General features: G+C 74.2%; 50 protein-coding genes (2 of these 50 cut by a window edge). 17 read left to right on the forward strand and 33 right to left on the reverse strand.

Annotation, left to right across the window (positions count from 1 at the left end; translation table 11 throughout):
- Positions 1-90 carry the final stretch of a YbaB/EbfC family nucleoid-associated protein gene (locus BM051_RS17040; protein ID WP_166677741.1) on the forward strand. 387 nt of this gene lie to the left of the window's left edge, so only the last 90 of its 477 coding nucleotides appear in the window; the start codon falls outside the window, past its left edge; the stop codon is at positions 88-90.
- Here the strand turns inward: BM051_RS17040 and BM051_RS17045 are convergent, their stop codons facing one another.
- Entirely contained in the window at positions 91-897 is an 807-nt protein-coding gene (locus BM051_RS17045; RefSeq protein ID WP_092531134.1) for an exodeoxyribonuclease III, read from the reverse strand. It lies immediately after the preceding gene.
- A gap of 44 nt (positions 898-941) precedes the next feature.
- On the opposite strand from BM051_RS17045, the gene BM051_RS17050 reads away from it, so the two are divergent.
- Complete coding sequence (locus BM051_RS17050; protein WP_092531135.1) at positions 942-1,664, forward strand: MBL fold metallo-hydrolase; 723 nt, start codon at positions 942-944, stop codon at positions 1,662-1,664.
- A gap of 62 nt (positions 1,665-1,726) precedes the next feature.
- Here BM051_RS17050 and BM051_RS17055 read toward each other — a convergent pair whose 3' ends face one another.
- From BM051_RS17055 to BM051_RS17075, 5 genes are all read right to left on the reverse strand, one after another.
- Positions 1,727-2,065, reverse strand: a complete 339-nt coding sequence (locus BM051_RS17055; RefSeq protein ID WP_092531136.1) for an SH3 domain-containing protein — start codon at positions 2,063-2,065, stop codon at positions 1,727-1,729.
- Between the two features lie 114 nt (positions 2,066-2,179).
- Positions 2,180-2,596: a type II toxin-antitoxin system VapC family toxin gene (locus BM051_RS17060; protein ID WP_092531137.1), complete on the reverse strand. Its 417-nt coding sequence runs from the start codon at positions 2,594-2,596 to the stop codon at positions 2,180-2,182.
- Positions 2,596-2,862 carry a ribbon-helix-helix protein, CopG family gene (locus BM051_RS17065; RefSeq protein WP_243859600.1) on the reverse strand — a complete coding sequence of 89 codons (267 nt, stop codon included), beginning with the start codon at positions 2,860-2,862 and terminating at the stop codon, positions 2,596-2,598. Before BM051_RS17065 ends, BM051_RS17060 begins: the two co-directional genes overlap by 1 nt.
- Before the next feature lie 112 nt (positions 2,863-2,974).
- Entirely contained in the window at positions 2,975-4,198 is a 1,224-nt protein-coding gene (locus tag BM051_RS17070; RefSeq protein ID WP_092531139.1) for an NADP-dependent isocitrate dehydrogenase, read from the reverse strand.
- 217 nt (positions 4,199-4,415) lie between these two features.
- Positions 4,416-5,057 (reverse strand): spermidine synthase family protein, encoded by a 642-nt coding sequence (locus tag BM051_RS17075; RefSeq protein ID WP_092531140.1) that lies wholly within the window; start codon positions 5,055-5,057, stop codon positions 4,416-4,418.
- 105 nt (positions 5,058-5,162) lie between these two features.
- Between BM051_RS17075 and BM051_RS17080 the strand changes: the two genes are divergently transcribed.
- Positions 5,163-5,351 (forward strand): DUF1918 domain-containing protein, encoded by a 189-nt coding sequence (locus tag BM051_RS17080; RefSeq protein WP_092531141.1) that lies wholly within the window; start codon positions 5,163-5,165, stop codon positions 5,349-5,351.
- Positions 5,352-5,792: 441 nt separating this feature from the next.
- Positions 5,793-6,974, forward strand: a complete 1,182-nt coding sequence (locus tag BM051_RS17085; protein WP_092531142.1) for an MFS transporter — start codon at positions 5,793-5,795, stop codon at positions 6,972-6,974.
- A 28-nt stretch (positions 6,975-7,002) separates the two neighbouring features.
- Here BM051_RS17085 and BM051_RS17090 read toward each other — a convergent pair whose 3' ends face one another.
- From BM051_RS17090 to BM051_RS17105, 4 genes are all read right to left on the reverse strand, one after another.
- On the reverse strand, positions 7,003-8,613 hold the full coding sequence (locus tag BM051_RS17090) for an alpha/beta hydrolase (protein ID WP_092531143.1): 1,611 nt from the start codon (positions 8,611-8,613) through the stop codon (positions 7,003-7,005).
- A 75-nt stretch (positions 8,614-8,688) separates the two neighbouring features.
- Entirely contained in the window at positions 8,689-8,994 is a 306-nt protein-coding gene (locus BM051_RS17095; RefSeq protein ID WP_092531144.1) for a DUF3017 domain-containing protein, read from the reverse strand.
- Positions 8,991-9,860: a bifunctional methylenetetrahydrofolate dehydrogenase/methenyltetrahydrofolate cyclohydrolase gene (locus BM051_RS17100; RefSeq protein ID WP_092531145.1), complete on the reverse strand. Its 870-nt coding sequence runs from the start codon at positions 9,858-9,860 to the stop codon at positions 8,991-8,993. Before BM051_RS17100 ends, BM051_RS17095 begins: the two co-directional genes overlap by 4 nt.
- Before the next feature lie 5 nt (positions 9,861-9,865).
- Positions 9,866-10,801 carry a DMT family transporter gene (locus tag BM051_RS17105; protein ID WP_279587055.1) on the reverse strand — a complete coding sequence of 312 codons (936 nt, stop codon included), beginning with the start codon at positions 10,799-10,801 and terminating at the stop codon, positions 9,866-9,868.
- Positions 10,802-11,055: 254 nt separating this feature from the next.
- Here BM051_RS17105 and BM051_RS17110 point away from each other — a divergent pair, with 254 nt between their 5' ends.
- Positions 11,056-13,677 carry a glycohydrolase toxin TNT-related protein gene (locus tag BM051_RS17110; RefSeq protein ID WP_092531147.1) on the forward strand — a complete coding sequence of 874 codons (2,622 nt, stop codon included), beginning with the start codon at positions 11,056-11,058 and terminating at the stop codon, positions 13,675-13,677.
- A 180-nt stretch (positions 13,678-13,857) separates the two neighbouring features.
- On the opposite strand, the gene BM051_RS17115 is transcribed toward BM051_RS17110, so the two are convergent.
- The 5 genes from BM051_RS17115 to BM051_RS17145 all read right to left on the reverse strand — a co-directional run bounded on the left by BM051_RS17115 (position 13,858) and on the right by BM051_RS17145 (position 24,210).
- Positions 13,858-14,445, reverse strand: a complete 588-nt coding sequence (locus BM051_RS17115; protein ID WP_092531148.1) for a pentapeptide repeat-containing protein — start codon at positions 14,443-14,445, stop codon at positions 13,858-13,860.
- 329 nt (positions 14,446-14,774) lie between these two features.
- Positions 14,775-17,267 carry an RNA-dependent RNA polymerase family protein gene (locus BM051_RS30670; RefSeq protein WP_424923286.1) on the reverse strand — a complete coding sequence of 831 codons (2,493 nt, stop codon included), beginning with the start codon at positions 17,265-17,267 and terminating at the stop codon, positions 14,775-14,777.
- 225 nt (positions 17,268-17,492) lie between these two features.
- Entirely contained in the window at positions 17,493-20,858 is a 3,366-nt protein-coding gene (locus tag BM051_RS17135) for an error-prone DNA polymerase (RefSeq protein WP_092531150.1), read from the reverse strand.
- A 125-nt stretch (positions 20,859-20,983) separates the two neighbouring features.
- Positions 20,984-22,588: a Y-family DNA polymerase gene (locus BM051_RS17140; protein WP_092531301.1), complete on the reverse strand. Its 1,605-nt coding sequence runs from the start codon at positions 22,586-22,588 to the stop codon at positions 20,984-20,986.
- A gap of 866 nt (positions 22,589-23,454) precedes the next feature.
- Entirely contained in the window at positions 23,455-24,210 is a 756-nt protein-coding gene (locus BM051_RS17145; protein ID WP_243859584.1) for a hypothetical protein, read from the reverse strand.
- A 630-nt stretch (positions 24,211-24,840) separates the two neighbouring features.
- Between BM051_RS17145 and BM051_RS17150 the strand changes: the two genes are divergently transcribed.
- Positions 24,841-25,386, forward strand: a complete 546-nt coding sequence (locus BM051_RS17150) for a hypothetical protein (protein WP_092531151.1) — start codon at positions 24,841-24,843, stop codon at positions 25,384-25,386.
- Here the strand turns inward: BM051_RS17150 and BM051_RS17155 are convergent.
- The 11 genes from BM051_RS17155 to BM051_RS17205 all read right to left on the reverse strand — a co-directional run bounded on the left by BM051_RS17155 (position 25,373) and on the right by BM051_RS17205 (position 36,786).
- Entirely contained in the window at positions 25,373-26,074 is a 702-nt protein-coding gene (locus BM051_RS17155; protein ID WP_092531152.1) for a DUF899 domain-containing protein, read from the reverse strand. The two genes, BM051_RS17150 and BM051_RS17155, sit on opposite strands and share 14 nt — an antisense overlap.
- Positions 26,075-26,170: 96 nt before the next feature.
- The gene (gene purH / locus BM051_RS17160) at positions 26,171-27,730 is read right to left on the reverse strand and encodes a bifunctional phosphoribosylaminoimidazolecarboxamide formyltransferase/IMP cyclohydrolase (protein ID WP_092531153.1); all 1,560 of its coding nucleotides are present in this window, start codon (positions 27,728-27,730) and stop codon (positions 26,171-26,173) included.
- Entirely contained in the window at positions 27,727-28,347 is a 621-nt protein-coding gene (gene purN, locus BM051_RS17165; RefSeq protein ID WP_092531305.1) for a phosphoribosylglycinamide formyltransferase, read from the reverse strand. The genes purH and purN overlap by 4 nt, the downstream gene beginning before the upstream one ends.
- 182 nt (positions 28,348-28,529) lie before the next feature.
- Positions 28,530-30,188: a cell division protein PerM gene (locus BM051_RS17170; RefSeq protein ID WP_092531154.1), complete on the reverse strand. Its 1,659-nt coding sequence runs from the start codon at positions 30,186-30,188 to the stop codon at positions 28,530-28,532.
- 244 nt (positions 30,189-30,432) lie between these two features.
- A complete protein-coding gene (locus BM051_RS17175; protein WP_092531155.1) occupies positions 30,433-31,173 on the reverse strand; it encodes a DUF5336 domain-containing protein in 741 nt (246 codons plus the stop codon).
- Between the two features lie 194 nt (positions 31,174-31,367).
- On the reverse strand, positions 31,368-32,255 hold the full coding sequence (sucD, locus tag BM051_RS17180; RefSeq protein ID WP_092531156.1) for a succinate--CoA ligase subunit alpha: 888 nt from the start codon (positions 32,253-32,255) through the stop codon (positions 31,368-31,370).
- Position 32,256: 1 nt separating this feature from the next.
- A complete protein-coding gene (gene sucC, locus BM051_RS17185) occupies positions 32,257-33,426 on the reverse strand; it encodes an ADP-forming succinate--CoA ligase subunit beta (RefSeq protein ID WP_092531157.1) in 1,170 nt (389 codons plus the stop codon).
- A gap of 219 nt (positions 33,427-33,645) precedes the next feature.
- Positions 33,646-33,882: a hypothetical protein gene (locus BM051_RS17190; RefSeq protein ID WP_092531158.1), complete on the reverse strand. Its 237-nt coding sequence runs from the start codon at positions 33,880-33,882 to the stop codon at positions 33,646-33,648.
- A complete protein-coding gene (locus BM051_RS17195) occupies positions 33,879-35,675 on the reverse strand; it encodes a hypothetical protein (protein ID WP_092531159.1) in 1,797 nt (598 codons plus the stop codon). Before BM051_RS17195 ends, BM051_RS17190 begins: the two co-directional genes overlap by 4 nt.
- An 11-nt stretch (positions 35,676-35,686) precedes the next feature.
- Entirely contained in the window at positions 35,687-36,073 is a 387-nt protein-coding gene (locus BM051_RS17200) for an alpha/beta hydrolase (RefSeq protein WP_166677742.1), read from the reverse strand.
- A complete protein-coding gene (locus BM051_RS17205) occupies positions 35,992-36,786 on the reverse strand; it encodes an alpha/beta hydrolase family protein (RefSeq protein WP_341770813.1) in 795 nt (264 codons plus the stop codon). The genes BM051_RS17200 and BM051_RS17205 overlap by 82 nt, the downstream gene beginning before the upstream one ends.
- A 904-nt stretch (positions 36,787-37,690) precedes the next feature.
- Between BM051_RS17205 and BM051_RS17210 the strand changes: the two genes are divergently transcribed.
- A complete protein-coding gene (locus tag BM051_RS17210) occupies positions 37,691-38,506 on the forward strand; it encodes a M23 family metallopeptidase (protein WP_092531162.1) in 816 nt (271 codons plus the stop codon).
- Positions 38,507-38,516: 10 nt separating this feature from the next.
- Here the strand turns inward: BM051_RS17210 and BM051_RS17215 are convergent, their stop codons facing one another.
- From BM051_RS17215 to pcrA, 3 genes are all read right to left on the reverse strand, one after another.
- On the reverse strand, positions 38,517-38,801 hold the full coding sequence (locus tag BM051_RS17215) for a hypothetical protein (protein WP_092531163.1): 285 nt from the start codon (positions 38,799-38,801) through the stop codon (positions 38,517-38,519).
- A 103-nt stretch (positions 38,802-38,904) separates the two neighbouring features.
- Positions 38,905-39,486, reverse strand: coding sequence for a dihydrofolate reductase family protein (locus BM051_RS17220; RefSeq protein ID WP_243859585.1), 582 nt, complete (start codon positions 39,484-39,486; stop codon positions 38,905-38,907).
- Between the two features lie 54 nt (positions 39,487-39,540).
- Complete coding sequence (gene pcrA, locus BM051_RS17225) at positions 39,541-41,976, reverse strand: DNA helicase PcrA (protein WP_092531164.1); 2,436 nt, start codon at positions 41,974-41,976, stop codon at positions 39,541-39,543.
- A 250-nt stretch (positions 41,977-42,226) separates the two neighbouring features.
- On the opposite strand from pcrA, the gene BM051_RS17230 reads away from it, so the two are divergent.
- The 7 genes from BM051_RS17230 to BM051_RS17260 all read left to right on the forward strand — a co-directional run bounded on the left by BM051_RS17230 (position 42,227) and on the right by BM051_RS17260 (position 49,300).
- Positions 42,227-42,523, forward strand: coding sequence for a chorismate mutase (locus BM051_RS17230; protein WP_092531165.1), 297 nt, complete (start codon positions 42,227-42,229; stop codon positions 42,521-42,523).
- A gap of 63 nt (positions 42,524-42,586) precedes the next feature.
- Positions 42,587-42,901, forward strand: coding sequence for a hypothetical protein (locus BM051_RS17235; protein ID WP_425319719.1), 315 nt, complete (start codon positions 42,587-42,589; stop codon positions 42,899-42,901).
- A gap of 107 nt (positions 42,902-43,008) precedes the next feature.
- Positions 43,009-43,578, forward strand: a complete 570-nt coding sequence (locus BM051_RS17240) for a dihydrofolate reductase family protein (protein ID WP_092531166.1) — start codon at positions 43,009-43,011, stop codon at positions 43,576-43,578.
- Positions 43,579-44,011: 433 nt separating this feature from the next.
- Positions 44,012-45,331, forward strand: a complete 1,320-nt coding sequence (locus BM051_RS17245) for a hypothetical protein (RefSeq protein ID WP_243859586.1) — start codon at positions 44,012-44,014, stop codon at positions 45,329-45,331.
- A gap of 288 nt (positions 45,332-45,619) precedes the next feature.
- Positions 45,620-46,519 carry a hypothetical protein gene (locus tag BM051_RS17250; protein WP_092531167.1) on the forward strand — a complete coding sequence of 300 codons (900 nt, stop codon included), beginning with the start codon at positions 45,620-45,622 and terminating at the stop codon, positions 46,517-46,519.
- 195 nt (positions 46,520-46,714) lie between these two features.
- The gene (locus BM051_RS17255) at positions 46,715-48,274 is read left to right on the forward strand and encodes a serine/threonine-protein kinase (protein ID WP_092531168.1); all 1,560 of its coding nucleotides are present in this window, start codon (positions 46,715-46,717) and stop codon (positions 48,272-48,274) included.
- Positions 48,275-48,349: 75 nt separating this feature from the next.
- Positions 48,350-49,300: a serine/threonine-protein kinase gene (locus BM051_RS17260; RefSeq protein ID WP_092531169.1), complete on the forward strand. Its 951-nt coding sequence runs from the start codon at positions 48,350-48,352 to the stop codon at positions 49,298-49,300.
- A gap of 102 nt (positions 49,301-49,402) precedes the next feature.
- On the opposite strand, the gene BM051_RS17265 is transcribed toward BM051_RS17260, so the two are convergent.
- Positions 49,403-50,305 carry a LysR family transcriptional regulator gene (locus tag BM051_RS17265; protein WP_092531170.1) on the reverse strand — a complete coding sequence of 301 codons (903 nt, stop codon included), beginning with the start codon at positions 50,303-50,305 and terminating at the stop codon, positions 49,403-49,405.
- A 144-nt stretch (positions 50,306-50,449) separates the two neighbouring features.
- Here BM051_RS17265 and BM051_RS17270 point away from each other — a divergent pair, with 144 nt between their 5' ends.
- Positions 50,450-51,367, forward strand: a complete 918-nt coding sequence (locus tag BM051_RS17270) for a DMT family transporter (RefSeq protein ID WP_092531313.1) — start codon at positions 50,450-50,452, stop codon at positions 51,365-51,367.
- Positions 51,368-51,371: 4 nt separating this feature from the next.
- Here the strand turns inward: BM051_RS17270 and BM051_RS17275 are convergent, their stop codons facing one another.
- Positions 51,372-52,448 carry a hypothetical protein gene (locus tag BM051_RS17275; RefSeq protein ID WP_092531171.1) on the reverse strand — a complete coding sequence of 359 codons (1,077 nt, stop codon included), beginning with the start codon at positions 52,446-52,448 and terminating at the stop codon, positions 51,372-51,374.
- Positions 52,449-52,689: 241 nt separating this feature from the next.
- Here BM051_RS17275 and BM051_RS17280 point away from each other — a divergent pair, with 241 nt between their 5' ends.
- Positions 52,690-54,378 (forward strand): hypothetical protein, encoded by a 1,689-nt coding sequence (locus BM051_RS17280; RefSeq protein WP_092531172.1) that lies wholly within the window; start codon positions 52,690-52,692, stop codon positions 54,376-54,378.
- A 62-nt stretch (positions 54,379-54,440) separates the two neighbouring features.
- Here BM051_RS17280 and BM051_RS17285 read toward each other — a convergent pair whose 3' ends face one another.
- Positions 54,441-55,115 carry a response regulator gene (locus tag BM051_RS17285; protein ID WP_092531173.1) on the reverse strand — a complete coding sequence of 225 codons (675 nt, stop codon included), beginning with the start codon at positions 55,113-55,115 and terminating at the stop codon, positions 54,441-54,443.
- Between the two features lie 54 nt (positions 55,116-55,169).
- On the reverse strand, positions 55,170-56,591 hold the full coding sequence (locus tag BM051_RS17290; protein ID WP_092531174.1) for an ATP-binding protein: 1,422 nt from the start codon (positions 56,589-56,591) through the stop codon (positions 55,170-55,172).
- 114 nt (positions 56,592-56,705) lie between these two features.
- Here BM051_RS17290 and BM051_RS17295 point away from each other — a divergent pair, with 114 nt between their 5' ends.
- Positions 56,706-57,671, forward strand: partial view of a PspC domain-containing protein gene (locus tag BM051_RS17295; RefSeq protein WP_092531315.1) — the 5' portion only. 276 nt of this gene lie beyond the right edge of the window; 966 of the gene's 1,242 nt are visible here — the first part of the coding sequence; its start codon is at positions 56,706-56,708; its stop codon lies off the right edge, out of view.

The raw sequence follows: 57,671 nt of genomic DNA on the forward strand, positions 1-57,671 counted from the left end.
GCCGATCCCGAACCCGAGCCGGCACCGGCGCCCGCGCCCACCGAGGAGGACGAGGAGCCCCGGAGCATCTTCGAGCCCCGCCGGTGGTGATCAGGGTGGCGGCCAGTCGAAGGTGGCGGTGACCGGGGCGTGGTCGGACCAGCGCTGGTCGTAGCTCGGGGCGCGCTCGACGCGCATCTCCACGACCCGGTCGGCCAGCCCGGGTGTCGCGACGTGGTAGTCGATCCGCCAGCCCGCGTCGTTGTCGAAAGCCTTGCCACGGTAGGACCACCACGTGTACGGGCCGGGGCCGTGCGGGTCGAGCCGGCGCTGCACGTCGACGTACCCGGCCTCCCCGAACACCCGGCCCAGCCACTCGCGCTCCTCGGGAAGGAAGCCGGAGTTGTTCCGGTTGCCGCGCCAGTTCTTCAGGTCGACCTCGGCGTGCGCGATGTTCCAGTCACCGAGCACCAGCACCTCGCGCCCGGACGCCTCGGCCTTGCCGCGCAGCTCCACCAGGTACGGCAGGAACGCCGCCATGAAGCGTTCCTTCTCCTCCTGCCGCGAGGTGCCGACGTCGCCGCTGGGCAGGTAGACGCTGGCCACCACCAGGCCGGGCAGGTGCATCTCGACGTAGCGGCCGCTGTCCTCGAACTCGGCCTCGCCGAAGCCGACGCGCACCGACTCGGGCTCGGTCCGGCTGAACAGGCACACCCCGTTGCGACCCTTGGTGGCGCAGACCGCGTGCGCGGTGTGCCAGCCGGCCGGCTCGCGCAGCAGGGCCGGGAGCTGCTCTGGCGCGCAGCGCACCTCCTGGCAGGCGACCACCTGCGCGTCGGTGGCGCCCAGCCACTCCACGAACCCCTTCTTGGCGGCGGCCCGCAGGCCGTTGACGTTCACGGTCGACACGGTCAGCACGGCCGACCACGCTACCGCCGGGCGCCCTCCGGCAGACTGGCCGGGTGAGTCGGCTGCACGTCCTCGGCAGCTGCGGCGCGTGGCCCGAGCCGGGCCGGGCCTGCAGCGGGTTCCTGCTCGACCACGCCGGGGTGCGGATCGTGCTCGATCTCGGCTACGGCACGGTCTCCCGGCTGCTCCAGCTCTGCCCGGACGGGATGGTGGACGCGGTGGTGGTCACCCACGCCCACCCGGACCACTGCGCCGACCTCACCGCGCTGGGCAGGGCGTGGCACTTCGCCGAGCCGCGCCGGACGCCGCTGCCGCTGTTCTGCCCGCCGGAGGTGCTGGCATGGCTGGAGCCCCGACCGGACCCGCACACGGTGTTCGCCGTCCACGACCTGGCCGAGCCGGCGCGGGTCGGCCCGGTCGAGCTGAGCGGGGTCCCGTTGCCGCACCACGTGCCGAACCTGGGTGTGCGGCTGGCCGCGCCTGGGCTCACCGTGGCTTACACGGGGGACACCGGGCCGGCGCCGGAGCTGGCCGAGCTGGGGCGGGACGCGGACCTCTTCGTCGTGGAGGCCACGCTGCAGGGCCCGCGGACGGACCGGTACCTGCTCACCGCCGGCGAGGCCGGCCGGTGGGCGGCGCGGGCGGGGGCCCGGCGCCTGCTGCCCACCCACTTCTGGCCGGGCAGCGACCGTTCGTTCTCCGTGCGTGCGGCGGCCGCGGCGTTCCCGGGCGAGGTGCTGGCCGCGGCCGACGGCATGGTCGTCGACCTGCCCTGAGTCGTGGGCGCGGGCGGGTGGCCCGTTCGACCGCGACGGCGCCCGTCGGTGGGTGCCCCCGGTCAACCGCACCGAGTGCCGTCGAGCGGGCGCAGGTACTCGTCGGCCGCCCAGCGGTTCTCGGCGAGCTTGCGGAACCCGTTCTCCACCACCGGCTCGGCGTCGGCCTGCGCGTGCTGCTTGTACTTGCCGACGATCTCCGCGCCGAGGTGTGGCTCCGCCCGCACGTTGAGGATGTCGGCGGTGACCGCGACCCGGCAGCCGCTGGGGCCACCGGGATTGGCGCCGCCGCCCTCGGCGCCCTCGGAGCTGCGCCGGTCGGCGCCCATCGCGTAGATCAGCACGACGGCGGCGACCAGTGCGACGACGATGATGACCCGCTTCGGTATGCCGAGTGACACTCGTACTCCTCACGGCCAGGAGGGCGTCCCGACCAGGGTAGAGCCGCGACGGGCGCCCTCCCCAGACCCGCGCGCCCGAACCACCCGGCAGCGCCAACAGGGCTCCGGCGGCGGCTACTCTCCGTCGCCCGGCGCGGTGCAGCGGATCCCCGCGAGCGCGGCCGCCTCGGCCAGCCGGCGGTCGTACGTCACCATGACCTCGACATCGAGCAGGACCGCCGACGCCAGGTGAATGGCGTCCAGGGAACGGAGCGCGTTCGGCGGCAGCCGCCGGCTCAGGCTGATGACCTCGCGGTCCATTCGATGCTCGGCGATTCCGGCTAGCGCGGCGCTGACTTCGTCCGCGACATCTCCATAGGACGCGTCGTACCGACTCCGGACAGCCCTGCCGACCTCGACCCATGCCAGAGTCGACGAAGCCAGGAGCACATGCCTGTCCGCGTACTCCTCGAGAGCATCCTCGAGATCAGTCGATTCCCGCTCGACGATGACCCGCTTGATGAGGGCACTGGTGTCGACATAGACACGCATCAGAAACGTTCCTGGCGGTCCAGAATGTCGAGACTGCTCTCGCCAGGCTCCAATCGGCGCCGCGGGTGCGCACGACGATACGGAATGCGGGGCGGGCTTACTTTCCCGGTGAGGAACAGCGGGTCCGTCATCGGTGCTTGCTGCTCCGGCACGAGCCCAAGGTGTCGGTTCACCGCTTCGCGCAGGATGTCCTGCTGGGACCGGCCGGTGCGCCGCGCCTCCGCTCGCAGGGCTGCCTCGGCTTCCGGGCTCAGTCGAAGATTCATCGCCACGGTTCAGACGGTACCGAAAGCGGTACCCAATTGGCACCAGCAGCAAGTCAGGGCCACACACGGCGGGGCGCCCCCGTGGGGACGCCCCGCCGATCGCCGAGCTCCGTCAGCCCTGGGCGATCTTCTTCTGCAGGTTCTCGTCCAGGGTGGCGAGGAACTCCTCGGTCGTCAGGTACGGCTGGTCCTTGCCGATGAGCAGCGCGAGGTCCTTGGTCATCCTGCCGCTCTCGACGGTCTCGACCACCACCTGCTCCAGCTTGTTCGCGAAGCCGATCAGCTCCGAGTTGCCGTCCAGCTTGCCGCGGTGCTCGAGCCCCCGGGTCCAGGCGAAGATCGAGGCGATCGGATTGGTCGAGGTCGGCTTGCCCTGCTGGTGCTGCCGGTAGTGCCGGGTCACCGTGCCGTGCGCCGCCTCGGCCTCGACGGTCCGCCCGTCCGGCGTGCGCAGCACCGACGTCATCAGGCCGAGCGAGCCGAAGCCCTGCGCCACCGTGTCGGACTGCACGTCACCGTCGTAGTTCTTGCACGCCCAGACGTAGCCGCCCTCCCACTTCAGCGACGCGGCCACCATGTCGTCGATCAGCCGGTGCTCGTAGGTCAGCCCCTTGGCGTCGAAGTCCGCCTTGAACTCGTTGTCGAAGATCTCCTGGAACACGTCCTTGAACATGCCGTCGTAGGCCTTGAGGATCGTGTTCTTCGTCGACATGTAGACCGGCATCCCGCGGTCGAGGCCGTACTGCAGCGAGGCCCGCGCGAAGTCCTCGATTGACCGCCGGTAGTTGTACATGCCCATGGCGACGCCGCCGCCCTCGGGGAACTTCGCCACCTCGAGCTCGATCGGCTCGGAGCCGTCCTCCGGCGTGTAGCTGATGGTCACCGTGCCGGGGCCGGGCACCTTGAAGTCGGTGGCCTTGTACTGGTCACCGTGCGCGTGGCGGCCGATGATGATCGGCTTGGTCCAGCCGGGCACCAGCCGCGGGATGTTGGAGATGATGATCGGCTCGCGGAAGACGACCCCGCCGAGGATGTTCCGGATGGTGCCGTTCGGGCTGCGCCACATCTTCTTCAGGCCGAACTCCTCGACCCGCGCCTCGTCCGGGGTGATCGTGGCGCACTTCACCCCGACCCCGTGCTTCTTGATCGCGTTCGCGGCGTCGACCGTGATCTGGTCGTCGGTGCGGTCCCGCTCCTCGATGCCCAGGTCGTAGTACTCGAGATTGATGTCCAGGTACGGATGGACCAGCTTCTCCTTGATGAACTGCCAGATGATGCGGGTCATCTCATCGCCGTCGAGCTCGACGACGGTGCCCTGGACCTTGATCTTGGCCATGAGCAGCGGTGCTCCTCTCTGCGCGATGGTCGGACCCGGGTTGCAGGCCCTCCGCGGGATCTCTCACGTCTCGTCGTAGCGGTACAAGCGTACTGGTAAAAACTCGGGCCGCCCGCGCCGCACCCTGGTTACCCAGCGGTAATGACCGTCTGCCACCCCGCTCCCCGGCAATGTACGTCGGGCCGGCCGCCCGTTGTCCAGCCTACGGAGCCTTGGTCTAGACCACGGCGAGCCACACGATGTCGGGGTCGCCGCGCGGCACCGGCACCTCCAGCACCCGCACGTCACGGAACCGGGCCCGCAGCCGCCGGGTGAACTCCGGGCTCCGCCCGGCGCCCCACACGGCCAGCACGCCGCCGGGACGCAGCATCCCGGCGAGCCGGTCGACACCAGCGGGCCCGTACAGCGACGCGTTGCCCTCGCTCACCGTCCAGTCCGGCCCGTTGTCGATGTCCAGGCACACCGCCGCGAACCGCTCCCCTTCGGCGGCCCACCGCAGCAGGTCGTCCTCGACCAGCCGCACCCTCGGGTCGGCGAGCGCGTCGCCGTGCCCGTCCCGCAGCGGGCCGGTCCGGTTCCACGCCACGATCGCCGGCTCCCGCTCCACCACCACGACCTCGCGCACCGCGGGGTGATCCAGCGCGGCGCGCACCGAGAACCCGACACCGAGCCCGCCGATCAGCACCCGCGCCGGTGCCGGCGCCAGTTCCAGCGCACTGGTCACCAGCAACCGCTCGGACTCGCCGTTCCTGGTGTCCATCAGGAACATCCCGTTGGCGATCACCTCGAGGGCCGGGCCGTCGCGGCGCAGCACCAACTCGCCGCACACCCCGTCGACCCTGTCGAGCACCTCGACCACGTGGCCAACTCTATGCGCCCGATAATTCGCCCCGAACGGACGAGTCCACCACTCGACGCCCGTCGCACACCGCTCCTAACCTTGATGTCGCGGAGGTGATGCAGCATGCGCGCACGAGTGGGAGACGAGATCCTCGTTCACGGTCGCATCGTCGGCTCCGGCGAGCAGCGCGGGGAGATCATCGAGGTCCGCGGGGACGACGGCCAGCCGCCGTACCTGGTCCGGTTCAGCGACGGCCACGAGGGACTGGTCGTGCCGGGGTCGGACTGCGAGATCCTCACCCAGCACGCCTGACGCCGCTCCGGCGGCCCCAGCCCTCGATGCCATGAAGGCCACCGGTGGGTCCCCGCCGCGCGACAATGGCGAAGCAGCGCAGTAGGGGAGCGTTGGGCAAGCACTGTGACGCCCAACGTCTCCGTGCGAGTGGTCGGGGAGACGGGTGGGCGCTCCCCCACCGGTGGCCGTCATGGCCCGCGGAGCCCTCCCCCGCATGGCACGTGTGCAGGCTCACGCCATAACGGGATGACAACGATGGCGTGCATGAGTTGAACTGGTAGCAGGACAGCCCAACGCAGGGGTGCGCGATGGCTGTCCTTGTTTCTGACACTCGACTTTATCGATTCAGCAGATGGTCCCGGTCACGACGGCGGACCGGATGGCGGCGACGACGCTGCCGACGCCTGAATCGATCCCGTTCAACCGTTCGCCCCCTTCGACCTGTTCGAGAGGAGAGCCGTGCCCCTCGCGCTGCTCGCACTCGCCATCGGTGCCTTCGGCATCGGCACCACCGAGTTCGTCATGATGGGCGTGCTGCCCCAGACGGCCGCCGACTTCGGCGTCTCGATCCCCGCCGCCGGCCACCTGATCTCCGGCTACGCGCTGGGCGTGGTGATCGGCGCCCCGCTGCTCACCGCGGTCGCCATGCGGCTGCCCCGCAAGACGATGCTGCTCGCGATGATGGCGCTGTTCACCGCGGGCAACACCCTGTTCGCCCTGTCGCCGAACCACGAGCTCGGCGTCGCCTTCCGGTTCGTCGCCGGCCTGCCGCACGGCGCGTTCTTCGGCGCCGGCGCGGTCGTGGCGGCCAGCATGGCCGGCCCCGGCAACCGGGCCAAGGCCGTGTCCATGATGTTCCTGGGCCTGACCCTGGCCAACGTCGTGGGCGTGCCGCTGGGCACGCTGCTCGGCCAGCGGGTCGGCTGGCGGGCCACGTTCGTGGTGGTCGCGGTGATCGGCCTCGCCGCCATCGCCGGCATCGCGAAGCTGGTGCCGCACCAGGGCGTGCCCACCGAGACGTCGCTGCGCGGCGAGCTGGCGGCGTTCCGCCGCCCCCAGGTCTGGCTCGCGCTCGCCATCGTCACCTTCGGCCTCGGCGGCACGTTCGCCTGCCTGAGCTACGTCGCCCCGGTGCTCACCGACGTCGCCGGCTTCGAGCCGAGCAGCGTGACCCTGCTGCTCGCGCTGGCCGGGTTGGGCATGACCGCCGGCAACCTGCTCGGCGGCCGGCTCGCCGACCGGGCACTGATGCCCAGCCTGTACGGGTCGCTGGTAGCGCTGGCCACGGTGCTGGCCGTCTTCACGGTCACCGCGCACGCCAAGGTCGGCGCGGCCGTCACGATCTTCCTGATCGGCCTGGTCGGCTTCATGATCGGCCCGATGTTGCAGGCCCGGATCATGGACAAGGCCGGCGGCTCGCCGTCGCTGGTGTCGGCGGCCGTGCAGTCGGCGTTCAACATCGCCAACTCGATCGGCGCCTACCTCGGCGGACTGGTCATCGCCGGCGGCCTCGGCCTGGTGGCGCCGAACTGGGTGGGCGCGCTGCTGGCCGTGCTCGGCCTGGCCATCGCCGCGGTGTCCGGCGGGCTCGAGCGCCGGGAGCAGGCCGCTCCGGCCCGGCTGGCCGCCGCGGAAGCCTAGGACACCGCGGAGTCCGGACCGGGGTGGCCTACGCGAACGGTGGCCGGTCCGGGGCGCAGGTGGCGCCGGGCGGCGGGAGCTCGAGGTCGATGAGGTAGCGCTCGGCCATCGCGTCGGTGCACCGGCCGCGCACGCTGTGCCCGTGCCCCTCGACCACGACCAGCCTGGCGTCACCCATGACCCGCTCCGCGGTGCGCGCGCCGGCCAGCGGCGTCACCGGGTCGTAGCGGTTGTTGACCAGCAGCGCGGGCACGTCGCCGCGCAGCCGCCACGGCCCGGTGTGCCGCTGCGGGTAGCCGCCCGGCGGCGCGGGCCAGGCCGCGCAGGCCTGCTGCTGGTACAGCCAGTGCCGGCCGTAGGTCGGCGCGTGCGCCTCGAACGCCGTCGCCAGCCCCGGCCACAGGCCGGGATGGCGGGGGAAGGTGTTGTCCGCACAGGAGATCGCGAGGTAGGAGTCGAGGAAGTCGAGCCGGAACGACATGGCGGCGAGCACCTCGCCGACCACCGTGGGGTCGCCGTCGGCGCCGCGCTCCAGCTCGGCGATCAGCGCGGCCAGCGCCGGCCAGCCCTCGCCCGTGTCGTAGAGCAGCGTGGCGTGGATCGGCACGACGTCGGCGTAGCGGACCCGGACGGCCTCCTCGCCCCGCCCCACGGTGACCGGCCCGCGGCGGAGCGCGTCGAGCACCGCCGCGTTGCGGGCGAGCACGGCGTCGGTGGTCGGCGCGGCCAGCGGGCACCGGTCCCGGCCGGCCCGCGCGCACAGCCGGGCGAACTCGCGGAGCACCTCCTCGGTGCCGGCGGACCGCTGCCAGAGCAGGCCGAGCGTGGCGTTGGTGTAGCCGACCGGGTCGAGCACGGCGACGAGGTGCAGGGCGCGCACCCGGTCACCGAACAGGGCCCCGTAGACCGCGCCGAGGTAGCTGGCGTAGGAACCGCCGGTGTAGATCAACTTCGGCTCCCCGACCGCCCGGCGCAGCAGGTCCATGTCCCGCGCGGCGTCGACGGTGGTGAGGTGGCCGATCAGGTCCGGGGAGTGGGCGGCGCAGCCGCGGGCGTGCGCGCGGCTCGCCCGCTCGGCGGCGCGCTCCTGGGCCGGGGTCACCGGCGGCAGCTGGACACCGACCCAGAACCGCTCCTGCTCCTCGGCCGAGGCGAAGCAGCGCACCTGCCGGCTGCGGCCGATCCCGCGCTGGTCGAAGGTGACGATGTCGAACCGGCGGGCCAGCTCGCCGAAGCCGAGTCCGTTCCTCGCGGCGTCGATGCCCGACCCGCCGGGCCCGCCCACCGCGGTGAACAGCGTTCCGACCCGCCGCTCCGGGTCGGTGGCCGGCTGCCGGACGACGGCGAGGTCGAGCATGGGCCCGCCCGGGTGGGCCTGGTTGTGGGCGTGGTTGTGGTCATCGTTGTGGTCACGGTTGTTGTCATAGTCCAGCGGCACCGCGGCGACCGCGCACTGCAGGTGCTCCAGCCCGGGTTCGGCGCACGGCCGCCAGTCCAGCACCGGGGTCGGCGCCGCGTCGGCCGCGCTGGCCTGAGCGGCCAGCGGGGACACCGGTGGATCGGTCGGGGCGGCCGCGGCCGGCGGTGGCGCGGCGAGGGTCGCGGTCACGGTGAGCGCGGCGAGCACGGAACGGAACATGTCCCGATCCTGGCGCCGAGGTCCGGGACGGGTCGTCCTTCTTCCGGAGGACATCGCCACCCACCGTCGGAAGGATCAGCCGAGCAGGCCCCCGGAGATGGTCAGCGCCACGAACAGGATCAGCACACCCAGCCCCACATAGCTCAACACGTCGACGGCGCGGCCGCGGATCGCCAGCAGGCCGGCCTGCTCGTCGGACAGCGCCGCCCGCAGCACCGCCGCCACGAGCAGCGCGCCGCCGATCAGCGCGGTGCCCTGCCGCCAGTGGTACTGGCCGATGCGCACCGCGGCGATCGCCACCAGCACCAGCACCAACGCGAACGGCAGGTGCGTCAGCGCGGGATGGCGGTCCCGGGGCGGAGTCTTGTGCGGTGGAGTCACGCGGTCCGACCCGAGCGAGTTCCAGTGCGCTCGGCCGCCTCGACGACGTTGGTCACGAGCATCGCCCTGGTCATCGGGCCGACCCCGCCCGGGTTGGGCGACACGAACCCGGCGACCTCCGCGACACCGGGCGCGACGTCGCCGGCCAGCTTACCGTCCACTCTGGACACTCCGACGTCGAGCACGGCGGCCCCCGGCCGCACCATGTCCGGAGTGATCATCCCGGGCACACCGGCCGCGGCGACCACGATGTCGGCGCGACGCACCTCGGCGGCGAGGTCACGGGTGCCGGTGTGGCAGAGGGTGACGGTCGCGTTCTCGGTGCGCCGGGTGAGCAGCAGGCCGAGCGGCCGGCCGACGGTGATACCCCTGCCGACGACCGTGACCCTGGCGCCGGCCAGCGGCACGTCGTAGCGGCGGAGCAGCTCGACGATGCCGCGCGGCGTGCAGGGCAGCGGGCCGGGCTCGCCGAGCACCAGCCGGCCGAGGCTGACCGGCGCCAGCCCGTCGGCATCCTTCTCCGGGTCGATGCGGGCCAGGACGGCGCCCGTGTCCAGGTGGGCCGGCAGCGGGAGCTGGACGATGTAGCCGGTGCAGGCGGGGTCGGCGTTGAGCTCGTCGATCACCGCCTCCAGCTTCCGCTGGCCGATGTCGGCGGGCAGGTCCCGGCGGATCGAGGTCACTCCCACCTTGGCACTGTCGGCGTGCTTGGCCTTGACGTAGGAGTGCGAGCCGGGGTCGTCGCCGACGAGGACGGTGCCGAGCCCGGGGCGCAGGCCACGCTCGGCCAGCGCCGCGACGCGCGGAGCGAGCTCCGCGAAGATCGCGTCCTTGGTGGCCTTGCCGTCCAGAACCGTCGCCGTCACGCGGCTCATTGTTCCAAACGCGGACCGGTCCGCCGCCGGCCGCCCGCCCCGGCGACCCCGACGGCCAGCAGCGCCAACGCGGTGCCGACGAGGGTGGTCGCGGTGAGGTGCGACCCCGGTGCCGGCAGGAGGGCGTCGAGCAGCACCGAGCCGACCAGCTGCCCGGCGATCGCGGCGAGGCCGAGCAGCAGCACGCCGGTCCACCGGACCACCAGCGCGGCCAGCGCGATGAACACGATGCCGACCAGCCCGCCGAGGTAGAGCACGGGGTTGTCCGGGAAGCCGGTGGGCCCACCGCGCACCGCGAGCGAGACCAGCCAGGCGAGCACGAGCACCGCGGTGCCCACGGCGAAGTTGAGCAGCGCCGCGGTGAGCGGACTGCCCGCGGCCTGCCCGACCCGCCCGTTGACGGCCTGCTGCACCGCGACGAGCGCCCCGGCCACCAGCGGCAGCACCAGCAACCACAGCCCGTCCGGCCCGCCGGGCAGGTCGAGCCCGCCGGCGACGGACAGCGCGACCGCGACCAGGGTGAGCAGCCCGCCGAGCACCCGGGGCCGGCTGAGCGCCTGCGGGCCCGCCGGGCCGAGCCCGGCGCGGTCGACGGCCAGCCCGCTCATCGTCTGCCCGGCCACCACGCCGACGGTGAACAGCGACACCCCGAGCACGCCGACGGTGACCGACTGGCCGGCGACGAACATCGCGCCACCCACGCCACCGAGGCACTGCCACGGGCGCAGCGAGCCGCCGCGCACGGCCGCCGCGATCCGGCGCACCCCGGTCCGCATCCCGGCCGACACGACGAGCGCCAGCAGCAGCACGAGCAGGCCGCCGCCGAACGAGATGACCGCGGCGAGCAGCCCGTCGTGCAGCTCGACGCCGAGCTGGCCGTTGATCCGGGCCTGCGCGGCCATCGCGAGCCCGGACGTGGCGGCCAACGCCACGCCGACTACCCGCGCGCCGGACGGTTCTCGCCGATTCGAGTGGGTTATCGCGCGTTCCGGTACTCCGGACGTACTGGCGGTAGTCATCACCGCCCATTCTCCGCGGGTGGGGGCGGTAAAGCTGTCCCGGTTCGGTGATGTGCCTCTCGCTCAGCGTGTGCTCTACCGCCCTCCGCGCGCGCGATACCAGGCCGAACGGCAGCGAACCTCACATGTGCCGTGCATAAATTGGGGCGAAGAGTCAAGATGTTCGGGTGGCACAAGCGACGCAGCTGAACGCGACCGAGCAGGACACCCTGGTCAAGCAGATCGGCCTTGCCCTGCTGCGTGCCGCCCCGCGGGACTGGCGGCGCGTGGTCGCCGAGTACCGCGCGGTGGGCAGGTATCACGAGCTGACGGGGGAGGTCACCACCCAGGACGGGTCCGTCCACGAGTGGGTGGCCACGCACGACATCGCCACCCTGTTCGGCCGGCTGCGCGCCGGGATGTACCGCGAGGGGCGGGGGACCTGGTTCAACGCGCGCTACCAGCTCGACCACCCTTCCAGCTACAACCTGGAGTACGACCGCGAGGAGCCCAACTGGGACCTCGTGCCGCCGCCCCAGGCCTACGCCGACGAGCTGCGGATGTTTCCACGGTCGGAGGAGAACGTTCCGGAGTGGCTGATGCGTCGGATGTCCGGCCTCGGCCCCGAGCGGCCGGGGCCGAGGTTCCGCATCGCCCGGATCTTCGACGGCGTCGGTCCCGGCGGGCGGCCGCTGATCAACCGGCCGGACCTCGACGTCGACGAGCAGGACCGGCTGCTGGAGTACCTCGACAACGCGCCGGTCGTGGTGCCCGGCCGCGGCTACGACGTGGACCGGCTGGCGACCACACCCGAGGCGACCGTCCCGGTGGCGTTCCACAGCGACGGCAACTGGATCTGGCCGGCCGCGGTGAACTACTACCTGCGCGAGTACGGCGTCTCCCCGGAGCCCGACCTGGTTCAGCACATCCAGGCCGCGGGCCACACCGTGCCGGAGGTGCCGGAGCCGCTGCGGCAGGCCGCCGCCGCGCACATCTCCCGTGGCGCGCCGCCCGCCCGGCCAGCGCCGCCAGCGCCGCCACCGCCGCCCGTCGCGGCTCCGCCGCCACCGGTACCGGCCCCACCAGGGGATGGCCGATACGCCGCCGGTGGGGGGCGTTCCGGCGGCGCGGCCGAGGAGGCGCCGGGGCGGCACGAGCAGCCGGACGACTACGCCGACGACGGGCACGGCCAGCCGGACTTCGAGGGGCAGGGCTTCGCCGAGGACCGGCACGCGGAGCCGGCGGGTGAGTCCCGGGACTACGAGTCCCCTGGCTCCACGGATTCCTCGGGCTTCGAGTCCGCGGGCCACGGATCCTCCGGGTACGAGTCGCCGGGCCATGCCGAGGCGACCACGTACGCGGAGCCGGCGGAGCGGGAGGTGTCCTCCCCGCCGCCGCCTCCCGCCGTGTCCGCGGCTCCGGCGTCGGGCTCGACTCCGGCGTCGGCTCCCGGCTCCACCGAGGCCGGGCGGAACGCCTCCGAGTACGGCGCCGACGCCTCCGGGTACGACGCCGACGAGGCCCAGCTGACCAGGATCACCCCGGCGGTGTCGGCGCACGCCGCCACGCCCGCCGAGCCAATCTCCCTGCCGGGGGCACGGGGCGAGGAACCCGCGGACGACGTCGACCAGGCCGAACGCGGTGACCACACCCGGTACGCCGAGCACGAGGACGGCGGCGCCGAGCACGACCTCGACGACGGTGGCCCGCCCACCCAGGCCGGCGCGCCGCCGCTGCCGCCGGTGTCCGAGGATGCGGAGCCGGTGCTGGAGCAGCTGCGCGACAAGCTGCAGGAGCTGGGTGTCCCGGCGTCGGAGTACCGGCTGGGGAGGCCGATCCGGCGCGGCTGGAGCCTGGAGGAGGTCGGCTCCGGGTGGCGGGTCGGCTGGTACGACGGGGAGCTCACCAACCCCGCGATGTTCGGTGACGTCGACGACGCGGCCGCGTTCCTGCTCGGCAAGCTGCTGCTCGCGCCCGAGGGCGGGGTGGCCGCCCACGGCACCGGTGCGCCGAGGGGCGCGGCGGCCGGTGGTCCGGCCACGGCCGGTGCCGGCGGTCCGGCTGCCCGGCAGCCTGCCCACGGTGCGCCTTCCGGGCAGCCGGCGCACGGTGCGCCCTCGGGGCAGCCCGCCGGCACCGGGGCGCCGGGGCACGGCAGGGGCGGGCCGTCGGGTGCGCCCGGCCAGGTCGGTGGGCCCGGGCCGAAGGGTGTTCCCGGACCGCCGAAGCGGGTCACCGCGATGCTGTCGCCGGAGGTGGCCGTGGGTGGTCGACCGGCACCGGCCGGAGCGGAGCCGGAGCCGGCACGGCCGGTGCCGGGACGGGACGCCGGGGAGCCGCCGCAGCGGGCGGCGCGGCCGGCGGGCGCGCCGGTGCCGCCGGCGGCCGGTGGTGGTCTCGCGGCGGGTGCCGGCGCGACCGGTGGGCGGCCGGCGGCGGGCGGTGGTGGCCAGCAGCAGTGGCCGATCCAGCCGCTGGAGGGTGAGCCGCCGCTCACGCTGTTCCGCGGCAAGGAGATCCGCGAGCTGCCGGTGGGCAGCGAGCTGGACCGGTTCGGCGGGCCGAACGGCAACCTGACCTACGCGGCGGGCACGCCGTTCGAGGAGCGCTCCCTGGTGCCCGAGTGGGTGAATCGGCCGTACCACGTGTACCGGGTGCAGCGGCCGCTCGAGGCGCTGCACGGGGTGGCGATCCCGTGGTTCAACCAGCCCGGCGGGGGCGCTGCCTACCTCCTGCCGGCCTCGATCGAGGAACTCCTCGCCAGCGGCGACCTCATCGAGCTCGAACCCGGCGAGCCCCCGATCGACTAGAGCGTGTCCGACGGCCCGTCCCCGTGGCGCACCACCCTTCCGGGCGCGCGCCGAGCGAACACCCAACGCCACCAAGGGGTCCTTGGTGGCACTCGAGTCGCCGGGCGAGGACATGTCACCCGCCGTCGAGGCGGCTGGCGGGAACGGGAGGGCAGGTTCGGGGGATCCGGTGAGCGCCGCTCAGCGCACGACGAGCCCGTTGGCGGCGGCGAAGGCGACCGCGGTGTCGAGGTCCACGTGCGCCCCGGCGAGCCGGGCGTGGCGGAGGCCGTCCGCGTCGACGCGGGCGCCGCGCAGGTCCGCGCCCGTGAGCACGGTGCCCAGGAGCCGGGCGCCGGTGAGGTCGGCGTCGCGCAGGTCGGCGTCCGAAAGGTCGGCCTCGACGAGGTTGGCCTCGCGGAACCGCAGGCCGGACAGGTCGCACCGGCGCAGCACGGCACCGCCGAGCCCGGCCAGGGTGAGGTCGCAGTCCCGCAGGGTGATCGGCCGCAACTTACTGTCCATGAAGGACGACCCGAGCAGGGAACAGTCGGTGAGGGTCGACCCGGTGAGCACGGCGCGGCGGAAGGTGCAGGACCGGAACGCCGACGCCGAGTGCCGGGACTCGCCCAGGTCGGCGCGGGTGAGGTCGCACTGGTCGAAGGTGCAGGACTTGGTGACCAGGCCGTGCAGGTCGGCGTCGGTGAAGTCGCAGCGCACGAAGTGCCGGTGCGACCATTCCTGCCCGGTCAGGACCGCGTCCCGATAGTCGGCGCCGGTCTCGGTCACGGGGTCGGCGCCCGGCTCGTCAGGGTCACGCGGAGCGGAAGGACGCGGGTTCTCGGCCACCGGGCGAGCCTCCCACACCCGACCGACAACCTGCTCACGCCGCTTCCTCCCTGGCGCTCGCCCAGCCTGCTGTGCTGAATGGCGCGCTCGCAAGCTCGCTCACGCACCCTCCTCGCTGGCGCTCGTCGGCGACGCTCGCCGGGCTGCTGTGCTCAATGGTTCACTCGCCAGCTCGCTCACGGGTAACGCCCGCGCCCCCGAACGTCGAACTCACCGTCCCGAACGGCGAGCTCGCGGCTTCACTCGGATGCTCGTTCCCGCGGGCGGGCTCACCACGGGATCTGGTCGAACAGCGCGCGCAACCGCGCGGCGCGGGCCGGGTGGGTGGCGCCCACCCAGCCGATCCGGCCCAGCAGGTGCGCCCGGAATTCCGGGTGGCCGTCCCGGTTCTGCGCGGCGGGTCCGGTGCGCGCGCAGTTGTGCAGCAGGGCCCGTAGCGCGTCGTACTCCGCGCGGGGCACCGCCGGGGCCGCGTTCACCACCAGGCCCGCCACCTTCTGCCGCTGGTGGGCGCGCGCCACCGAGGTCTTCGACGCCCGCACCCGGAACCCCTCGCCCCGGACGATCCGCGCCACGCCCGCGACCAGCCGGCGCACCGGGAGCCCGGCGTCGCCGGAGAAGGCGAGGTCGTCGGCATAGCGGGTGTACCGCGCGCCGAGCGCGCGGGCCAGGCCGGCCAGCCGCACGTCGAGCCGGTAGGCCACGGCGTTCGCCACGGCCGGCGAGGTGGGCGCGCCCTGCGGCAGGTGCGGCGCGGCCAGCCGGCGCAGCAACCGCCACCGTGAGGGATCGGCCGAACCGGCGGGCACCAGGCCGGAGAAGCCGGTGCCCGGCGAGTCGACCGGCACGGCCGACGACCGGCCGGACAGGTGGTCGACGGGCGAGGAGTCGGCGTGGCGAGCGGGCGCGCGGCCGGTGCACGCCGGGTCCGGCAGACCGGCATGGGCAAGGCCAGACGAGTCGGTGCGCGCCAGGCCGGACGGGTCGGTGCACGCCGGGTCGGCACGGCCGGCACCCGCCGAGCCGGCCTGGTCGACGGGTGACGGATCCGGCGGGCCGGCCGCCGACGGACCGGCTCGACCGGTGGGCGATGGTCGGGCGGACGGGCCAGTGACCGCCCGGCCGGACCGGTCGCTGCCCGGCCAATCGGGCGGGTTGCTCGGCGCCGGGTCCGCCGGGTTCGCCGGGTCGGCGGGTGATGGGCCGGCCTGGCCGGTGGACAATGGATCCGACGGACCGGCGGGCGTCGGGGCGGACAGGCCGGTCGGCGAAGGATCCGGTGGGCCGGCCGCCGGTGGGCCTGCTGGGTCGGCGGGCGGTGGTCGATCGGACGGGTCAATGGGGGCCCGGCCGGACCGGTCGCCTGGCCGATCGGGCGGCGTGGCCGGCGACGGGCTCGGCGGGTCGCCGGGTGGTGGGCCGGGCGGGGTGGTGGGCACCGCGGCGAGGACGTCGGCCGGGGTGGCGGTGGTGAGCAGCCCGGCCAGCAACCGCGCGACCCGGGGTGGGTAGCCGGCTCGGCCGAGCAGTGCCCGCACCCGCCGTACCGTGACCGACGCGAAGAAGCCCTCGAGGTCCATCCGCACCACCACGGCCTGGCCGGCGTGTGGCGCCGCGCAGGTCTCCACCGACCGACCCGGGCGGAAGCCGTGCGCGGCGTCGTGCAGCGGGATCCGGGCCAGGACGTGCCGCGCGACGCGGCGTTGCAACTCGGCCAGCCGAGGCTTGGGCTGCTCCAGCAGTCGCACTCCGCCCGAGCGGGTGGGCACCCAGGTCTGGCGGTAGTGCCGCAACGGCTCGCCGGCCCGGCGGTTCCAGGTGCCGGCGTCGGCGAACCACTCCAACTCCCCAGGCGTGAGATCCAGCGCGCGGGCGCACTCGCCGGGCGTGGCCCAGCGCGGCACGTCCCATCGCCACGCGCTCGCCCCGTCCCCCGGTTCCGCCGCGACCGGCGCAGGGCGGCCAGGCGCACCGGCGGACCCCGCCGCGTCGGTGCCCGCAGCTCCGGCACCCACTGCTCCAGCCCCCACTGCTCCAGCACCCACTGCCTCGGCACGACCGGACCCCGCGCGACCCGGCGCCTCACCGGCATCACCATCACTCACCAGCCCGCCGGGCACCCCACGCCCAGCCCCACCCACCGACCCAGCCGCGTCAACACCCCCACCCTCACCACGACCGGATGCCGCGTCGGCCGACGCACCGGCGGAGGGTTCGCCGTGTTCCGGTGGGGCGAGCGTGGCATCGCCAGGATCGCCGGGCGCGCCAGCTGGTCGAGGGGCGCCGTCCGCGGAACCGTCGGTTCTGGTCGGTGCCGCGGTGCCGCCGACCGCACCGGTCAACGGGGTGCGCTCGGCGCGGCCGTGCGGGCGATCGTCTCCGACGACGGCCGCGCCGTGCCGGGCGCGACGCACGGGCGTGGCGGGTCGTGGCGGCAGCGACCGCAGCAACGCCGCGAGCTCGGCCGGCCCGAACGGCGGCGACGGGCTGAGCTCGATCAACCGGGTGGCCAGCGTCTCGGCCTCGTCGACGGGCAACCGGCCCTGCTCGGCCAGCCGGTCGGCGAGCGCGCCGCGCCGCCACGGACCGGCGAGGGCGACCTCGGCGAGACGGCCGGCCCGTCGCCGCTCCTCGGACTCCATGCGCCGGCGGTACCGCGCGGCGAGCGCGGCGGTATCGGCCCAGGCAGGATCGAACCAGGCAGGATCGAAGCGGGCAGGGCCGGACCCGTCACCCGGCTCGTCGGTGCCCGGTGGATTCATCGAGCGCGGGCTCCGGCGGGACGTGGCGGCGCGGGGTGACCTGCTCTCCGTTCTTCCGCGCGCACTGACCAGTACGCGGAGCGTGCCGACGCGCGTGGGGCGCCGTGCCCAACCGAGTTCCTACTCCCCGGGGTTACCCCGGAGCGGGCGGGGACTCCCACCTGCTCACCGCCGCGCCGCCACATACCGCCACTATGCCAGCCACCACCGACAGGGACCGCCCCCTCACTGGAAGTCGCGGGAGCGGGTGGTGATCCGCAGCGGCAGCGGCTCCAGCCGGTCGGCGTACAGGCTCACCACCCCGTCGGCGCGCTCCACCACCCCCCGCACCAGCAACGCCGGGTTCGACCGGCCGATCCGGTGGTACCGCCGCCACAACCCCGGCGAGCACACCACGTTCACCATCCCGGTCTCGTCCTCCAGGTTCAGGAACGTCACGCTGCCGGCCGTCGGCGGGCGCTGCCGATGTGTCACCGCGCCCCCGACCAGCACCCGCGCCCCGGCGTCGACCTCGGCCAGCCGCGCCGCCGGCAGCGCGCCCATCCGGTCCAGCCGGTCCCGCACGAACTGCGTGGGGAAGCTGTCCGGGGAGACCCCGGTGGCCCACACGTCGGCGACGGCCAGGTCCACGTCGCTCATCCCCGGCAGGACCGGCGCCGTCGCGACCACCGTGCCGGGCAGCTTCCCCGGCCGCTCCTCCGCCACCGCGCCGGCCGCCCACAGCGCCGAGCGCCGGTCGAGCGCGAAACAACCGAACGCGCCCGCCGTGGCCAACGCCTCCACCTGCGGCGTGGTGAGGCGCACCCGGCGGGTCAGATCGGCCATGTCCCGGAACTCCCCGCCCCGCCGCCGCTCCGCCGCCACCGACTCCGCGAGGTCCTTCCCGATCGTGCGCACGGCGCCGAGCCCGAGCCGCACGACGAGCCCACCCGCGGCGGACCGCGGCTCGAGCGTGGCGTGCGGCAGGCTGGCGTTGACGTCCGGCCCGCGCACCACCACGCCGTGCCGGCGGGCGTCGGCGACCAGCGACTGCGCGGAGTAGAACCCCATCGGCTGCGCCCGCAGCAGCGCCGCGAGGAACGCCTCGGGGTGGTAGCGCTTGAAGTAGGCGCTGGCGAACACCAGGTGCGCGAAGCTCAGCGCGTGACTCTCCGGGAAGCCGAAGTTGGCGAACGCCTGCAACTTGGCGAACAACCGCTCGGCCAACGCCTCGTCGACACCGTTGGCCACCGCGCCGGCGCGGAACCGCTGCCGCAGCCGCTCCATCCGCGCGGTCGAGCGCTTGGCGCCCATCGCGTGCCGCAGCTCGTCGGCCTCCGCGGGGCTGAATCCCGCGACATCCACCGCGATCCGCATGAGCTGCTCCTGGAACAGCGGCACCCCGAGCGTCTTGCGCAACGCGCCCGCCAGCAACGGATGGTCGAAGTCCCAGTCCTCGTCCCCGTTCCTCCTCCGGATGTAGGGGTGCACCGAGCCGCCCTGGATCGGCCCGGGCCGGATCAGTGCCACCTCGACCGCGAGGTCGTAGAACGTCCGCGGCTTCAGCCTGGGCAGGGTGGCCAGCTGCGCCCGGCTCTCCACCTGGAACACGCCGATCGCGTCGGCCCGCCGCAGCATCGCGTAGACCTCGTCGTCGGCCAGGTCGAGCCGGCCGAGGTCGACCTCCTCGCCCTCGTGCTCGCGGACCAGGTCGATCATGTAGTGCAGCGCGGAGAGCATGCCCAGCCCGAGCAGGTCGAACTTGACCAACCCGACCGCGGCGCAGTCGTCCTTCTCCCACTGCAGCACGCTCCGGTTCGGCATCCGCGCCCACTCGATCGGGCAGACCTCGCTCACCGGCCGGTTGCAGATCACCATCCCACCGGAATGGATGCCGAGGTGACGCGGGAAGTCCTCGATGGCGCAGGACAGCGCGAGCACCTCGGCCGGGATGTCGTGGTCGTGGTCGTGCTGGGTCTCCGCGAGCGGGCCCCAGCGGTCGATCTGCTTGCTCCACGCGTCCTGCTGCCCCGGTGAGTAACCAAGTGCCCTGGCCGCGTCGCGCACCGCCGAGCGGGCCCGGTAGGTGATGACGTTGGCGACCTGTGCGGTGCGCAGCCGGCCGTAGCGGCGGTAGACGTACTGGATGACCTCCTCCCTGCGGTCGGACTCGATGTCCAGGTCGATGTCGGGGTAGCCGTCCCGGTCCGGGGCGAGGAACCGCTCGAACAGCAGCCGCCAGCGCACCGAGTCGACGTTGGTGATGCCGAGGGCGTAGCAGACCGCCGAGTTCGCCGCCGACCCGCGACCCTGGCAGAGGATGCCGTTGTCGTGGCAGAACCGGACGATGTCCCAGACGATCAGGAAGTACCCGGGGAAACCGAGCCGCTCGATGATGTCCAGCTCGTGTTCGAGCTGCCGGTACGCCTCGGGGTTGGCCACGGGGCCGCCGTAGCGCCGGGCCGCCCCGAGGTAGGTCCGCTCGCGCAGGTAGCTGGCCTCGGTGTGCCCCTCGCCGACGTCGAAAGGGGGCAGTTCGGGCGCGACCAGCCGCAGGTCGAAGGAGCACTCGACGCCGAGCCGCGCGGCCCGCCGCACGGCGCCGGGGTAGCGGGCGAACCGGTGGGCCATCTCCCGGCCGGAGCGGAGGTGGGCGGTGCCCGCGGCGGGCAGCCAGCCGGCCATCTCGTCCAGGCTCCGCCGGGCCCGGATGGCGGCCAGCCCCGCGGCCAGCCGGCCGCGCTCCGAGGTGGCGTAGTGCACCGCGTTGGTGGCCACGGTCGGCAGGCCGAACCGGGTGGCCAGCTCGGCGAGCACGTCGTTGTCCGCGGTGTCGGTGGGCAGGCCGTGGTCGGTGAGCTCGACGACCACGTTGTCCCGGCCGAACAGCTCGACGAGCCGGCGGAGCCGGTCCGCCGCCACGTCCGGCCCGGCCGTGGCCAACGCCCGCCGCACCGGGCCCTTCCGGCAGCCGGTGAGCAGCACGCACCGGTCGGCCACCTCGGCCGCCAGCGCCTCCAGGTCGTACACCGGGCGGCCCTTCTCCGCCCGCGGCCCGCCCCCGCGCGTGGTGGCGCCCCCGGCGTCCTCGGCGACGCTGTGCTCGGCGCTGTGCCCGGCCAGCAGGCCCGCCGTGGTGGCCCGGCACAGCGCGGCGTAGCCGTCGGCGTCCCTGGCCAGCAGGAGCAGGTGCTCGCCGGCCGGGTCGGCGACGCCGTTCTGCGGCGCGTCGAGCCCCAGGCTCAGCTCGGTGCCGAACACCGTGCGCACCCCCAGCTCGCGCGCCGCCTCGGCGAACCGCACCACCCCGTACATGCCGTCGTGGTCGGTGAGCGCGAGCGCGTCCAGCCCGAGCCGGGCCGCCTCGGCGACGAGCTCCTCCGGGTGGCTGGCCCCGTCGAGGAAGCTGAAGTTGGAGTGGCAGTGCAGCTCCGCGTAGGGCACCCGGACCCCGGTGTTCGCGGGTGCGGGGCCGGCGCCGGCGGGACGGTCGTGCGGCGCCGGCCGAGTGCCGGCTTTCGTGTCCCCTGTGGACGGATCTGACGGATCTGCCGAGCCGGAGAGGCGGCGCTCGTGCTCCCGCCACGGCACCGGCGGGTTGTTCCAGCCCACGACGTCACCCCGGGTTCTCCGGCGACCGCCGGGGTGCCGGGATCACCGCCCAGCACTCCGTGTCCACCGCGGAGACCGGATCGGCGCCGAGGTCGGTGACGTCGGGCTCCCACTCGCTGTCCATCTCAGTCGTACCTCCCTTCCACTGTCCACATCGGATCGCCTCCGCGCTCCCACACCAGCAGCAGCGCGGTGCCGGGCTCGCCGGGCCGGTCGCCCTCCGGCAGGACCTGCAGCCGCGCCCGGTCCCGCGCGCCCGGCCCGGTCCACCAGGCCGCCGCCACCGGCCACGGCCCCGCCCAGTCGAGCACCCGTCGGGCCCGACCGCCGGCCACCGCCACCCGGTGGGGCGGCGCGGTGATCCGGTGCCGCGCGGTGATGCCCACCGGCTCCCCCGCCGCGTCGAGCACGGTCGCCGGGGGTGGCCGCTCGAACACCGTCGCGGGGGACGGCGGCGGCAGCCGACCCGGCCAGGGCGCGCCGGGGTCACCGGCCGGCTCCGCCCGCTCGCCCCACGGCACGAGCCGTACCCGTTCGGCCGGGCCGCGCCCGCCGCCGAGCACCGGGGTGAGCACGCCGTCCGGGCCGAGCAGGGCCTGCACCCGGACCAGTGCCCGGCCGGCCCGTTCCGTCGCGAGGGCGTGCTCGTCGCCGAGCCCGCCGCGGGCCGTCCCACCCGGCCCCGCCGGCCACAGCCCGAGTTGCAGGGACTGCCCGGTGACGGTCTCCTCGGGCTCCAGCCGCAACCGGACGACGCCCGCGGTGGGCCGCTCCCCTTCACCCGCGCGCAACCAGCCCTCGAACTGCCAGCGCACCCGGTCGGCGATGCCCTGTGGGGTGAGCGGGTCGGCGCACCGCCACACCCGGTCGAGCTCCTCGCCCCGCTCGGTGACGGCGTGGATGCCCAGCCGGGTGCACGCCAGGCCGCGGGTGGCGAGCCCGGTGTGGAACCGGCTGGCCAACGACCTGGCCACGAACGCGGCGGCGTCGATCCGTTCCAGTGGCGGGTCGAACGACTCGGTGACGGCGAGCTCCGGCGGCGGGGCGCGGCGGTGCGGCGGCCGGTCGGCGCGGCCCCTGGCCAGCCGGTGCGCGAGCACTCCCGCGCTGCCGAACCGGGCGGCCACGTCCCGCTCGGCCAGCGCGGCGAACGCGCCGAGGGTGCGCAGGCCCAGCCGGCGCAGCAGGTCGACCAGCTCGGCCCGGTCGGATCCGGGCTGGTCCAGCTCGGTGATGCGCAGCGGGGCGAGGAACTCCGCGCTCGCGCCGGGCGGGACCACGGCCGAGCGGTGCGCGGCGAGCACCGCGGCGAACAGCCCGTCGGCGACGCCGACCTGGCACTCCACGCCCGCCCGGCCGGACACGTGGTCGACCAGCAACTCCACCAGGCGCTCCTCGCCACCGAAGTACCCGGCGGCGCCCCGCGCCGGCACCGCGACCACGCCGGGGCGCACCACCTCCACCCCGACGACCAGCTCCTCCACCGCCGCCGCGACGGGTTCGAACAGCCGCGCGTCCCGGTCCGGGTCGTCGCCGAACACCACCAGCTCCGGGCACCGGGACTGGGCCTCCCGGCGCCGCATGCCCCTGCGGACCCCGGCGGACCTGGCGACGGCCGAGCAGGCCACCACCCGGTTCGCGGCGAACACCGCGGCGGGCCGGTGCGCGGGCACGCCGGCGGCCAGCCCGGCCGCGACCACCGGCCAGTCGGGGCACCACAGCACGAGCAGCCGCACCGGCGCATCCCGATCGCCGGGCCGTGCGGGTGGGCCGGAGGGCGGATCGGTGCGGGCGTCCCTCGCATCCGGGCGCGGTGGGGCGAACTCATCCCGATCTGGCCGGTCAGGTCGAGCCGGAACGCCCGGACCAGGTTGGGCAGGCTCTGGTGCCGAGTCACCACGCCGCGGCGCGGACGAACCAGCGGGCGGACCGGGCCGTCCGAGGGAGCCGACGGGCGGATCGGGCCGGACATCCGAAGCGAACCAGCTCCGCCCGGACGGAACACCCCGCCCGGACCGCACAGACCCAACCAGAACCGACCGGACACGCCCCACCGCAGCCGGCCGGGCCGGCCCAACCAATACCGACCGGACAGGCTCCACCGGAGTCGACCGGGCAGGCGCGACCGGAGCAACCGGAACAGATCGGGGGGACCGCTCCGCAACGACCGAGCCCCGCCCGTCGGGCGCGAGCCCAACCAGCCCCGCCCCGCCGCCACCGGAACACCCGAACGAACCAGCCAACAAACCAGACTGGGCAGCGGAGTCGCGTGGGTCGGACCGGGCAGCCGAAACAGGCCAGCTCAGTCCGGACGAAACACCACTCCGCCCCGACCGCGCGGCCCCAACCAGAGCCAACCGGACACGCCCCACCGCCGCCAGCCGGGCAGGCCCGACCACAGCCAGCCCGGCAATCGCAGCCGACCGGGCGGGTCCGACCGGAGCAGGTGGAGTCGAGTCGGCGGGCCTCGTCGGAGCGGCCGGACCTGGTTCGCCGGGCGGCTGGTGAGGGCGCCACGCCACGTCCTCGGGCCGCACCGGTACCGGGTCGCCGGGCGAGCGGGCCCGCGCGGGGGCAGGGGTCTCGTGGGCCACCGCTACCCCACTCCCCGCTCGTCCCACGCGGGCCCGCCGGCGGCCGCATCGGCCGCACCGCCCGCACCGGCGACCGCACCACCCGGCGCGGGCAGCAACACCGCCGCGTGGACGGGGCGCGCCGCTGCCCCACGGCCCGTCCCGCACACCTCCACGCGACGCTCGCGCAGGAAGCCGTACCCCTGGTCGAGCCCGGTCCACCGCTCGGCCGTGGGGCGGAGCTCCACCTCCGCGCCCGGCCAGTGCCCCAGCGCGAGCAGCACCGCCCCACGGTGCCGAGCCCGCGCGGACAGCCGGTGGGCGGCCGGACCGGACACCGTCCCCGCCGGCCGGACCGCGACGAGGTCGACGCCGTCCAGCAGCGCGGCCGTCACCCCGACGACGTCCGCACCCGGCCGCGGCACCAGCGCCAGCCTGCCGACCTCGACCCCCAGCTCCGCGGCGGCCACGACCCCGAGGTCGGGCATGCCCACCGCCGCCGCCCACGATCCGCCCGCCGTCGCCTCGGCCAGCAGTGCCAGCAGCAGCGACGTGGACCCGTGCACCGCGACCGTGCAGCCCCGGCGCAGCCCGCCCCCGGGCAGCAGGTCGGCCAGCGCCGGCGGCACCGGCAGCAGCCGCCCGGTGGTCCGGGCGTGCCGGGCCGCCTCGGCCACCCCGCTGGCCGTGCGCACCCCGGGCAGTGCCGCCAGGTGCGCGACGGTCCCCGGCGTCCCCGGCATCCCCGCGGACTCCGGCATCCCCGCGGACTCCGGCATCTCCACGGACTCCGGCGTCCCCCCGGACTCCGGAGCGCCCGCGGCCCCAGCCGTCCCCGCCGGCCGCCGCTCGACCCGCTCCGTCCCCGAAGATCGGGCTTCCCGAAGAGCGCCGGCCGCCGATCCGCCCCGCACCTGACATCACCTCCCCACGAGCGCTACCGAGCCACCCGCGCCTGGCGCGGGTGGAACCTGCCCACCGTGGGGAAGCCGGTGGATATCGAACGTGTGTTCGATGACTAGTGAACACTCGGCATCCTCGACTGTCAAGCGGGCCCCGGGGACTCACCCGGAAGTGAGCTCGCGGCGCTCCGGCACGACCCGCTGCGGCATACTGCGCTGGACGTTCGGTCTCGACCAGCTGGGGGAAGAGCGGGCATGACGGCACCACCGGGGTGGGGCCCACCAGGACCACCGGCACCGCCGCCCGGCTCCTGGCCGACTGGAGGACCACCCGGAGGCTCCCGGGGAGGCCTACCGGCCGGAGGCTCCCGGGGAGGCCTACCGGCGGGACCACCGTGGGGAGGACCGCCGGGATGGCCACCGCACGGAGGCCACCCGGGAGCCCAGGGCTGGCCATCGCACCAGCCACCCCAGCCATCGGGCCAGCCACCGGGGCGGCGCGCCGGGGTGGTCGTCGCGGTAAGCGTCGTCGCGCTGCTGGTGCTCGGCGGGCTCGCCACCCTGGTGATCGTCTACCTGAACGTGCACCGCGACGGCGGCGTCCCACCCACCGGAGCCCAGCTGGACCCGCGCTGTGACGCCGTCAGCGAGCAGACCCGGCAACGGTTACGCACCACCAACCCCGACCCTGACCTCAGTGGCGGCGAGGAGCGGATGGCCCGCTGCGCGTGGCAGCAGACCAAGGGCGTCGACGGGGAGGGCCGGCGCCACCTCGAGGTGCAGATCATCAGCGGCGCCGACCGGCGGCCCCGCTGCGCCGGGGAGCAACTGCCGCCGCCACAACTCGGCCAGGAGGCGTGCCTGGGCGCGCGGCTGAGCGGCAACATCACCGACGTGACCCTGCAGGTCCGCCAGGGCGGGCAGTTCGTGCTGGTCAGCTACAGCGGGTGGGACGTCGGCTTCCTCGGCAACGAGCCCGCGCCGGTCCGCGACTTCGCCAACGCCGTCGCCGCCGTCGGCGCGGAGGTGCTGGACAACCTCACCGCCCGGTAGCCGAGTCCGGACGCGTCTCGTACTCGTCGCGATAGCGCAGCTCCGGACCGCCGGCCTGCAGGCCCAGCGCGGCCGCCCTGCCCTTGGGTTCCTCCCACTCCTCCTGCCGGCCGAGCGCGGTCAGGTCCAGGAAGCTGGTGGTGCTCCCGAGCCCGTCCAGGCCACGGGCGTACGTCGAGTACGTGTGGAACACCCGCGCGCCGTCGCGCAGGAACGTGCTCAGTCCCGGGTGCTCGCCGTCGTCCCGGGTCACGTCGAAGTCGCGATTGAAGTCGCTGCCGAAGGACGAGTACCACGGCATCGTCCAGCCCATCCGCTCCTTGAACGGCGTGATCTTGGCCAGCGGGGCCCGGGAGACCACCGCGAACGTGGTGTTGCGGACGTGCAGGTGCGTGAGATACCCGATCTGGTCCAGGAACCCCGAGCAACTGCGGCAACCCAGGTCCCACTCCGGGTCGAACATGGCGTGGTAGATCACCAGTTGGAGCCGACCCTCGAACATGTCGAGCAGGCCGAGCCGGCCGTTCGGCCCCTCGAAGACGTAGTCCTCGGTGATCTCGACCATCGGCAGTCGGCGGCGCTCGGCGTTCAGCGCGTCCCTGGCCCGGGTCGCCGCCTTCTCCTTGACCAGCAGCTCCTCGCGCGCTCTGGCCCACTCTTCCCTGGTCACGACTCGCGGCAGACTCATCTCTGTTCCTCCCGTTCCGGCTCCTGCCAGTACCGACCCCGGAACCCGACGAAACTCATCGGTGCCGGCTACTCGGAACGGACTCGGACCAGCGGGCTAGTGCGCGAAGTGGCGGGTGCCGGTGAGGTACAGGGGCACGCCGGCCGCCTCGGCCGCCGCGGTGACCTCGGCGTCGCGCACCGAGCCACCCGGCTGCACCACCGCGCGCACCCCGGCGTCGAGCAGCACCTCCAGCCCGTCCGGGAACGGGAAGAACGCGTCCGACGCGGCCACCGCTCCCGCGACCCGGTCGCCGGCCCGCCGCACCGCGAGCCGGGCCGCGTCGACCCGGTTCACCTGCCCCATCCCGACGCCGACCGTCGCGAGGTCGCTGGCCAGCAGGATGGCGTTGGACTTCACCGACCGCACCGCCCGCCACGCGAACGCCAGGTCGGCCAGGGTGCGGGCGTCCGCGGGCTCCCCGGCGGCCAGGGTCCAGCGCGCGGGGTCGTCACCGGGGGCGTCGAGCGCGTCCACGGTCTGCACGAGCACCCCGCCGGAGATCGGTCGCAGCTCGACCCGCGCCTCCCCGGCGGGCTCGGGCAGCCGCAGCAGCCGGATGTTCTTCTTGCGCCGCAGCAAGTCCAGCGCCTCCGGCTCGAAGTCAGGGGCCAACACGACCTCGGTGAACACGTCGGCGATCTGCTCGGCCGCGGCCACCGACACCGGCCGGTTCGTGGCGATCACCCCGCCGTAGGCCGACACCGGGTCGCACGCGTGCGCCTTGCGGTGCGCGTCGGCCACGTCCACGCCGACGGCGATCCCGCATGGGTTGGCATGCTTGATGATCGCGACCGCCGGCTCGCCGAAGTCGTACGCGGCCCGGCGCGCCGCAGCGGTGTCGACATAGTTGTTGTACGACATGGCCTTGCCGTGCAGCTGCTCGGCGTGGGCGAGGCCCTCGCGACCGGAGCGGTAGAGCGCGGCGCCCTGGTGCGGGTTCTCGCCGTAGCGCAGCACCTCGCCGCGCTCCCAGGTCATCCCGAGGAAGTCGGGGAAGCCGGTGTCGTCGGCCGGCGCGTGGACCTCGGCGAACCAGGACGCTACCGCGGCGTCGTAGGCCGCGGTGTGCGCGAACGCCCGCGCCGCCAGCCGCCGCCGCTCGGCGAGGTCGAACCCGCCGTCGCGGACCCGCTCCAACACCCAGCCGTAGCGCGCGGGGTCGACCACGACGGCCACGCTGCCGTGGTTCTTCGCCGCCGCCCGGACCATCGCCGGCCCGCCGATGTCGATGTTCTCCACGCACTCGTCCGGGCTCGCCCCGGACGCCACGGCTCGCTCGAACGGATAGAGGTTCACCACGAGCAGGTCGAACGGCGTGATGTCCAACCGCCGCAGCTGCTCGACGTGGTCCGGTCGGGTCAGGTCGGCGAGCAGCCCGGCGTGCACCCGCGGGTGCAGCGTCTTCACCCGGCCGTCGAGCGACTCGGGGAATCCGGTGACCTCCTCGACCGGCGTCACCGGCACCCCGGCGTCGGCGATGACCTTCGCGGTGCCGCCGGTGGACACGATCTCCACGCCCGCGGCGTGCAGCCCGGTCGCGAGCTCCAGCAGGCCGGTCTTGTCCGAAACGCCGATCAGGGCGCGCCGCACCGGGCGCCGTGCCTGCTCGTTCACCTGGGGATCCTCACCTTCCGTCCGTCCACTATGCAGCCCGCACGGGCCAGCGTCGCGATCACGTCGACGAGCAGCCGGCGCTCCACCGTCTTGATCCGCTCGTGCAACTCCGCCTCGTCGTCGTCGGGCAGCACCGGCACCGCCTCCTGCGCGATGATCGGGCCGGTGTCCACGCCGGAGTCGACGAGGTGCACCGTCGAGCCGGTGACCTTCACCCCGGCGGCGAGGGCGTCGGCGACGGCGTGCATGCCGGGGAACGCGGGCAGCAGCGCGGGATGGGTGTTGACCACCCGGTTCGAGAAGCGACGCAGGAACCGCTCGCCGAGCAACTTCATGAAGCCGGCGGACACCACCAGGTCCGGCCGGTGCGCGGCGACGGCGCCGGTCAGCGCCGCGTCCCACGCGGCCCGGTCGGGATGGTCGGCCACCCGGACGGTGAAGTGCGGGACGCCCGCCCGCTCGGCCCTGGCCAATGCCTCGACGCCCGGCCGGTCGGTGCCGACGGCCACCACCCTGGCCGGGTAGTCCGGCTGGCCGGTGGCGTCCAGCACCGCCTGCAGCAGCGTGCCCGAGCCCGAGGCGAGCACCACCAGCCGCGCCGGGACGGGCAGCTCCAGCCGATCCCGGGTGCCGGCGTCCTCGACGGGTCGGGCGGTCACGCCGCCTCCGGGTGGCACGCCGGTGGGTGCGGTGCGCCGGCCGTGTCGCGATCCCTGGTCAGCACGGTCTCCTTGCCGGGCGGTGCGCGCGGGGCGCACGGCGTTCACCTCGTCGCCCAACCCTAACGCCGGAAAGTCGATCATGAAGAGGCGGTGGGCGGCCGCTCCTCGTCGCCGTCGTCCGTGGTGGCGCCGGTGGGCTCCGTGCGCTCGGTCAGCTCCACCGAGTCGGCGGACTCCGTGGGCCGCGGGGACTCGGCGGAGCCGGGCTCACCGGGCCAGTCGGGCTCCGGCGCCTCGGTGTCCCCGGTCTCGACGAGATCGGCGGGATCGGCGGAGTCGGCGGAGTTCGCACCGCCGGCGGCTTCCGTCGCGCCGTCCGCGGGATCGACGGTGTCCTCGCGCTCGGTGGCGCCGTCGGGCTCGGCACCGTCCCCGTCGACCTCGGGCTCGGCAATCTCGGCGGTCTCGGCGGCGCCGTCCTCCGTGGTGGTGCCGTCCGTCGCACCGTCCGTTTCCGACTCGGCGGGCTCGGCGGGCTCGGTGGACTCGGCGCGCTCGGCTGGCTCGGTGGCGTCCGGCTGGGCCTCGGCCGGCTCGGGTGGCGGCGCCGAGCGCGGACCGGCGAACCACGCGACGAGGCCGCCGGGCACCGTGATCCAGGCGAACACCGCGATCGACAGCGGCCCGGCCGGAACGGTGACGGGGTCGAACGGGCCGTGCCCCAACCGGCCGCCGGCGAAGGTGCCGAGCACCACCGCGCCGAACCCACTCAACGCGCCCGCCACCACGACCGCCCGCAGCCGCACCCTCGGGTCGGCGGCCACCGCGCGCAGCCGCCAGCCGACCAGGGCACCCGCGGCGGCCGGCAGCACGGCCAGCGCCCACCACCACGGCGAGTCCGTCTCGGGCACCGCGGCGAGCAGCGGCAGCCCGGGCAGGACCTCGCCGGCGTGGCCCATCGGGGTCACCACGGTGGCGCCGAGGGAGAACCCCGGCCCCGCGGCGAAGCTCAGTGCGCCGACCACGGCGTTGGGCAGGTACCCGAGGGACAGCAGGAGCAACCCGGTCCCGCTGCCGGGGCCGGGCGCGTGCGTGCCGAACAGGGTGTGCACGGTCGGCGCCGACAGGGCGAGCCCGAGGGCGTAGGTCGCGGCACCCGCGGTGAGCAGCGCGGCGGTGCCCAGCGCCCCGGCCCGCAGGCCGCGCAGCGCGAGCGGGTCGAGGTGGTGGCGAGCCGCCTCGACCAGCCGGCATCGCCCGGCCAGCCCGACCGTCGCGGCCACCCCGGCGAGCAACGCCGGCAGCAGGAGCGCGGGCAGCGGCTCGGAACCGACCGGCGCGTTCCGGGAGAGCACCACCACGGCGACGGCGGCCAGCACGTGCCCGCCGGCCATGGCCGCGACCAGCGGAACGGCCTGGGCCGGTGCGCGCAGGCCCAGCCGCCGGGCCGCCCGCGCCGCGGAACGGGCCACCAGCACCAACGCCCCGACCGTCGGCAGCAGCGGCAGGACACCGAGCGGCTGCCCGCCGATCCGCACCGGCACCTGGTAGGCGGCCAGCCAGCCGGGAGCGGCCGCCCGCAGGACGCCCACCGGCTCGAACGCCGCCTCCGTGGTGATCCCGGTGACCAGCGCGAACAGGGCGACGACCGCGACGTACCCGGCGATGAGCGGCCCCAGTGCCGCGGCCAGCATCGCCCGGATCCACGCGGCGCGGGAGACGGCCGGGACGTCCCCGGGCTCGGTGCCAGGGTCGTCGACGGTCTCCCGGCGGAGACGCAAGGTGGGCAGCTGCATGAGCCGCACCTTCGCACCCTCAATAGGCCATATGGGTGAGCCACGCCGCCAAAAGAGCGTGCGGAACACCATACCCACCCGGTCGGGGCAGCGCGTGTTCCTCGTTGCCACGGTGGGTAGTCATCGCTGCTCGCGGGCATTCGATTTCCCGTCCCCACCCGCGAACGAACGCCCGCGGGACCGAACGGTCACCGCGGGCGCTCGTCTCACGCCCCGATCGGGGGTCGCCCCGCCGAGGTCTGGCTCAGCTCTGCGAGCCGAAGCCACCCGGCGGGGTGCCCGGCTGCTTGCCGGACTCCGGCGACTGCTGCTGGAAGAACTGGCCCTGCTGGGGCGCGTACTGGGTGGCCTGCTGGGTCGGCGGGGTCGCCGGCGGCGCGAACTTCGTCGGCTGGTTCACGCCCCCGGGCTGCTGCTCGGCCTGGCCCTGCTGACCCTGCTGACCCTGCTGACCCTGCTGGCCGTACGGGCCGGGACCGTACTGGCCGTAGGGCTGACCGTACGGCGGCGACTGCGGTCGGGCCGCGGGCGACTTCAGCACACCGTGATCGAACAGCAGCGCGGCGACGCCGATCAGCATCTGCAGGATGCCGAGGATCAACAGCACGGTGACCACGCCCGGCACCTTGGAGTGCTCCGGCACCTGCACGACGTCGAGCAGCGCGTTCAGCGCGCCGAGCACGCTGAACAGCGCCACGAACGGCATCACCTTCGGCCCGTTGGGCAGCACCCGCAGCGCGCCGAGCAGACCGGCCACGAGCAGGAACAGGATGGCCTGCTGGGCCATCCCGGCCTCCTCGGCGAAGCCGATGAAGTAGTTGACCAGGCCGAGCACCGTGACCGCGAGCGCGAGGAGGACGCCCAGGTTGAGCGAGCCGGCCGCGAGGCCCTGGCCCTGCGTCTGCCGCGGCCCCTGCGGCTGGGGCGGGTGCTGCGCGCCGCCGCCCTGAGGTGGGTAACCGGGCCCGCTGCTCGGGAAGGTCATCGGTGAGTCTCCTGTCATCCGTTCGGCACGAAAACGTTAGCGAACCCGCGCTGGGTCCGCACTGGGCCCACGCACCCCTGCTCTGACGGACGCACGAGAGGCGGCTCCGGTTTCGTCGACACCGAAAGTCCGCCGAACGGCAGCGGGCCGGGTGCCGTGTCCCGGCGCCCGGCCCGCTGCCCGTCCCCGCTCGGTCAGCGCGCCTTGTACAGCTCCCGGGCCAGCTCGGCGGTCTCGCTGGGGGTCTTGCCCACCCTGACACCGGCGGCCTCGAGGGCCTCCTTCTTCGCCTGCGCGGTGCCGGAGGAACCGGAGACGATGGCACCGGCGTGGCCCATCGTCTTGCCCTCCGGGGCGGTGAACCCGGCGACGTAGCCAACCACCGGCTTGGTGACGTTGGCCTTGACGTACTCGGCGGCCCGCTCCTCGGCGTCCCCACCGATCTCGCCGATCATGACGATGACCTCGGTCTCGGGGTCGTTCTGGAACGCCTCGAGCGCGTCGATGTGGGTGGTGCCGATCACCGGGTCACCACCGATGCCGACGGCCGTGGAGAAGCCGATGTCCCGCAGCTCGTACATCATCTGGTAGGTCAGCGTGCCGGACTTCGACACCAGGCCGATCTTGCCAGGGCCGGTGATGTCCGCCGGGATGATGCCCGCATTGGACTTGCCGGGGCTGATCACGCCGGGGCAGTTCGGGCCGACGATGCGGGTCCGGTTGCCCTTGGCGCAGGCGTGCGCCCAGAAGTAGGCCGAGTCGTGCACCGGGATGCCCTCGGTGATCACCACGGCCAGCGGGATCTCCGCGTCGATCGCCTCGATCACGGCGTCCTTGGCGAAGCGCGGGGGCACGAAGACGACGCTGACGTTCGCGCCGGTCTCCTTCATCGCCTCCTCGACCGTGCCGAAGACGGTCAGCTCCTTGCCCTCGATGGTGACCTTCTGGCCGGCCTTGCGGGCGTTCACCCCACCGACGATGTTGCTGCCGGCCCTGATCATCTTCGTCGCGTGCTTGGTGCCCTCGGAACCCGTGAGCCCCTGCACGATGATCTTGCTCTGCTCGTTCAGGAAGATCGACATGTCACGCCCCCGCCGCCGCCAGCTCGGCGGCCTTGTCCGCCGCGTTGTCCATTGTGTCCACCACCGTGACCAGCGGGTGGTTCGCCTCGGCCAGGATCCGGCGACCCTCCTCGACGTTGTTGCCGTCGAGCCGCACCACCAGCGGCTTGCTCGCCTCGTCACCGAGGATCTTCAGCGCCTCCACGATGCCGGTGGCCACCGCGTCGCACGCGGTGATGCCACCGAAGACGTTGACGAAGACACTGCGCACGGCCGGGTCGTGCAGGATGACGTCCAGCCCGGCGGCCATCACCTCGGCGGAGGCGCCGCCGCCGATGTCGAGGAAGTTGGCCGGCCGCACCCCGCCGTGCTTCTCGCCGGCGTAGGCCACCACGTCCAGGGTGGACATCACGAGGCCGGCACCGTTGCCGATGATGCCGACCTGGCCGTCCAGCTTGACGTAGTTGAGGTCCTTGGCCTTCGCCTTGGCCTCCAGCGGGTCCTCCGCGGCCTTGTCCACCAGCGCGGCGTGCGCCTCCTGGCGGAACGCGGCGTTGTCGTCGAGGGTGACCTTGCCGTCCAGCGCGATGATCCTGTTCCGCGGATCCCGGACCAGCGGGTTGACCTCCACCAGCGAGGCGTCCTCGGCCACGAAGGTCTCCCACAGCTTCACCACGACGTCGGCGGCCTCGTCGAGCACCTCGGCCGGGAAGTTGCCCTGCCGCAGGATCTCCAGCGCCTTGTCCCTGTCCACACCGGCCAGCGGGCTGATCGGCACCCTGGCCAGCGCCTCGGGGCGCTCGGTGGCCAACTGCTCGATCTCCACCCCGCCCTCGGCGGAGGCCATCGCCAGGAAGGTCCGGTTGGCCCGGTCCAGCAGGAACGAGAAGTAGTACTCCTCCGCGATGTCGGAGGCCTCGGTCACGAGCACCCGGTGCACGGTGTGCCCCTTGATGTCCATGCCCAGGATGGCCTCGGCCTTCGCCCGGGCCTCGTCCGGGCCCTCGGCCAGCTTCACGCCACCGGCCTTCCCGCGCCCACCGGTCTTCACCTGCGCCTTGACCACCACGGTGCCGCCGATCTTCTCGGCCTCGGCACGGGCCTGCTCAGGGGTTTCCGCCACGGCGCCCGGCAGCACCGGTACACCGTGGGCGGCGAAGAGATCCTTCGCCTGGTACTCGTAGAGGTCCACTCTCCAGTCTCCTGACGACACGCGACATTGCTGTGCTTCGCTCACCGAACGCGCGATCGGCGGGATGCGCGGGGCGGGCCGCTGGTAAGTAAAGCAACCCCGGCATCGCCGGCTCCGACCGCCTCGACCGCGGCCGTGGGCCCGTTCCGCCTGCTCTTCGGCCGTGACGACCCTAGCGAGCGGCGCGGGGGCCGGGGGCGCCGCACCAGGTGAACTCGGTCACCGCTGACGGCCGGCCTCGGTCGCGCCGATGTGAGTCGGCCCACCGGAGACCCAGCGGGTGACGACGGTCGCACCCGAAAGGTGGGCCAGCCCGGGTCGCGGCGGGCCGCCGGCGGTGAACACCGGGAGGTCCGCGGGCGGGGCGGCGCGTCCCGCGGCGCGGGCCAGCGCCAGCGCCTCCGGACACCGGCCGCCCCACTCGACGAGCAGCACGCGGGGCCGGCGGCGGGTCACGATCCGCGGCGCGCGCCGGGCAGGGCCAGGCCGGCGGCGACCAGTGCCGCCGCCGCACCGGCCAGCGCGAGCCACAGCCCCGGGCCGGGGCACGCGCCGGTGATGCCGGTGCGCAGCGGCAGCTCGGCGGCGCGCAGCAGGAGGAGTCCGGCGATCCCGGCCAGCAGCGCGACGGCCCTGGCCGGCCGGCTGCGTGGCACCAGGGCGAGCGCGCCGAGGACCGTGAGCACGCCGGCGAGCAGGCCCCAGGACGCCGGCGTGAAGTGCGACCACAGCCCCGGGGCGGTGTAGTCAGCGGCGCGGACCACCGGAAGGCCGAACGCGGCGACACCCAGGATCGCCGCGGCGACCAGCGGGGTGAGGACGTTGGGCGCGGCCCGCCATCCGGCCGCGCCGACGACGTCCATGGCCTCCTCCCGCTCGACGGTTCCGGCCACCGCCGAGGAGCAGCCGGTGGCCGCGGCACCGACCATCGCCAGCGCGACCCACAGCACGCCCAGGGTGGACACGGACAGCGCGCCGAGCTCGGTCGCCGCCAGCGCGGTGTCCAGCACGGCGGCGCCGGTGACCAGCGGACCGGCCCAGAGCACCGAGAGCGCCGGCCGCACCCGGGCGGCGACCGCGGGCCCGAACATCGCCAGGCCCACCGTGCCGAGCAGCAGGCCGGCGACCAGGAACCACCAGCGGGCCGAGCTAGGCACCGCCGTGTTCGTCGCCGAGACCACCTGCTCGGTGAAGGCGCCGCCGACCGCGGCGAGTGCGGTGAGCACGGCGATCGACCCGGTGAGCAGGTCGAGCGGGCGCTGGCCGGGCAGGGTCGCCGTGCCGGCCAGGTCGGTGGGCTCGGCCCGGCGCGCGGGCTGGGGACCCGATGGCGTGCTCGCGCTCGCCGGGAGCGGGGTGACGCCGAGCACGACCAGCCCCGCCGCCGCGAACGCCAGCAACACCGGTCCGGCGGTGACGTCCAGCGCGGGGAGTGCGGCCGCGGCCACCAGCGGGGGCGCGGCCAGTGCCGCGGTGGCGAGACCGAGACCGAGCGGCCCGCCGCGGGCGAGGCCGGGCGCGGGTGAGCTCGCCGCGAGCGCGGCGGCCACCGGCAGCGTGGCGGCCAGCAGGAGCAGCCCGGCGGCGGCGGGCATCGGCGCGTCGATGGCGCCGGACGTGGGCAGGTAGGCGTCGTGGGAGCCGAAAGGGGCCATCAGCAGCCCGAGCGCGCCCACCACGGCGACCGACACCACGGCCAGCAGCCGCCAGCGCGATCCCTGGCCTTCGCCCTGCTCGTCCCGGACGCGGAGGGCGAGCAGGCCGGCGACCGCGGTGGCCAGGTGGCCGGCGAGCAGCAGCCACAGGCCGGCCGCGGGGCTCGGGGACGTCAGGTCGGTGGGCACGTGCAACTCGGGCCGCGCGGCCGCGGAGGCGTCGGCGGCGAGCTGGAGGTCCAGCAGGGCACGGCCGGGGGCGAGCGCGGCCGCTCCGACCAGCACGCCGGCGGCGAGTCCTGGGCGCCGGCGGGGTGCCGGAAGGAGCGCCGCGGCCGCCGCGGCGGCGACCGGCAGCACCGCGAGCAGCACGAGGAGCGGGCCGCTGCCGAAGCCGGGCCGCGCGCCGGCCACGACCGGGACGAGGCCGCCGAGGGCGAGCAGCACGGCCCCGGCGGTCGCGGCGGCGAGCGCGCCGACCAGTGGGGCCGCGAGTCGCGCGGGCGGGTCGGACGTGCTGCCGCCCGGAGGACCGAACGAGTCCCGGGGGTCGTCCGACGGTTCCCCCGAGGGCGGACGATTGCGCGCAGTCATCGTCGGCGACGCTAGCAAGCACGACCGGCCGACGCCCGCCCACCACGTCCAATCAGGCGGCGGGAGGCGGCGGTCCGGCGCCCGCGGCTCGGGACTCCTCGATCAGCGAGGGAGCAGCTCGCCGGGTCACCGGTGCCGTGCGGGGTCAGCGTGCCGTCGGTGAGACAGGCGTTGACGCGCTCGACCAGGCACCGGTTGCCCAGCGGGTACGCGACGTGCCCGTCACCGTGCCCCATCGTGCGGACGCCCGGCAGCTGGTCGGCGACGTGCCGCGCGCCGAGGTTCGGCGTGAGGTTGTCCCGCTCACCGATGCCGATCAGGACCGGTGGCAGCCCCGGCGCGGGGAGGGGCCGCGGCGGGAACGTCGGCGGACCGGTGACGCCGAGGCAGCGGCCCACCTCCATCCTCGCGGACAACCAGCCGAACCGCGCGCGAGCTCGCGCAGGCGCCGCTCCATCCCGCGGAGCTCGGTGAAGCCGGGCACGTCGGGCAGGAAGTCGTGGCACAGCAGGGCGTTTCGCACGGTGCCGGGTGGCTCGGGCTCCGGCTCCCCCAGCTCGGTCGCGAAGGTGGTGACGCCGCCGTCGCGAGTGCCGGCCAGCATCGCTTGTCTCGGCGGGTTCATTCCCACCGGCATCCCGACCCGCGGCTCGCCCAGCGTCAGCACACCGCTGCCGGGCCGGCCGGGTTTCGGCAACGGGCCCCGCTCGGCCCGCGCCGCCACCTCGCACCAGTCCCGGAACCGGGTGAGCTGCCGCTCGTGGGTCAGCGCGTAGCACGCCAGCCAGCCCGCAAGCCCGGGCTGGGTGTAGTCGGTGACGCCGTCGAGGTACATCCGCCCCACCCGGTCCGGGAAGAGCTCCGCGTAGGTCTGTCCGTAGATGCCGTACGAGTTGCCGAGGTAGTGCAACCACTCCTCGCCGAGCGCGACCCGCAGCGCCTCGACGTCGTGGGCCAGCTGCCACGACGTGCGGTGCGCGTACGCCGAGCCGGTTGCCTGCGCGGCAACTCGCGTCCTAGGCCGCGTTGCCGCCTCCTGGTCCCGCCATGCCCGTCGGGAGGGGTCGCCGACGAGGTGGAAGAGCGACAGCGCCGGTGTCTCGCAGCGCACCAGGGTCCCGTTGTCCTGACTGCCGAGGCCCGGTGGGTCGAACGCGACGATGTCGAACCGTGCCCGAGCGCGCGCACCGCGGGAGGCAGCTGGGCGCGGACATCCCCCGTGGTGTTGCCCGCGCCGAAGTTGACCACGAGCGCCGATCCGCCGCGCCGGATCGGTGGCGGGGATCCGGCCGCGGCTCAGTGCCCGTGATCGGGCCGCCGGCCCTCGCCCGGTCCACCGGCATCGACACCAGGCCGCACTGGACCCCGCCGCGGTCGGACCAGGCGATGTCCCGCGGGCTCCCGGCGATCGTCGTGGCCGGTGGACCTCGGCGGCCGCGGAGTGCCGTACTCCCGCGAGGTGCCGGTGGTGAACGCCCACCCCGCGCCGGTGGTCGAGGACAGGACGAAACCGTCCACCACCAGCACACCGAGCTCGCGTGCTCCCGTTGTCCTCACCCGGTGCCCCCTCGGTACGGACTCGCCGCCGGATCGAAGTGACGCAACGGACTGAGGGTGCTGGGGTGCTGGGAGGAGGCGGAGTCAGTGGAGTCAACCGAGGCGACCCGGCGGCCGCACGAACGAGTCGTGCCACCCCGGGGACGCCGCGGACCGGACGGAGGAATGGTTGAGCGCTTGTAACCCAACTCACACCAAATGGAGTAATTCCGCCTGCCACCTTGCGTGATCTGCGCAGCTCGCCGTCCCGCGCGAGCTCCTCGTTCGGCCGACACGCAAGCGGGATCTTGCCCCGAACGGTGCCTCTTCGTTACTGTCCCCCGGTCCCCATTACGGTCAGGTCACGAACGGACTGGTCCCCCCAGGGCCACGAGCGGTTGCCCCCGAAGCCGCTCACCGGGATCCCCCGCCCGGCGTCCGCCACCGACCTGGCTCCCCGAGTAACGGAAGGCCCTGACTTGGCTCGACACCGCTCCCCCGGCGGCCAAGCTCCTTCCCCGGTACTCGAACAGGCACTGGACGGTGCCGTCGTTCGCGTCCGGGGGTCACATCGGCTTCCCGCGCCCTCGTCGGCCCTGCGCGGCCGCGTGGTGGTCGCGGCCGTCGCCGCTGGCGCGTTCGCCGCCGCTGCCGCCGGTCAGACCCTGCAGACCGTTGCCTCCGCCGACTCGGACACCGGGGTAACACCGCTCGCCAGCGCGCGTGACGCGAGCGCGGCCCTCGGCGTCGGTGGTGACGCACCCGCCGCGCCCGAGCTGCTCCCGGTGGCCCGCAACAGCGACGCGTCGGCCGAGGTGCAGAAGCTCACCGACAGCTCCGAGGTCACCCAGGCTCGCATCGAGCGCGAGGCCGAAGCGGCCCGCAAGGCCGCCGAGGAGGCCGCCCGCCCGAAGACCGTCCTCCCCGCGCAGGGCCGGTTCACCTCGGGCTTCGGCATGCGGTGGGGCGCGCCCCACTACGGCATCGACATCGCCAACGCCATCGGCACCCCGATCGTCGCGGCCGCGGACGGCAAGGTCATCGAGGCCGGCCCCGCCAGCGGTTTCGGCCTGTGGGTGAAGATCCGGCTCTCCGACGGCACCACGCACGTCTACGGCCACATGCACAGCTACTCGGTGCGCGTGGGGCAGAACGTGAAGGCCGGCGAGAAGATCGCCGAGATCGGCAACCGCGGCCAGTCCACCGGTCCGCACCTGCACTTCGAGGTGTGGACCCCGGACGGCAGGAAGGTCGACCCTCGCGCCTGGCTCGCCGCGCGCGGCGTCAGCGTCTGACCGACCCGACCTACCGTCGGGGTACCCGGCGCAGGAAGTAGCCGACCGCCACCTGCCAGACGGTGCACAGCTCGCCGTTCCGGTGCGCCGGCGGCAGCCACCACCTCCGGTGCCCGCAGCCGGCACACCGGCCGTCCGCTCCCCGTGCGTGGCGACGCAACAACGCCCGCCACGCGGCGACCAGCCTGACGACCTCCGGCGCCAGTGGTCCCCGCTCCCCGTTCGCCCGCGCCGCGAGTTCGTCCAGGTAGCGACATACCCCGGCGGCGACGAGATGAAACGCTTCGTGCTCCACACCGCGGTCCCCCGTTTCCAGGGTGGCGGGTGGCCACCCTGACATCGAACTTGTGTTCGAGCCGAGGGTAGGGAGGGGGTCTGACAGTTTCGGTGGGGTGGCGTCAGGCGCGCACGTACCGCAGGTAGACCGTCCCGGACGGGAAGGTCCGCTGCTCCGCCAGCCGCAGGGGCACCCTTGTTCCGGCGGCGAGGTACGGCGTGCCGCCGCCGAGCACGACGGGCAGGACGAACATCGCGAACTCGTCGATCAGGTCCACCAGCGCGGCGGCCAGCGTGGGGCCACCGAGGCTCAGGTCGCCTTCGGTGCTCCGCTTGAGGCGTCGCACCTCGGCCTCCGCCTGGTCACGGCGGACGACGCGGACCCCGTCGGGCACGGTGTCGAGGGTGTCCGAGAACATGATCCGCGGGGTGTCCAGGTAGATCCGGGCGAACTCCCGCTCGACCTCGGGCAGGTCCGCCCGCGCCGCGGCCGCGGTCCACGGCTCCTCCATCACCTCGTAGAGGCGCCGCCCGAACAGGAAGGCGGCCGCGGACCGGGCCTGCTCGTTCGCCAGCCGGTGCACCTCCTCGTCCGGCTCCAAGAACGCGATACTGCCGGCCGCGTCCTCGACGTACCCGTCGAGCGACACGATCATCGAATAGCAAACCCTGCCCATGGTGCGCTCCCTGTCGTCCGACGCCATCGCCAGGGCAGCCTTCCCGCCCCGGCGAAACTCATCGGCGGGAACGGCAAGATGTCAGAGCTTCACCATGGGCACGCTGCCGATCAGCATCAGCCGGACCTTGCCGGCGGTGCCGAAGTCGATCGTCGCGGTGGCCCGCGGCCCGCTGCCCTCGGTGGCCACCACCGTGCCGAGCCCGTACTTGTCGTGGCTGACCCGGTCGCCGACGTCCAGCTTGAGCGCCACCGTGTCCTTCCAGCCCTTGAACGACGTCGTCCGCATCCCGCCCGCCGCCAGGCCCGCCTGCGCGGAGTCGGCGCCGAACGACCGCCGGCCCCAGGTGGTGGCCGCGCGCGGCGCGGCACCGCCCTCCCGGCGCGTCGGGTCCTCCCGCCGCCACTCCACCAGCTCGGCCGGGATCTCGTCGAGGAACCGCGACGCCGGGTTGGTCATCGGCTGCCCCCACGCGGTGCGCACCACCGCCCTGGACAGGTACAACCGTTCCCGCGCCCTGGTGATCGCCACGTACGCGAGCCGCCGCTCCTCGGCCAGCTCGGCCGGCTCGCCGAGGGCCCGGAGGTGAGGGAACACGCCGTCCTCCCAGCCGGTGCAGAACACCACCGGGTACTCCAGCCCCTTGGCCGTGTGCACGGTCATCAGCGTGACCACCCCGGTGTCGCCCTGCTCGCCCGACTCGTCCGCGCTGGGGATCGAGTCCGCGTCGGCCACCAGCGACACCCGCTCCAGGAACGCCGGCAGCGAGCCCGGCTCCGGCACGCCGGCGTCCTCGTCCTCCGGTGCCGGCACGGTCTCGGCGATCTCGGCGAACTCCCTGGCCACGGTGACCAGCTCGTCGAGGTTCTCCAGCCGGGAGGCGTCCTGCGGGTCGTCGGACTCCTCCAGCTCGGCGCGGTACCCGGTGCGGTCCAGCACGGCGGTCAGCAGGTCGGCGACCTCGTGCCCGTCCTCGACCAGCTCGTGCAACCCGTCGAGCAGCTCGACGAACCCGGCGATGCACTTCTGCGAGCGCGGGTTCAGCAGCGGCACCGTCCCGGCGGCCGCGGCCCGCAGCGCGGCCGCGAAGGAGATCCGCTCGCGCTCGGCGTGGGTGGCCACCACGGCCTCCGCGCGGTCGCCGATGCCCCGCTTGGGCACGTTCAGGATCCGGCGCAGGCTGACGTCGTCCTCGGGGTTGGCCAGCACCCGCAGGTAGGCCAGCGCGTCGCGCACCTCGCGCCGCTCGTAGAAGCGCACCCCGCCGACCACCCGGTAGGGCAGCCCGAGCCGGATGAAGATCTCCTCGAACACCCGCGACTGGTTGTTCGTCCGGTAGAACACGGCGACGTCGGAGTAGCTCGCCTCGCCCGCGTCGGCCAACGCGTCGATCTCCCCGGCGACGAACGCCGCCTCGTCGTGCTCGTTGTCGGCGACGTAGCCGACGATCTTCTCCCCGTCACCGGAGTCGGTCCAGAGCCGCTTGTCCCGCCGGTTCGGGTTCCGCGCGATTACCGCGTTCGCCGCGGACAGGATGGTCTGCGTGGAGCGGTAGTTCTGCTCCAGCAGGATGGTGCGCGCGTTCGGGAAGTCGCGCTCGAACTCCTCGATGTTGCGGATCGTCGCGCCGCGGAACGCGTAGATCGACTGGTCGGCGTCGCCCACCACGCACAGCTCGGCCGGCTCCAGGCCCGACTCCGTCGGCCGGGTCCCGACACCGCCTCCAGGGCCGGCGGGCCCGGCCAGCTCGCGGACCAGGGTGTACTGCGCGTGGTTGGTGTCCTGGTACTCGTCGACCAGCACGTGCCGGAACCGGCGCCGGTAGTGCTCGGTGACGTCCGGGAACACCTGGAACAGCTCGACCGTGCGCATGATCAGGTCGTCGAAGTCCATCGCGTTGGCCTGGCGCAGCCGGCGCTGGTACTCGGCGTAGACCTCGGCCACCCTGCGCTCCAGGTCGTTGCCCGCCCTCCCGGCGGCGGCGTCCGCGTCGAGCAGCTCGTTCTTCAGGTTGGAGATGTGCACGGCCAGCGTGCGCGCCGGGTACCGCTTGGGGTCGAGGTCGAGGTCCCGCGCGACGAGCGTGATCAGCCGCCGGGTGTCGTCGGCGTCGTAGATGGAGAAGTTCGACGACATGCCCAGTGTCTTCGCCTCGCGGCGGAGCAGCCGGACGCACATCGAGTGGAACGTCGACACCCACATGGCGTTGGCCCGCCGGCCGACCAACTCGCTCACCCGGTCGCGCATCTCGGCCGCGGCCTTGTTGGTGAACGTGATCGCCACGACCTGGCCGGGCCGCACGTCCCGCTCGGCGAGCAGGTAGGCGATCCGGCGGGTCAGCACCCGGGTCTTGCCGGAGCCGGCGCCGGCCACCACCAGCAGGGGCGAGCCGGTGTGCTCGACCGCGGCGCGCTGGGCGGGGTTGAGGTCGCCGAGCAGGTCGCGGTGCCGGTCGACGTCCCGTGGCGAGTGACCACCCGGGGCGGGTTCGGAAGGCAGATCGAAGAGGGTGCTCATCAGGAGTTCACGCTACCCGCCGGCACCGACGCCGCCGAGGGTCACCGGACGGCGTGCCGCGCGCGGTGCCGCTGTTGTGCCATACTGGCCGCGTGCGGCACGACACTTTCCGATTTTTCTACGGGAACCGGACTCCGGCTCCCGTGATCGCGTAGTGCCCTCGCCATCACCAGAAAGCCCCGGAGTCCACGGACCCGGGGCTTTCGTCGGCTCCGGGCCGGATCGGGATCCGGACCGACCGGAGGACCAGATGAACACGCAGACGCACGAGGCGGGCGCCGCGGAGAACGGTGGGACCGGCGACCAGCCGGACATCGAGACCCTGCGCAAGGAGATCGACTGGTTGGACGCGGAGATCCTGCGGCTGGTGAAGCGCCGGATCGAGGTGTCGAGGACGATCGGCGCCGCCAGGATGGCCGCGGGCGGGCCGCGGATCGTCTACAACCGGGAGATGGACGTGCTGGCCCGGTACCGCGAGCTCGGGCCGGAGGGCCGCCAGCTCGCCATGGCGCTGCTGAACCTGGGGCGTGGCCGGCTCGGTCGGTGAGCCCGGGAAAGATCCGGGTGTTCCCCCGATCCGGTCCAGGCGGGCAACGGGCAGACTGGACGCATGGAGACGATCGTCAACCTGATCGCCGTCGTCATCGCGATCGCCAGCGTGCTGGCGGCGCTCGGCCACGCGGGATACCTGGCGCTGCTGGCCAGCGCGGCGAACAAGCGGGCCGGCGGCACGCCGATCGCCCAGTACGTCCGGTCCCGGTGGCCGGTGGCCGGCGGCACCCTCGCGGCGTCCCTGCTGGCCTGGCTGTTCACCTCGGGGAATACCGGAATGGACGTGCTGGCGATCCTCCTGGCCGCCGGTAGTGGCACGGTCGCCACGAAGGCACTGCAGTCCACCCAGGCCAAGTACCGCAGCGGCGGCTGAGCGGGGGTAGCCCGCGCACCGCACGGCGCGATGAGCTCTCCTCCCGCCGCGGGTCTGTCCCGGTGAGCCCGCGGAAACCGCGCGGGCCACGAGCGAGGAGGAGCGCGATGCGCAAGGTGGTCCTGTGGATGCAGGTGTCCGTCGACGGCTTCGTCGAGGGGCCGAACGGCGAGTTCGACTGGCCGGTGGTCGGCGAGGAGCTGCACCGCCACTTCCTCGACGAGGCCGGGACGATGGGCACCTTCCTGTACGGCCGGAAGGTGTACGAGCTGATGGCCTCCTTCTGGCCCGATCCGGCGCGTTTCGGCGCGAGCACCGAGTTCGACCTGCGGTTCTCGGAGTTGTGGAAGCCAATGCCGAAGGTCGTCCTCTCCACCACCCTGGAGCGGGCCGACTGGAACGCCGAGGTCGTCCGCGGCGACGTCGCCAAGGAGGTGGCCAAGCTCAGGCGGCGACCGGGCGGGGACATGGTGCTGTTCGGCGGCGCCGACATCGCCGGGACATTCCTGCGGGAGGGGTTGCTCGACGAGCTCCGCCTGTTCGTGCACCCGGTGGTGCTCGGTGGCGGCACGCCGCTGTTCCCCACCCCGCTGGACCGCATCGGCCTGCGGCTGGAGTCGGCGAGGACGTTCGACTCGGCGGTGGTCGCGCTGCGCTATGCCCCCACTCGGGGGTGACCGGCGGAACGACGAGCATGCAGTCGATCGGCACTTGACTACTCCACGGCACCGGGCGGGCGGCGGCGTCCGGCTGATTCGCCCGATCCGGCGGCGCCGGGGAGGTGCCCGACTACCGAGGAAGGCAGCTCCCCCCCGCGCCAACTGCCCCGACGGAGTGAAAGCGAAGAAACTCCCCGCCCGGGGGCGCAGAAGGGCCCGAACGCTCTTACGCTTGGTCGGACGAAGACCGCTGTGGCAGGGGTCGGCGGAGCTTCCTGGGAACTGGGCTGCGCACTGTCCGATGCAAGTGCATCGGCGCCGTGCAGATGACGGCGTGCAGATGCGGATGCGTCGACACGCGGGGCCAGGACCGCTCGGATGCCCGCTCCTCCGTTCGGGCCATTCCGAGCGGAAACCCGTCAGGTGACCGGAAGGGAGGGGTCCATCCAGCATGAACGGCGGGACCGATTCCACCGATCACCAGACCCTGCCCGGGCATCGGTCGGGACGCCACCGGCGTGGTCACGGCGCCGGCGGCTGGACCCCGGCGGTGCCGGCGCAGAGCCGCGGCGGCCGGCACGTGGCCCCGGACGACCCGCTCGAGGCGACCATCCGCGGCTCGTTCCCGGTGGCGTTCCTGAGGGACGGCTATGCCGACCACCCGCACACCACCACCGAGCCGCACCGCCACGGCGGCCACCACAGCATCAGCGGGGAGCTGCCGGTGGCCCCACAGGCCCGACTCGCACCCCTCGTGCCGTCAGCCGTCATCGGGAGGCCGGTCGGCGGCGAGGACACGGCCGGGCACGACCGTGTCCTCGCCGACCCCACGAACCCCACCGAACCCACCGAACCCATTGACACCGCCGACCTCGCTGATCGCGACCCCGACCGGCCGACGGTGCGGCGGACCAGGATCACCCTCACCGCCCCGCCGGAACCACCGGCGTACGCGGAGGTCGACGAGGACGACGCCCGGGTGTACGCGGCGCCGGTCCCGGACGGGCTGAGCACCTTCGACCTCGGCACGGTGCCCGCCTCGGTCACCCCGCCGAAGAGCTGGCGGAAGGCCGCCTGGTTCGCCACGGTCTCCTCCGGCGGCGTGGTGGTCGCGCTGCTGCTCGCCGGGTCGTTGCTGGTGGAACCGCCCGGCAACCCCCACTCGCAGGCGATCAACGGATGGACCGAGCGGGGCGGGCAGCCCCTGCTGGAAGGCGAGGAGCTGGCCGACGAGAGCGACACCATCCGCCGGTCGCCGGAGAGCGGCACCTCCTCGCCGGCCGATGCCGATCCGACCACCGACTGGTCGCCGCTCCCCGGGTCCCCCGGCCCCCGCGCGTCGAGCTCGGCGCCGGTGGCCAGGACACCGGGTCCTTCCGCGGCGCCGTCGCCGACCTCCGAGCAGCGCGCGAAGCCGCGCAAGCCGCCCCCCACCAAGGCCAAGCGGGCCTACGCCCCGCCCAAGCACTTCATGTCGATGGACCCGAAGACCATGGCCGACCGCTCCGAGTTCTACCTCAACGAGGTCACCGAGAACCCGGCGGCGGCGCACGAGGTGACCACCGGTGAGCTCGCCGCCGGCGGGCCGGAGGGCCTGCGCCGCCGGCATGGCCACGTTGCCTATTACGAGGTCAAGGAGATCTACGTCGACCCGAACGAGGGCTACACGGTGAACACCGTGGAGGTCACCCATCCCGACGGGAGCAAGAGCACGCAGCGCCGCACACTCGTGTTCGGCGACGACACCAAGATCCAGCGCGACGGTGGGTGACCGCCGCACCTGCTCCCGCCTGCGAATGCACGTGCGAATGGCCGTGTCCCTTGCACGTGCCGTGCGGTGAATGGTTGAAATTTGAGCTATCCGGGTGATGGGCACTGCCGCTCGTCGTGTCCCGGATACTGTCCACCGACTCCCGCTGGTCGTCGCCGGACCCACCAGGTTTCCTGGTTCCGGGGTCCGCAACCGCGTGTCCACGAGACACGCACCAGCACGACCGCAACCGCGGCGGGACCGGCCGACCCGGCCGCCCCGCCATCGCGAGAACGAGGCGAGACAGCAGTGCACGACGGGAAAAGCTCCGGGCGGCTCCTCCCGGTCCGCGCCGGAAACGTGGCCAGGGCGGCCGGGGAGGACGACGGCCCCTGGGTCGAGGACGTGCTCGGCGCCGACCTGCTCGACGACGAACTGGTCGACCGCGAGTACCTCCGCGAGGTCTTCCGGGAACCCGCCCGCTACCTCCCGCCACCGCGGACCACGGCGCCGGGGAAGCTACGGCCGCGCCGGCCGTCCCGCGAGCCGGAGAGCCGGCTGGCCCGGCGGGCGAAGCTGCTCGGGCTGATCCTCGCCGCGGCGTTGCTGTTCGGCGCGGTGGTCGCCGCGTCACTGCTCGCCCAGCAACGCGAACTGGCCCGCGGCGACGCCGACGCCGCCGCGGGCCTGCAGATCACCGGCGCGGCCGCCCTCGGTGGGTTCGTCATGCCGACCGACCTCCCGTCCACCCCCGCCACGACCCACCCGACGCCGACCTCCACCGCCGCGTCCCCCGAGCCGCGGCGCGGTGAGGGGTCGGCGGAGCGGCCGACCGGCGAGCCCGGCACCGCACCGGCCGCGGCGACGGGCTCGCCGGTCACCAGCGCCCCACTCGCCCCTGCCGCCGACCGGCTCGGCACCGTCCGGGAATTCTACCGGCTGATCGACGTCGCCCCCGAGCACGCGCTCGGGCTGCTCGACCCGGTGCTCGTCGGCGATCGGACCGGCGACCTGGTGCGCGCGTGGTCCGCCATGACGGCGGTGACCCTGGAGTCGGTGCGGGAGCAGGCGGACGGGTCGATCCTCGCCGTGGTGACGATGCTGCAGCCGGACGGCCGCCGGCTGCGGGTGACCCACGTCCTGGACCTGGCCGACGGCCCGGCCGGGGTGATCTCCCAGGTCCGCCTGGTGTCCGCCCGGCACATCTGAGCCCGCCGGCGGCATGACGGCGCGCACCGTGCCGGGTGTGTGTGCGCAGAGTGAGGACTCTAGCCTTGTTCTCGGTCGGTCTCGGCGGAACCGGCACACAGACGATCGAGTTGCGCCTACGCTCCTGGAACGCGGCGCACCGTCTCGCGCTTCGCCGTTGCCCGGACTGACGCCAATGCCCCGAAGGAGGGTCGCGTGAGCGACGAGGGTCGCCTGGTCGCCGGCCGGTACAGCATCATCCGGCGGATCGGCACGGGAGCCATGGGGGCCGTCTGGCAGGCACACGACGAGGTGCTACACCGGACGGTCGCGATCAAGCAGCTGCTCCTGCAGCCGGGACTCGACGAGCACGAGGCCGAGGACGCCCGCCAGCGCACGATGCGCGAGGGCCGGATCGCCGCCCGGCTGCACCACCCCAACGCGATCAGCGTGTTCGACGTCGTCACCGACGAGAACGGCCAGCCATGCCTGATCATGGAGTACCTCGACTCCACGAGCCTCGCGGCCGTGCTGCAGGAGCGCGGGACGCTGCCGCCGCGGGAGGTCGCCCGGATCGGGGCGCAGGTCGCCGCCGCGCTCAAGGAGGCGCACGCGGTGGGCATCGTGCACCGCGACATCAAGCCCGGCAACATCCTGCTGTCCGGCAACGGGCTGGTGAAGATCACCGACTTCGGCATCTCCCGGGCCAAGGACGACGTCACCGTCACCAAGACCGGGATGATCGCCGGCACCCCGGCCTATCTGGCGCCGGAGGTGGCGATCGGCGGCGACCCCGGCCCGGAGTCGGACGTGTTCTCGCTCGGCTCCACGCTGTACGCGGCGTGCGAGGGGCAGCCCCCGTTCGGGCTCAGCGAGAACACGCTCGGCCTGCTGCACGCCGTCGCCGCCGGGCAGATCAACCCGCCGCGCCAGTCCGGGCCGCTGGCCAGCGTGCTCGCGGTGCTGCTGCACCCCGAGGTCGAGCACCGGCCGACCGCCGCGGAGTGCGAGGAGCTGCTCGCCGCCGTCGCCAGGGGCGAGACCCCGCTCGGCGGGCCGGCGGACGCGACCAGGGTCGCGCCGGCGGCCGGGGCCGCCGCGCTGGGTGCGGGCGCCGCGGGTGCCGCGGGTGCCGCCGACGAGGACGAGGTGCTGCCGGCTGGCTACTCGGGCACCCTCGCCGGCGCCGAGCAGGACCTCCACGGCGGCGACGCGGAGGAGGACCGGTTCGTCCCCGCCAGCGGCTACCCGGACGAGGACTACGACTACCAGGGACAGCCCGCCGACGCGCAGGCCACCAGGGCGCTGGCGGCCGACCAGGCCGGCCTCACCCGGTTCGACGAGGGATCGTACGACGACCCCGACTACGTCGGCCCCGAGGACGAACCGGCCGAGGAGAAGCGCCACTGGAAGGTGCCGGCCCTGGTCGGCGCCGTGGTCCTGGCCGGCATGGTGGCCATGGGCATCTGGGTGTTCGGCGATTCCGGTCGCGGCACCCAGCAGGTTCCGGACGCCGAGCCGCCCCAGGTCGTCACCTCGACCTCCACCACGGAGTTGACGACCACGGAGCCGGAGATCACCGAGCCGGTCGACGAGGAGCCTATGGAGCCTCCGGTCCAGCAGCCCCAGCCGCAGCCCACACAGCAACCCCAGCCGCGGCCGCAACCGCAGCCCACCAAGCCGACCACCACGAAGACCACCACACCGTCGCGGTCATCATCGACAACGACTCCGCCCCCCACTTCGGATACCACCGTTCCGTCGACTGACAGCTGACGCTCCCGGGCCTGGTCGGAGCCAGCCGATAGGGTGGGCGGCAGGAGTTGACCATCCGCTGGACCCGGGGGTGTTGTGACGACCGAGGGCACGCTCGTCGGCGAGCGGTACCGGCTGGACCAGCCCATCGGCCGGGGCCGCACCGGGATCGTGTGGCTCACCTACGACACCCGCCTGCACCGCACGGTGGCCGCCAAACGCTGCTACCTCCCGCCGGGCCTCGAGGGTGAGCGGGCCGAGCGGGCCAGGGAGACCGCGCTGCGCCAGGGCCGCGACGCGATCCGCGTGGTGCACCCGTGCGCGATCGCCGTGTTCGACGCGCTTCGCGACGGTGACGACGTGTGGCTGGTGATGGAGTACGTCCCCTCCCGCAGCATGGCCGATTTCCTCGCCGAGCACGGCGAGCTCACCCCGGAGCAGGCCGCGTTCCTCGGCGTGCAGCTCGGCTCCGCGCTCGCCGCCGCGCACGCCGTGGGCCTGCCACACCGCGGGGTGGAGCCGGGCAACGTGCTGCTCGCCGACGACGGCGGGGTGAAGATCACCGACATCGGGATCGACGGCGGTCCGCTCGACCCCGCCTACCAGGCGCCGGAGGTCGCCAAGGGCGCGCAAGCCACCGCGGCCGCGGACGCGTTCTCGCTCGGCGCGACCCTGTTCCGCGCCGTGGAGGGGATGCCGCCGTTCGGCCCGGACGGCACGGGTGAGCCGGTGCCCCCGCGGCGGTCCGGTCCGCTGACCGGCGCGCTGCTCAAGTTGCTGCGCGACGACCCCATGCTGCGGCCCACGATGACCGACACCGTCACCTCGTTGAAGGCGATCACCCAGGGGCAGCAGGCGGCGATCGTGCCGCCCACGGCGCCGGCGATGCCGACCGTGCCGGTGCTGCCGGCCACGCGGGTGCGCCCGCACGCCCCGCCCCCGGCGCCGACGCGCACCGGGCCGGACGTGCGGAGGTGGGTGCTCACGGCGGTGGCCGTGCTGGTCGCGGTCCTGGTCGGGATCGCCGTCGCGGAGCTCTTCTTCTAGCGCGGCGAAGCTCTTCTTCCAGCCCGCCGGGCTGTTCTTCCAGCCGACGACCCGAGCGTCTTCCAGCCGACGACCCGAGCGCCGGCCCCGCGGCCGTTCCCGCTAGCGCTGCGGGGACTTTGCGCGCAGCGTGTCGATCAGCAACCGCACCGCGGGCAGGTCGCGGGAGTGGGCGGCCACCACGGCGTGGATTTGGCGCACCGGCTCGGGCCGGCGGATGCGGCGCACCACGACGCCGGGGTGCGGCATGCCGAGCCCGAGCTCGGGAACGAGCGTGACGCCGAGGCCGGCGGCCACGAAGCCCTGCGCGGTCGGGTAGTCCTCCGCCTCGACGGTGAGGTTCGGCGCGAACCCGGTCGCGGCGCAGGCGTCGAGCAGGATCCGCTGGCAGGGACTCGACCGCGTCCAGTGCTTGCCGATCCACGGCTCCTCGGCGAGGTCGGCGAGGTCCACCACGCGCTGGCGGGCCAGCGGATGCCCCTCGGGCAGCACCACGCGGTACGGGTCGTCGAGGAGGTGGGCCGACGTCACGTGCGGCGCGGGCGGCTCGCGGCGCGGAAACACCACGATCGCCACGTCCACCTCCCCGACGGCGACCAGCGGCAGCGGGTCGTCCGGCTCGGACAGCCGCAGGTCGAGCCGGACGCCGGGGAACTCGCGGCGCACCGCGGCCACCGCGGGTGGCACGAGCGCGGTGCCGGCGGTGGCGAAGTACCGGATGGACAGCCGCCCGGTGCGACCCTCCTTCAGGTCGGTGAGTGCGGCCTCCGCGGCGGCCAACTGCGTGCTCACCAGCTCGGCGTGCTCGGCCAGCAGGCTGCCCGCCGGGGTCGGCCGCACCCCACGACCGGCCCGTTCCAGCAGCGGAACCCCCGCCTCCCGCTCCAGCGTGGACAGCTGCTGGCTCACCGCGGACGGCGTGTAGCCGAGGTTGCGCGCGGCGGCGGTGATGGAACCGCTGGTCACCACCGCGCGCAGCACCTGCATTCGCCGCACGTCCAGCATCCCCCGATCGTACAGCTCAGCTGAAATGTTCTTCCAGCAGAATTCGCTTGTCCTTACGTGCCGACCGGGCCAGGCTGTGGTCATGGCGGATCGTGGCGCCGGGCGGAGATGACCCGGCGGTCACCCGGCGAGGACGAGGACACGGTGAGCGAAGGCAGAGCATTGCTGGCCATGGGGGCACTCGCCCTGATGTGGGGCTCCAGCTTCTTCTGGATCAAGATCGGGCTGAACGCGTTCTCCCCCACCCAGCTCGTGCTCGTCCGGCTGGTCCTGGGCGCCGCCGTACTGATGGCGCTCTGCCTCGCCCAGCGTCATCGGTTGCCGGCCGGCCGCCGGCTGTGGGCGCACCTGGCCGTGGCGGCGCTGTTCCACAACGCGGTGCCGTTCCTGCTGTTCGCGATCGGTGAGCAGACCGTGAACTCCGGCGTCACCGGCGTGCTCAACGCCACCACCCCGCTCTGGGCGCTGGCGGTGGCCCTGGTGTGGGGCCTGGAACGCCGGCCGGGACGGGCGCAGCTCGGCGGCCTCCTGCTCGGCTTCGCCGGGGTCCTCCTGATCTTCGCGCCGTGGTCGGCCACCGGGCTGGTGAGCTGGGGCGCACTGGCCATCCTGGCCGCGTCGGCCAGCTACGGCTTCGTCATGGTCTACGAGGGCCGCTTCCTCGCCGACGCCGGTGCCTCGCCGATCGCGCTGGCCGGCGCGCAGATGCTCACCGCGAGCGGCTTCCTGCTGCTGGTGATGCCGGTCGCCGGCACCACGCCGATACGGCTGGAACCCGGTGCGCTCGCCGCGGTCGCCGTCCTCGGGGTGTTCTCCACCGGCATCGCGTTCGCGCTGAACTACCGGTTGATCGCCGCGCAGGGCGCGGTGGCGACCTCGACCGTCGGCTACCTGCTCCCGGTGGTGTCGGTGCTGCTCGGCACGCTCCTGCTGGACGAGGCGCTGAGCCCACGGGTGGTCGCCGGCATGGTCGTGGTGCTGGTGGGCGTCGCGCTGAGCCGGCGGCGTCCCGCGCCGGTCGCCGTGCCCGCGGCGGCCGAGCCACACGCGCCGGCAAGGTGAGGCGTCAACCGGACCGGTCCTCCTCCGCCCTGCGGCGGACCCGGCGGCGCCGCTCCCGCACGCCGTAGGTCGCGGCCAGCACGGCGTCCTCCGACTCGAGGCTCGAGCCCAGCGCGCCGGCCACCGTGCCGAGCGAGCTGGCCAGCCACGCCAGGCGGGTGTAGTCGCCCAGCCCCACGGGGTGCCGGAGTTGGGAGGCCAGGTAGTCGTCGGCGATCACCACCATCGCCGCCAGCGCGGTCAGGCCGAACAGCACCACGTACATGCACGCCACGCCGATGAGCAGGGTCAGCACCGTCACGCCGTTGTAGAGAGCCGCCTCGCGCCAGGGTCGCCCGCGCTCCCACAGCCCGTGGTGGAGGATGATCCAGGTGACCATCACCGCGATGGCGAACACGCTGACCATCGCCAGCCGGACCACGGTGAGCGCGTCGGCCATCGACCAGATGGTCGAGTAGAAGACACCGAACGCGCCGGTCGCGGCGGCCGCCGCGAGGGACGTGGACAGGCTGGGCACCAGCCGCCACGGCCGGTTGTCCCGCACCATGCCGGCCATCAGCCGCAGCCGCCCGCGCAGCCCGACCAGCACGAGCGAGATGTCCACGCCCTCGGTCGGGGAGTCCACCCTGCGCAGCGAGGACAGCCGGCCCTTCCCCGAGGCCAGCGCCGGCAGGCGCGCCACGTCGGCCAGCTCCCCCAGCACCATCACCAACACCTCCCGGACCCGGGTGCGGGCGCACAGCCAGCCGGCACCGGGTAGCGAGATCAGCGCGACGCCGTGCCGCCGGTCGAGGTCGGCGATCACCGGACGGGTGCCGATCCGCCTCGGCAGGTCGGTGAGGCACACCATCAGGTCCCAGCCCCGCCGCGGCCGCCAATCCCGGGCGGTCTCCACGAGTCGGAGGTTGTTGTCCGGGTCCAGTGCCAGCGGCTCGGAGACCACCTCGAACCGCCAGCGGAAGCCGTCCCCGCCGCGCCGGTCGAGCACCTCGGGCAGCTCAGCGGCCAGTTGGTCGGCCAGCTCGGTGGCAAACCCGGGATCGGCCAGCAGGCCGACCACACGGGTCCGTTCGGCGGGCACGGCACTCCTCCCCTCCTCGGACACGGCCGGACGTGGAACTACCCCGGTATCTCGCCCGGATAACGTTTCGCCGGAACCACCTTCCGGTCCCGGGCGGCCCGCTAGCGTCCGGACGGTCGAACAAGCGAGGCCGCGCCGGGTGGCGTCAGGTGGCGAGTCGGGGCGTTCCGCCGCCGGCGGGCGGCCGATCCTGGGGAGAACGCCCTTGTCAGTCACGAACCTCCGCCGAGCGGTGGGGGCGATGGTCGACGCCGTCCTGGTCGATGCCACCGCCCTCGCGCCCGCCGCGGTCGCCGAGGAGCCGACCGCACCGGGCGTGCCGACCGCGCCGACCACGCCGAGCACCGCCGATCCGTCCATGTCGCCGGCACCGACATCGCCACCGACGTCGAGCCCCGCGCCGACCCAGCCCCAGGAGGAGGGGTCGGACCTGAGCGTCACCGCGTCGGTGCCCGGCCGGGCGTTCCTGCTCCGCGAGCGGATCCCGATCACGATCACGATCCGCAACGAGGGTCCGGGCGACGCCACCGCGGTCAAGGCCCACCATCGGACCCTCAGCGGTTCCCGGCTTCGGATCGACCCCTGGGAGTGGCGCGACTTCGACCCGTCCGGCGAGGGCGGCGGCCTCGCGGCCGGCGAGGAGCGGATTATGGAGGTCGCCGGCGAGGTCTGGGAGTGGACCGGCGCCGGGCCGGTGGTGCGGCTCGAGGTGAGCGCCACCAACGACCGGCGAGCGGAGAACAACAGTGCCGAGGTGCCCATCCGGCTGGTCTCGCCGGAGGAGACCAAGGCGCCGGTGAGCGGGCTGGTGTTCGGCGACCGCAACCACAACGGCGCCCCCGATCCCGGCGAAGGACTGGCCGGCGTTCGCGTCGACCTGCACCGGGGCACGGCCTACGAGCACGGGATCACCGGCCCGGACGGCCGGTTCCTGTTCGCCGACGTGCCCGCGGGGGTGAATCACCTCGTCCTGAGCGACGCGCCGGGCGGCTGGATCGTGCCCTACGGAGCGGACGGCACGGTGGACGGCACGGACCGGAGCGAGAACATCCTGGTTCGCGGCGAGCGGCCGCTGCGCGAGACCCTGCGGGCGGAGGCCAGGTTCACCGAGCCCACGTACGCCCCGGGCACGACCGCGACGCTGACCGTCACGCTCACCAACACCGGGGACCGGCCGCTGTCCGGCATCGTGGCCGCCTGTGACCCGTCCGGCGAGGGGCCGCACCTGCGCGGTACCGACGACCCCGCCCGCTGGGGCGAGTTGGCCTGGGGCGGGGGCGTCTCCCTCACGCCGGGGCAGACCCGGGCCTTCACCGTGACCGGCGTCGTGCCGGACCACGCGATCGACCATGGTGTGGTGTTCGTGACCTGCAATGTCGGGGACGATCCGACCTACGTCCGCGGCTTCCCGGTGATGGAGGCCGAGGCGAAGGTGCCGGGCCTGCGCGGCGACACCCACGGCTGGCTGCTCCGCGACCGCGGCCTCGAGACCCCCGGCGAGCCGATCCCGAACACCGAGGTGCGGCTGCTCGACCGGGCGACCGGCGAGGTGGTCGCGACCACGGTGTCCGACGCCGAAGGCCGGCTGGGCTACACCGACATCCCCGCCGGCCGGTACACGCCACACATCATCGGACCGTGGAAGGTGGTCGACGAGAAGTCCTTCGTGCCGGTGATCCTCGGCAAGCACCCACGGCCGGGCTGGACGATCCATGTCGAGCCCGGGCCGGACCCGCGCGATCCCGACGCCCCGGCACCGACTCCGCCGGCCGATTCGGCGGGCACCCCGCCCCGCTCGCCCGCCGGCGGCGCGGGTTCCGGGCTGGCCGACACCGGGCTGGACCTCGCCGCCCCGCTGGGCACCGGGGTCGGGCTCCTGGCTGCCGGGGCGGCACTGGCGCTGCTGGCCCGCCGCGCGCGCACGACGTGAGCTGCCCTCCCGCCCGCCCGCCCCGGCCCGCGGCGGGCGGGAGGCCGCGGCGTCAGGCCGAGTCAGACGAGCCGGCGGTCGGAGGCCCAGCGGGACAGCTCGTAGCGGTTGGACAGCTGGGTCTTGCGCAACACGCTCGACACGTGCGTCTCGACGGTCTTCACCGAGATGAACAGCTCCGAGGCGATCTCCTTGTAGGCGTAGCCCCGGGCGAGCAGCCGCAGCACGTCCCGCTCCCGCGGGGTGAGCAGGTCCAGCTCCGGGTCGCTGATCGGCGCCGAGCCGGGCCGGTCGGCGAAGGCGTCCAGCACGAACCCGGCCAGCCGCGGGGAGAACACCGCGTCGCCATCGGCCACCCTGATCACCGCGCGCACCAGCTCCCGCGACGAGATCGTCTTGGTGACGTAGCCACGGGCCCCGGCCCGGATCACCGCGATCACGTCCTCGGCCGCGTCGGAGACCGACAGCGCCAGGAACACCACGTCCGGCAGCTCTGGCCGCACCCTGCGGAGCACCTCGGCGCCGCCGCCATCGGGCATGTGCACGTCGAGCAGCACCACCTGGGGGCGGGCGCGGGCGATCCCGGCGACCGCCTCGGCGACCGACCCGGCCTCGCCCACGACCCGAACCTCGTCGCTGAGCGACTCCAGCTCGGTCCTGGCGCCGGCGCGGAACAGCGCGTGGTCGTCGACGAGGAACACCGTCACCGGCTCTCGCGGCCGCTGGTCGTCACTCACTGGCTCACCTCTCGCACCCGCTCACCCTCCCACGTCGCCGGGCGGTACCGCACCTCACCCGGACGCGCCGACCGCCGAGTCCTCGCGCACCGGCCCGCGCACCGGCATGCCGAGCTGCACCTCGGTGCCCTCGCCGGGCGCGGTGCGCAGCCGGCACGTGCCGCCGTGGCGTTCCATCCTGCCCCTGATCGAGTCGGCGAGCCCGTGCCGGTCGGCCGGGACGGCGTCCGGGTCGAAGCCCCTGCCCCGGTCCCGCACGAACACGGTGACCTCGGTGGGCTCCACCTCGGCGTACACGCTCACCTCGTCGACGCCGGCGTGCTTGGCCGCGTTCACGATGGCCTCGCGGGCCGCCTGCACGAGCGGGCCCAGCCGGTCGTCGAGCTCGACGTCGCCGACCACCACCTGCTGCACCGACACCGCGAACGTGTCCTCGACCTCGCCGCAGGCCGCGGCCAGCGCGGCGGACAGCGGCTCCGGTCGCCCTTCGTCGCCGTGCTCGCCGTTGGCTCCGGCTGTGTCGGACCTTCCGGCCCTGCCGTAGCCGGAAGGGCCGTACAGCCAGGCCCGCAGCTCCCGCTCCTGCCCGCGGGCCAGCCGGGCCACCTCACGCGGCGAGTCGGCCTGCTTCTGGATCAGCGCGAGCGTCTGCAGCACCGAGTCGTGCAGGTGCGCGGCGATCTCCGCGCGCTCCTCGGTGCGGATGCGGGCCCGCCGCTCCTCGCCGAGGTCGCCGACCAGCCGCACCCAGAACGGCACGGTCAGCACGGCGACCCCGACCAGCGTGGCCAGCACGGCGATCAGCGCGAACTGCACCTGCTCGAAGGTCCCGCTGCGGAGCAGCACGACCGCGATGCCGGTCATCACCAGCGCGACGCCGGCGCACACCCGCACGATCGCCGACCAGCCGCCCCCGCCGACGACGGCACCGCTCACCCCGGACCGGGCGCCGTCGCGCCAACGGCGCCGCTGCGACTCGTCGGCCTCCCGCCAGACCACCGCGGCACCGATGATCACCACGGCGACCGGGATCGCCGCCCAGCCGCTGAACACCCCGGCGATGGCGCCGCTGGCCACCGCGAGCCCGACGCCGAGCGCGAGCAGCCCGAACGCCTGCTGCCGCTCCCGGCCCGAGCCGGGCGCGCGCTCCTCCTCGTGCGGCTGCTGCGGCGCGAACACCCAGAGCAGCCCGTAGGCCAGCAGCCCGGCGCCGCCGAGCCCGGCGAGCACGGCGAAGACCACCCGGACCCACAGCACCTTCACGCCGAGGTGGTCGGCGAGCCCGCTGGCCACCCCGGCGAGCGCGCGGCCGGACCGCCGCCGGTACATCTTCGGCGGCCCGGTCGGCTCGGCCAGCGCGGTGGTGGTGGCCGGCGCCAGCGGCTGGCCCCGCTCCGGTTGGCCCCGCTCCGCCTGGTCCGGCCCCGGTGCTCCGGCGGTGTCGGTGCTCGTGGCCTGTTCCTGCACGTCATCCATGCTGGCACGGCCGCACGGGGGCGTCATCAGGGAAACCCCTGATCCCCCGGGTACGCCGAACATCAGGGGTGATCCCGGATGTGCCGGCCGGGCCGGGGGCGCATCCTCGACACCATGAGTGGCGCGACGGACACCTCGAGCCCACCGAACCAGGGCTTCGAGGCGACGATCAAGGACTTCTGGGTGAGCCGGCCCCGCCGGCCCCAGCACGGACGCAAGATCGCCGGCGTGGCGGCCGGGATCGGCAACCGGTACGGCATCGATCCCGTGGTGGTGCGGGTGGCGCTCGTGGTCGCCACCATCTTCGGCGGCGTCGGCGTGTTCCTCTACCTGCTGGGCTGGCTGCTGTTCCCGGACGAGCGGGACGAGGTGTCGCCGGTGGAGGCGCTGGTCGGCCGTGGCCGCAGCACCACGTCGGCGCCGCTGACCGTGCTGCTGTGTGTCGCGTTGATCCCCAGCTCGGGCTGGGTGTTCGGCGGTGGCTGGTTCGACGGTGGCGGGTTCATCGCGCTCGCGCTGTTCGCCACCGCCGGGTACCTGCTGCACCGCAGCCGAGGGCACCTCAACCGCCCCGTCGCGCCACCGGCCGGCACGTTCGCCGCGACCCACGACACACCGACCAGCGCGACCACCACACCCGGGTGGGACCCGCTCGGCGCCGCGCCGCTGGCCTGGGACCTGCCCGACCCGGTGCCCGCGCCGAGCCCGGCACCGCCGTCACGGCCGTCACGGCCGGCGCGGCCGCCCCGGCGTCGCTCGGTGTTCGGACCGTTGGCGTTCTGGACCGCGCTCGTCGTCGCCGTCGTCGGGGTGAACCTCGGGCTCAACGGCGTGGCGTGGTTCACCCCGGAGCACGTGATCGGCCTGGCGCTGGCGGTGCTCGGTGCTGGAATGGTGGCCGGGGCGTTCCGCGGGGGCGGGCGCGGGCTGGTGCTGCTGGCCGTCCCGCTCGCGGTGGTCGGGCTGGCCCTGGCCGCACTGCCGTTCCGCGAGTTCACCGGCGGCATGAGCAACCTGGACGCGGCACCGCGCACCGCGCAGGAGGTGCTGCCGAGCTACTCCCGCACGGTGGGCAACGTC

The sequence above is a fragment of the Amycolatopsis arida genome (genome assembly GCF_900115565.1).
GTDB lineage: Bacteria > Actinomycetota > Actinomycetes > Mycobacteriales > Pseudonocardiaceae > Yuhushiella > Yuhushiella arida.

Bases quoted from the DNA above. Each gene is read 5' to 3' on its own strand.
- BM051_RS17060 (WP_092531137.1), bottom strand. From the start codon at position 2,596: ATGCGTGTCTATGTCGACACCAGTGCCCTCATCAAGCGGGTCATCGTC.
- BM051_RS17065 (WP_243859600.1), bottom strand. From the start codon at position 2,862: ATGAATCTTCGACTGAGCCCGGAAGCCGAGGCAGCCCTGCGAGCGGAG.
- BM051_RS17070 (WP_092531139.1), bottom strand. From the start codon at position 4,198: ATGGCCAAGATCAAGGTCCAGGGCACCGTCGTCGAGCTCGACGGCGAT.
- BM051_RS17080 (WP_092531141.1), top strand. From the start codon at position 5,163: ATGCGCGCACGAGTGGGAGACGAGATCCTCGTTCACGGTCGCATCGTC.
- BM051_RS17090 (WP_092531143.1), bottom strand. From the start codon at position 8,613: ATGTTCCGTTCCGTGCTCGCCGCGCTCACCGTGACCGCGACCCTCGCC.
- BM051_RS30670 (WP_424923286.1), bottom strand. From the start codon at position 17,267: ATGAATCCACCGGGCACCGACGAGCCGGGTGACGGGTCCGGCCCTGCC.
- BM051_RS17145 (WP_243859584.1), bottom strand. From the start codon at position 24,210: ATGCCGGAGTCCGCGGGGATGCCGGAGTCCGCGGGGATGCCGGGGACG.
- BM051_RS17155 (WP_092531152.1), bottom strand. From the start codon at position 26,074: ATGAGTCTGCCGCGAGTCGTGACCAGGGAAGAGTGGGCCAGAGCGCGC.
- BM051_RS17170 (WP_092531154.1), bottom strand. From the start codon at position 30,188: ATGCAGCTGCCCACCTTGCGTCTCCGCCGGGAGACCGTCGACGACCCT.
- BM051_RS17175 (WP_092531155.1), bottom strand. From the start codon at position 31,173: ATGACCTTCCCGAGCAGCGGGCCCGGTTACCCACCTCAGGGCGGCGGC.
- sucD (WP_092531156.1), bottom strand. From the start codon at position 32,255: ATGTCGATCTTCCTGAACGAGCAGAGCAAGATCATCGTGCAGGGGCTC.
- BM051_RS17195 (WP_092531159.1), bottom strand. From the start codon at position 35,675: ATGACTGCGCGCAATCGTCCGCCCTCGGGGGAACCGTCGGACGACCCC.
- BM051_RS17220 (WP_243859585.1), bottom strand. From the start codon at position 39,486: ATGGCGTCGGACGACAGGGAGCGCACCATGGGCAGGGTTTGCTATTCG.
- pcrA (WP_092531164.1), bottom strand. From the start codon at position 41,976: ATGAGCACCCTCTTCGATCTGCCTTCCGAACCCGCCCCGGGTGGTCAC.
- BM051_RS17230 (WP_092531165.1), top strand. From the start codon at position 42,227: ATGAACACGCAGACGCACGAGGCGGGCGCCGCGGAGAACGGTGGGACC.
- BM051_RS17235 (WP_425319719.1), top strand. From the start codon at position 42,587: ATGGAGACGATCGTCAACCTGATCGCCGTCGTCATCGCGATCGCCAGC.
- BM051_RS17240 (WP_092531166.1), top strand. From the start codon at position 43,009: ATGCGCAAGGTGGTCCTGTGGATGCAGGTGTCCGTCGACGGCTTCGTC.
- BM051_RS17245 (WP_243859586.1), top strand. From the start codon at position 44,012: ATGAACGGCGGGACCGATTCCACCGATCACCAGACCCTGCCCGGGCAT.
- BM051_RS17265 (WP_092531170.1), bottom strand. From the start codon at position 50,305: ATGCTGGACGTGCGGCGAATGCAGGTGCTGCGCGCGGTGGTGACCAGC.
- BM051_RS17280 (WP_092531172.1), top strand. From the start codon at position 52,690: ATGGTCGACGCCGTCCTGGTCGATGCCACCGCCCTCGCGCCCGCCGCG.
- BM051_RS17290 (WP_092531174.1), bottom strand. From the start codon at position 56,591: ATGGATGACGTGCAGGAACAGGCCACGAGCACCGACACCGCCGGAGCA.